39 protein-coding genes, 2 tRNA genes and 1 pseudogene are annotated in these 49,039 nt (G+C 43.1%); 14 read left to right on the top strand and 28 right to left on the bottom strand.

All coding sequences use genetic code 11. From position 1 onward, the window contains the following. From HX743_RS12475 to HX743_RS12445, 7 genes and pseudogenes are all read right to left on the bottom strand, one after another. Window positions 1-168: pseudogene (locus tag HX743_RS12475) on the bottom strand (IS4 family transposase); the annotation flags it as partial. Window positions 169-350: 182 nt separating this feature from the next. Beyond that, the gene (locus HX743_RS12470) at window positions 351-911 is read right to left on the bottom strand and encodes a TPM domain-containing protein (RefSeq protein WP_178319372.1); all 561 of its coding nucleotides are present in this window, start codon (window positions 909-911) and stop codon (window positions 351-353) included. After that, on the bottom strand, window positions 905-2,005 hold the full coding sequence (locus HX743_RS12465) for a YgcG family protein (protein WP_178319371.1): 1,101 nt from the start codon (window positions 2,003-2,005) through the stop codon (window positions 905-907). The genes HX743_RS12470 and HX743_RS12465 overlap by 7 nt, the downstream gene beginning before the upstream one ends. A 20-nt stretch (window positions 2,006-2,025) precedes the next feature. After that, complete coding sequence (locus HX743_RS12460; protein ID WP_178319370.1) at window positions 2,026-2,616, bottom strand: LemA family protein; 591 nt, start codon at window positions 2,614-2,616, stop codon at window positions 2,026-2,028. A 288-nt stretch (window positions 2,617-2,904) separates the two neighbouring features. Beyond that, a complete protein-coding gene (locus HX743_RS12455; RefSeq protein WP_178319369.1) occupies window positions 2,905-4,326 on the bottom strand; it encodes an FAD-dependent oxidoreductase in 1,422 nt (473 codons plus the stop codon). A 91-nt stretch (window positions 4,327-4,417) separates the two neighbouring features. Continuing rightward, window positions 4,418-8,893 carry a glutamate synthase large subunit gene (gene gltB, locus HX743_RS12450; RefSeq protein ID WP_178319368.1) on the bottom strand — a complete coding sequence of 1,492 codons (4,476 nt, stop codon included), beginning with the start codon at window positions 8,891-8,893 and terminating at the stop codon, window positions 4,418-4,420. 719 nt (window positions 8,894-9,612) lie between these two features. Beyond that, window positions 9,613-10,830: an RNA-guided endonuclease TnpB family protein gene (locus HX743_RS12445; RefSeq protein ID WP_178319367.1), complete on the bottom strand. Its 1,218-nt coding sequence runs from the start codon at window positions 10,828-10,830 to the stop codon at window positions 9,613-9,615. A gap of 39 nt (window positions 10,831-10,869) precedes the next feature. On the opposite strand from HX743_RS12445, the gene tnpA reads away from it, so the two are divergent. Continuing rightward, a complete protein-coding gene (gene tnpA / locus HX743_RS12440) occupies window positions 10,870-11,268 on the top strand; it encodes an IS200/IS605 family transposase (RefSeq protein ID WP_178319366.1) in 399 nt (132 codons plus the stop codon). A 58-nt stretch (window positions 11,269-11,326) separates the two neighbouring features. On the opposite strand, the gene HX743_RS12435 is transcribed toward tnpA, so the two are convergent. From HX743_RS12435 to HX743_RS12400, 8 genes are read right to left on the bottom strand one after another with little or no spacing between them, the layout of a single operon-like run. Then, window positions 11,327-12,172: a hypothetical protein gene (locus HX743_RS12435; RefSeq protein ID WP_178319365.1), complete on the bottom strand. Its 846-nt coding sequence runs from the start codon at window positions 12,170-12,172 to the stop codon at window positions 11,327-11,329. Window positions 12,173-12,182: 10 nt separating this feature from the next. Beyond that, window positions 12,183-13,262: a 3-dehydroquinate synthase gene (aroB, locus tag HX743_RS12430; protein ID WP_178319364.1), complete on the bottom strand. Its 1,080-nt coding sequence runs from the start codon at window positions 13,260-13,262 to the stop codon at window positions 12,183-12,185. Between the two features lie 19 nt (window positions 13,263-13,281). Beyond that, a complete protein-coding gene (gene aroK, locus HX743_RS12425) occupies window positions 13,282-13,824 on the bottom strand; it encodes a shikimate kinase AroK (protein ID WP_178319363.1) in 543 nt (180 codons plus the stop codon). 37 nt (window positions 13,825-13,861) lie between these two features. Further along, window positions 13,862-15,997: a type IV pilus secretin PilQ gene (locus HX743_RS12420; protein ID WP_178319374.1), complete on the bottom strand. Its 2,136-nt coding sequence runs from the start codon at window positions 15,995-15,997 to the stop codon at window positions 13,862-13,864. 60 nt (window positions 15,998-16,057) lie between these two features. Beyond that, window positions 16,058-16,582: a pilus assembly protein PilP gene (locus HX743_RS12415; protein WP_019836142.1), complete on the bottom strand. Its 525-nt coding sequence runs from the start codon at window positions 16,580-16,582 to the stop codon at window positions 16,058-16,060. Further along, window positions 16,582-17,289, bottom strand: a complete 708-nt coding sequence (locus tag HX743_RS12410; protein WP_178319362.1) for a type 4a pilus biogenesis protein PilO — start codon at window positions 17,287-17,289, stop codon at window positions 16,582-16,584. Before HX743_RS12410 ends, HX743_RS12415 begins: the two co-directional genes overlap by 1 nt. Next, entirely contained in the window at window positions 17,286-17,921 is a 636-nt protein-coding gene (locus tag HX743_RS12405; protein WP_004974461.1) for a PilN domain-containing protein, read from the bottom strand. Before HX743_RS12405 ends, HX743_RS12410 begins: the two co-directional genes overlap by 4 nt. Continuing rightward, window positions 17,921-18,979 carry a pilus assembly protein PilM gene (locus HX743_RS12400; RefSeq protein ID WP_004974460.1) on the bottom strand — a complete coding sequence of 353 codons (1,059 nt, stop codon included), beginning with the start codon at window positions 18,977-18,979 and terminating at the stop codon, window positions 17,921-17,923. The genes HX743_RS12405 and HX743_RS12400 overlap by 1 nt, the downstream gene beginning before the upstream one ends. Window positions 18,980-19,148: 169 nt before the next feature. Between HX743_RS12400 and ponA the strand changes: the two genes are divergently transcribed. After that, on the top strand, window positions 19,149-21,710 hold the full coding sequence (ponA, locus tag HX743_RS12395) for a penicillin-binding protein PBP1a (RefSeq protein ID WP_178319361.1): 2,562 nt from the start codon (window positions 19,149-19,151) through the stop codon (window positions 21,708-21,710). Between the two features lie 123 nt (window positions 21,711-21,833). Here ponA and HX743_RS12390 read toward each other — a convergent pair whose 3' ends face one another. The 8 genes from HX743_RS12390 to HX743_RS12355 form a co-directional block, all read right to left on the bottom strand. Beyond that, window positions 21,834-22,637, bottom strand: a complete 804-nt coding sequence (locus HX743_RS12390) for a putative RNA methyltransferase (RefSeq protein WP_178319360.1) — start codon at window positions 22,635-22,637, stop codon at window positions 21,834-21,836. 71 nt (window positions 22,638-22,708) lie between these two features. Next, window positions 22,709-23,827, bottom strand: coding sequence for a phospho-N-acetylmuramoyl-pentapeptide-transferase (gene mraY, locus HX743_RS12385; protein ID WP_178319359.1), 1,119 nt, complete (start codon window positions 23,825-23,827; stop codon window positions 22,709-22,711). After that, window positions 23,828-25,237 (bottom strand): UDP-N-acetylmuramoyl-tripeptide--D-alanyl-D-alanine ligase, encoded by a 1,410-nt coding sequence (murF, locus tag HX743_RS12380; protein WP_178319358.1) that lies wholly within the window; start codon window positions 25,235-25,237, stop codon window positions 23,828-23,830. It abuts the gene before it with no gap. Window positions 25,238-25,246: 9 nt separating this feature from the next. Beyond that, the gene (locus HX743_RS12375; RefSeq protein WP_178319357.1) at window positions 25,247-26,740 is read right to left on the bottom strand and encodes a UDP-N-acetylmuramoyl-L-alanyl-D-glutamate--2,6-diaminopimelate ligase; all 1,494 of its coding nucleotides are present in this window, start codon (window positions 26,738-26,740) and stop codon (window positions 25,247-25,249) included. 10 nt (window positions 26,741-26,750) lie between these two features. Beyond that, complete coding sequence (gene ftsI, locus HX743_RS12370) at window positions 26,751-28,574, bottom strand: penicillin-binding protein PBP3 (RefSeq protein ID WP_131260649.1); 1,824 nt, start codon at window positions 28,572-28,574, stop codon at window positions 26,751-26,753. A gap of 12 nt (window positions 28,575-28,586) precedes the next feature. Beyond that, window positions 28,587-28,916, bottom strand: coding sequence for a cell division protein FtsL (ftsL, locus tag HX743_RS12365; protein ID WP_372238848.1), 330 nt, complete (start codon window positions 28,914-28,916; stop codon window positions 28,587-28,589). Window positions 28,917-28,927: 11 nt separating this feature from the next. Further along, window positions 28,928-29,839, bottom strand: a complete 912-nt coding sequence (rsmH, locus tag HX743_RS12360; RefSeq protein ID WP_004974437.1) for a 16S rRNA (cytosine(1402)-N(4))-methyltransferase RsmH — start codon at window positions 29,837-29,839, stop codon at window positions 28,928-28,930. Between the two features lie 197 nt (window positions 29,840-30,036). Continuing rightward, on the bottom strand, window positions 30,037-31,050 hold the full coding sequence (locus HX743_RS12355; protein ID WP_096901291.1) for a sulfate ABC transporter substrate-binding protein: 1,014 nt from the start codon (window positions 31,048-31,050) through the stop codon (window positions 30,037-30,039). Between the two features lie 504 nt (window positions 31,051-31,554). On the opposite strand from HX743_RS12355, the gene HX743_RS12350 reads away from it, so the two are divergent. The 5 genes from HX743_RS12350 to HX743_RS12330 all read left to right on the top strand — a co-directional run bounded on the left by HX743_RS12350 (window position 31,555) and on the right by HX743_RS12330 (window position 34,233). Then, window positions 31,555-31,842 carry a hypothetical protein gene (locus HX743_RS12350; RefSeq protein ID WP_178319356.1) on the top strand — a complete coding sequence of 96 codons (288 nt, stop codon included), beginning with the start codon at window positions 31,555-31,557 and terminating at the stop codon, window positions 31,840-31,842. Window positions 31,843-31,983: 141 nt separating this feature from the next. Further along, window positions 31,984-33,492 (top strand): glutamate--tRNA ligase, encoded by a 1,509-nt coding sequence (gltX, locus tag HX743_RS12345; RefSeq protein WP_096901292.1) that lies wholly within the window; start codon window positions 31,984-31,986, stop codon window positions 33,490-33,492. A gap of 57 nt (window positions 33,493-33,549) precedes the next feature. Then, a tRNA-Ala gene (locus HX743_RS12340) sits at window positions 33,550-33,625 on the top strand. A gap of 36 nt (window positions 33,626-33,661) precedes the next feature. Continuing rightward, window positions 33,662-33,737, top strand: a tRNA-Glu gene (locus HX743_RS12335). 154 nt (window positions 33,738-33,891) lie between these two features. Beyond that, the gene (locus HX743_RS12330; RefSeq protein WP_004974430.1) at window positions 33,892-34,233 is read left to right on the top strand and encodes a hypothetical protein; all 342 of its coding nucleotides are present in this window, start codon (window positions 33,892-33,894) and stop codon (window positions 34,231-34,233) included. A gap of 127 nt (window positions 34,234-34,360) precedes the next feature. Here HX743_RS12330 and ettA read toward each other — a convergent pair whose 3' ends face one another. Beyond that, complete coding sequence (ettA, locus tag HX743_RS12325; RefSeq protein ID WP_004974427.1) at window positions 34,361-36,022, bottom strand: energy-dependent translational throttle protein EttA; 1,662 nt, start codon at window positions 36,020-36,022, stop codon at window positions 34,361-34,363. Between the two features lie 281 nt (window positions 36,023-36,303). Here ettA and HX743_RS12320 point away from each other — a divergent pair, with 281 nt between their 5' ends. From HX743_RS12320 to HX743_RS12305, 4 genes are all read left to right on the top strand, one after another. Further along, window positions 36,304-37,581 (top strand): O-acetylhomoserine aminocarboxypropyltransferase/cysteine synthase family protein, encoded by a 1,278-nt coding sequence (locus HX743_RS12320; RefSeq protein WP_004974425.1) that lies wholly within the window; start codon window positions 36,304-36,306, stop codon window positions 37,579-37,581. Between the two features lie 307 nt (window positions 37,582-37,888). Beyond that, a complete protein-coding gene (locus HX743_RS12315; protein ID WP_004974423.1) occupies window positions 37,889-38,776 on the top strand; it encodes an SDR family NAD(P)-dependent oxidoreductase in 888 nt (295 codons plus the stop codon). Between the two features lie 199 nt (window positions 38,777-38,975). Next, window positions 38,976-39,272, top strand: a complete 297-nt coding sequence (locus HX743_RS12310; protein ID WP_004974421.1) for a hypothetical protein — start codon at window positions 38,976-38,978, stop codon at window positions 39,270-39,272. A 99-nt stretch (window positions 39,273-39,371) separates the two neighbouring features. Next, entirely contained in the window at window positions 39,372-39,683 is a 312-nt protein-coding gene (locus HX743_RS12305; protein WP_019838218.1) for a hypothetical protein, read from the top strand. A gap of 88 nt (window positions 39,684-39,771) precedes the next feature. Here the strand turns inward: HX743_RS12305 and HX743_RS12300 are convergent, their stop codons facing one another. Continuing rightward, window positions 39,772-42,123 (bottom strand): Tex family protein, encoded by a 2,352-nt coding sequence (locus tag HX743_RS12300; RefSeq protein WP_096901295.1) that lies wholly within the window; start codon window positions 42,121-42,123, stop codon window positions 39,772-39,774. A gap of 347 nt (window positions 42,124-42,470) precedes the next feature. Between HX743_RS12300 and ompR the strand changes: the two genes are divergently transcribed. From ompR to HX743_RS12285, 3 genes are all read left to right on the top strand, one after another. Continuing rightward, complete coding sequence (gene ompR, locus HX743_RS12295) at window positions 42,471-43,235, top strand: two-component system response regulator OmpR (protein WP_104852661.1); 765 nt, start codon at window positions 42,471-42,473, stop codon at window positions 43,233-43,235. A 168-nt stretch (window positions 43,236-43,403) separates the two neighbouring features. After that, window positions 43,404-44,864 carry an ATP-binding protein gene (locus tag HX743_RS12290; RefSeq protein ID WP_004974413.1) on the top strand — a complete coding sequence of 487 codons (1,461 nt, stop codon included), beginning with the start codon at window positions 43,404-43,406 and terminating at the stop codon, window positions 44,862-44,864. A 308-nt stretch (window positions 44,865-45,172) separates the two neighbouring features. Next, window positions 45,173-46,696, top strand: coding sequence for an acetyl-CoA hydrolase/transferase family protein (locus HX743_RS12285; protein WP_004974412.1), 1,524 nt, complete (start codon window positions 45,173-45,175; stop codon window positions 46,694-46,696). A 105-nt stretch (window positions 46,697-46,801) separates the two neighbouring features. Here the strand turns inward: HX743_RS12285 and HX743_RS12280 are convergent, their stop codons facing one another. The 3 genes from HX743_RS12280 to HX743_RS12270 all read right to left on the bottom strand — a co-directional run bounded on the left by HX743_RS12280 (window position 46,802) and on the right by HX743_RS12270 (window position 48,856). After that, window positions 46,802-47,197, bottom strand: coding sequence for a hypothetical protein (locus tag HX743_RS12280; protein WP_004974410.1), 396 nt, complete (start codon window positions 47,195-47,197; stop codon window positions 46,802-46,804). Window positions 47,198-47,295: 98 nt separating this feature from the next. Continuing rightward, the gene (locus HX743_RS12275) at window positions 47,296-48,030 is read right to left on the bottom strand and encodes a class I SAM-dependent methyltransferase (protein ID WP_154320240.1); all 735 of its coding nucleotides are present in this window, start codon (window positions 48,028-48,030) and stop codon (window positions 47,296-47,298) included. A gap of 325 nt (window positions 48,031-48,355) precedes the next feature. Further along, a complete protein-coding gene (locus HX743_RS12270; protein WP_256732317.1) occupies window positions 48,356-48,856 on the bottom strand; it encodes a hypothetical protein in 501 nt (166 codons plus the stop codon). Window positions 48,857-49,039 lie beyond the last annotated feature (183 nt).

The following is a 49,039-nucleotide window of genomic DNA, read 5'->3' as shown; positions in this document are numbered from 1 at the left end:
AAATGATTGTGGTAAGCACTTGATGGGCAAGGCTTTAGATGCAGAAGAAAGATTACATGTTTGCTTTAAAATAATCACAAGCATGATGAGCGCAAAGCACTTTAAATGTGACTTGTTCCATTTTAGAGATTTGTTTAAGATAAGATATAACTCATTGAGATGTGTCATAGTATTCGTCGTTAGAAAACAATTATTGTGACATTATTTCAATGAGTTATCTATTTTTGTCGTGTACAGAGATAAAATTTATTTTATTATGCAAACATACTTTTTAAGCTTCCCCCTTTGAAAAAGGTGAGCCATGTATGGCGTAAGGAGGGGGTTGAAAAAGAAAAGAGCCCTAACAGCACTCACCCCAAAATAATCGGCGCATTGCTCAATTCATTCTGACGATCTACCCACCGGCGGTCATAAAACCCATCCAAAATTTCACCAATTTCAATCACACCTGTTATCACTGCTTGCCTATACTGCTGCTGTGCCAAACCCCGCACAATATGCGCACAGACTTCATCCCACACCTGTTGTGTGGTCGCAGTTTTAATGCCGCGGTCTATCACAATTTCCACTTTACGCTCACACAAATTCAGGTACAGTAAAATCCCGCTGTTCAGTTCAGTATCCCAAACACCCAATTCTGCGAATAATTGGCGTGCACGGGTATGCGTATCTACCGCATACGCCAACCGCGAGGGTAAACAACCTTCAATCACCACCTGAATTTCACCCACATGCCCATGCTCTGCAGCAGTCACCGCTTCTGCAATGGCATGTTGATCCTGCGCATTAAAAAAACGTTTGCTGGCAGGTAAATAAAAGAAATGCTTCAGCCAACGCTTTACACTCGGACGGGCTGCAATGTCCATTTTCGGTTGAGTAATAATTTCTGTTGTATCTGTTGTGGTTACCATGATCCTGATGCTCCTCCCCCACCAAAGCCACCACCACCGCCGCTATAGCCACCGCCACCAAAACCGCCGCCACGTCCGCTACCACGCCCTGCAGAGGACAAGAAAATTTGGAAAATGGTCTGTGCAATGGCTGTGATGAGTAAAAAGAAAATTCCCACGCCAATCATTAAACTGGTGATTAAGCCTGCACCATTGACCAAACCTGCCACTGTACCTGCCACGGCAGCGGTTGAAGCACTTAAGCGTTTTCCGACAATCAGTGAGCCAATTACCCCCGCAATTAAAATAAATAAAGCAGTGCTCAAGGTTTTTTCACGCGCCTGTTGTTCTTGCAAAGCTTGTTCCTGACGCTGTTTCAGTTCTTGCGCCGCCTGTGCAGCAACTTCGGGGTCTAAGTTTAAAATCCGTTCAATTTCTGCCAAGCCTGCGTCAATGCCTTGAGCATATTGCGCTTGTTTAAAATACGGTGTAATGCGTTGGTTAATAATCCGACTGACTACAATATCGGGCAGCACGCCCTCTAAACCATACCCCGTTAAAATTTGAATACGGCGGTCATTCACTGCAATTGCCATTAACACACCATTATCTTGCTTGGCAGAACCAAGTTGCCATTGTTCTGCGACACGCATGGCAAAATCAAAAATATCTTCCTGCCCTGTGGTTGGAACAATCACCACGCCTATTTGTGCTTTGGCTTGTTGATGTAAATTTAAAATTCGCTGACTGATTTGCTGTTTTTCTGTGGCAGTCAGCAGATTGGCTTGATCCACCACGGGCTGATTTAAGGTCGGCAAAGCACGGATGGACTCACCTTCTGCCATATCATTTGCAATTTGTGGTTGCTGAACAGGCGTTCCTATAGGCGCTTGGTGAGTGCCAGATGTAGGCTGACCTGAATTTACAAGATCAGGGATAGGGTTGGCAGTTTGAGGATGCTGTTGCTGCACAATTTTACCCAGCACCGCAGCTTCGGCAGTTTCATCGGTTGCGGTGGCAACTTCACTATATGCCAAGCAGCTGAAACACATCACCATGATGAGCAGCAAGATCTGCCCAAGGTTCATGTGGGTCTTGCTGTGCGATAGCAGCATTCAGTCATCCTCCCTATGCATTATTCAAACGAAACTTTAGGTGCGGTTTGTGCGCTTTGTTCTGCGCTAAAGTTTGGTTTGGTGTCCATGCCAATCACTTTAGCAGTCATGACTTGCGGGAACTGACGTGCATAGCTGTTAAAGTCTTGCACTGTGCTAATGTAACGATTACGCGCCACGGCAATACGGTTTTCGGTGCCTTCAAGTTGCACTTGTAATTCACGGAACTGTTCATTGGCTTTTAAGTCTGGGTAATTTTCAGACACTGCAATTAAACGTGACAAGGCACTGGTCATTTGTGCCTGCGCTTCCTGATATTTTTGGAATAGTGCTGGGTCTTCAAGTACGGCTTGATCAACCTTTAAACCTGCTACATTGGCACGTGCCTGAGTGACTTCAGTCAATACTTGTTCTTCATGTTTGGCATAGCCTTTCACGACATTGACTAAGTTAGGTACGAGGTCAGCACGGCGTTGATATTGGTTTTGTACTTCTGACCACGAAGCTGACACTGCTTCATCTTTCACTTGTAGCGTGTTATAGCCACAGCCGCTTAATGTCAAAGTACTGCTTAAAGCCACCGCGAGCATGGTTTTTTTTGTGAAATTCATAAGTTAACCTCTAAATTTTCTTTGTATTTGTTTGAAATGATTTCATTCTAACGTGAAATTCTGACCTGTTTGTGTATTTTGTTTAATTGAGCGAATCACCAAACTGTTTACATCAAACAACAACCTTGTACAGCAGATTGAATTGATATTGAAGTTTCAGCTCTTAAACCTTTGAATCAGAGATGGCAATATATTCTACAAGAAGATGAGCGGGATAAAATATCCAATAAAAAAGGACTGAATTCCTTAAAACTCAGCCCTTTCAAGATCTAAGCAAAACAAACTCGTTTAGACCTCTAAATAATCTAAAATACCTTCTGCCGCCTGACGACCTTCCCAAATTGCAGTCACCACCAAATCAGAACCACGCACCATATCGCCCCCTGCAAAAATTTTCGGGTTAGATGTTTGGAACTTAAATGTTTGCTGTTCTGCTGCCAATACACGACCTGAACCATCTACCCCAACATTGGCAGAGGCAAACCAATCTGCAGGGCTGGCACGGAAACCAAAAGCTAGTAACACTGCATCGGCAGCTAAAACCTCTTCTGAACCTGGCACAGGCTCTGGGCTGCGACGACCACGACTGTCAGGCTCACCCAATTGCGTGGTGACCACTTTTACACCTGTGACTTTACCATTTTCACCGATAATTTCAATGGGTTGGCGGTTAAATAAGAAGTTCACCCCTTCTTCACGGGCGTTGGTCACTTCACGACGTGAACCTGGCATATTGGCTTCATCACGACGATAGGCACAAGTGACTTGCTGCGCACCTTGACGAATAGAAGTACGGTTACAGTCCATGGCAGTATCCCCACCACCCAGTACAATCACTTTTTTGCCTTCAACACTGATGTATTCTGCAGGGTCCTTTTCCCAGCCTTGGCAACGGTTGACATTGGCAATCAAGAAATCCAGCGCATCATAAACACCATCTAAATCTTCACCAGCAAATCCACCTTTCATATAGGTATAAGTGCCCATGCCCATGAACACGGCATCGTAATCTGCAAGCAATTGTTCAATCGTGATATCTGTACCAATTTCGGTATTTAAACGGAATTCAACCCCCATGCCAGAAAAAATTTCTCGGCGGCGTTTCATCACGTCTTTTTCCATTTTAAATTCTGGAATACCAAAGGTCAGCAAGCCACCAATTTCAGGGCGTTTGTCAAAGACTACCGGTTTGACGCCATTACGCACCAAAATATCAGCACAGCCCAAACCTGCAGGGCCTGCACCAATAATCGCAACTTTTTTATCGGTCCATTTCACATGCGACATATCTGGACGCCAGCCCAAGGCAAAAGCAGTATCGTTGATGTACTTTTCGGCATTGCCAATCGTCACTGCACCAAAACCATCATTTAAGGTACATGCGCCTTCACACAAACGGTCTTGCGGACAAACCCGTCCACAAACTTCAGGCAAAGTATTGGTTTGATGACACAATTCTGCTGCCTGAAAAATACGGCCTTCCGAAATTAGTTTAAGCCAGTTCGGAATGTAGTTATGCACAGGGCATTTCCATTCACAGTACGGGTTACCACAGCCCAAACAACGATGGGTCTGATTGGCCGCCACTTCTGCAGTAAACGGTTTATAAATTTCCACAAACTCATTTTTGCGGACATCGAGATCTTTTTTCTCTGGATCTTGGCGTGCTACATCCAGAAATTGAAAGTCATTATGTAGGCGTTCTGCCATGTCTTTCTCCGTAGGTGGATGTGGATAACGCGACATTTACACTGGGTATAAGTCTAAAGTTATCCACATCTGCCGAATGCTGAGTCGTGGATTATTGTGGATCTGCTTGGGTGGTTTTCAACAAAGTCTGCAAGTTGGCAGCTTTTGGTTTTACCAACCAGAATTTACGGCTATAGAAATCAAACTCATGGCGGATTTTATACGCCCACGCGCTGCCTGTTTCAGCAATGTGTTCATCTAAAATACGTCCTAAGAATGCTTTATGTTCTTCCATCGCTTCAGTCGAAATACGATTCAGCTCAATCAGTTCGTGGTTGTAACGGTCTACAAAGTCATTATCCAAATCCAGTACATAGGCAAATCCACCTGTCATGCCCGCACCAAAGTTATGTCCCACTTTGCCCAATACCGTGACAATCCCGCCAGTCATATATTCACAGCAGTGGTCGCCTGCCCCTTCAATCACAGCGAAGGCACCTGAGTTACGCACCGCAAAGCGCTCACCTGCCGTACCTGCAGCAAATAATTTACCACCGGTTGCACCATAGAGACAGGTATTACCAATTATCGCTGTGTTTTGAGTTTGGAAAGGCGAACCTTTTGGTGGGAAGATGGAAATTCGTCCACCTGCCATGCCTTTACCCACATAGTCATTGGCATCACCTTCAAGTTTGATATGCAAACCACCTGCATTCCAAACACCCAAAGATTGCCCCGCTGTACCTGTAAGATTCACTTTGACAGGATGATGTTCCATGCTCAAGTTACCATAACGACGGGCAATTTCACCTGAAATACGTGCACCAATAGAACGGTCACAGTTGCTCACATTAAAGTAATACTCGCCACCTGTACCTGCTTCAATTGCAGGCAACATCTCTGCAATCATTTTTTCAGCCAAGACGCCTTTGTCAAATGGTGCATTGCCTTCAACTTGACAGTATTGCGCTTTGCCTTCTGCCGCAGGGTGTGATTCTAACAAGGCACTTAAATCAAGATGTGCATGTTTTTCAGTTTCACCTGGTAAAATTTCCAGTAAGTCGGTACGACCAATCAAGTCTTTTAAGCTCGCCACACCCAATGCTGCTAACCATTCACGAGTTTCTTCAGCAATAAATGTGAAGAAGTTGATCAGCATTTGTGGTTCACCAATATAGTGTTCCTGACGCAAATGATCTTGCTGCGTTGCTACCCCTGTTGCACAGTTATTTAAGTGACAGATACGCAAGTATTTACAACCTAAGGCAATCATTGGCGTTGAACCAAAACCGAAGCTTTCCGCACCTAAAATTGCCGCTTTCACCACATCTAAACCAGTTTTTAAGCCACCATCGGTTTGCACACGGACTTTGCCACGCAAGTCATTCACACGCAGTGCCTGATGCGCCTCGCTTAAACCCAACTCCCACGGTGAACCTGCATGGTGAATAGAGGACAGTGGCGATGCTGCGGTACCGCCATCATAACCCGAGATGGTAATGAAGTCGGCATAGGCTTTAGCGACACCTGCTGCAATGGTACCCACACCCGGTTCAGACACCAGTTTGACCGATACCATGGCTTGCGGATTGACTTGCTTTAAATCGAAAATCAATTGTGACAAGTCTTCAATCGAATAAATATCGTGGTGTGGTGGTGGAGAAATTAAAGTCACACCCGGTACAGAGTAACGTAAACGGGCAATCAAGCCATTCACTTTACCACCCGGTAACTGACCACCCTCGCCTGGTTTTGCACCCTGTGCCACTTTAATCTGCAACACTTCTGCAGAGGTTAAGTAAGCAGGTGTTACCCCGAAACGCCCTGAAGCAATCTGTTTGATTTTCGAGTTACGAATCGTGCCATAACGCGCTGGGTCTTCACCGCCCTCACCTGAGTTTGAACGTCCACCAATGGTGTTCATGGCAATGGCAATGGCTTCATGCGCTTCTGGCGACAACGCACCCAAAGACATGCCCGCAGAGTCGAATCGCGGTAAAATTTGTTCAACCGATTCCACTTGATCTAAGGCAATTGAATGGTCTGTTTTTAACTTGAATAGATCACGAATGGTTGCGATTGGGCGATTATTCACGATTTCTGCATATTCTTTAAAATCTGCATAATTGCCTGAACGCACCGCTTTGTGTAAGGCATTGATCACATCTGGGTTAAAGGCATGGTATTCCTTGCCAAATACAAATTTCAGCAGACCGCCCTGATCAATTGGCTTACGCGATTTCCATGCAGTATCTGCCAATTTTTTCTGATCATTTTCCAGATCGGCAAAAGTTGCACCCTGAATACGACTCGGTACACCAATAAAGCAAGTATTCACCACTTCGGCAGATAAGCCGACTGCTTCAAACAACTGACCACCACGGTAAGATGCGACAGTTGAAATCCCCATTTTGGACAAGACTTTAAGCAAGCCTTTTTCAATGCCTTTGCGGAAATTGCTTTGCGCATAAACTGGATCGCCCAATAACTCGCCTTTGGCAATCAAATCATTGATCACATCATAAGCCAAATATGGATACACCGCAGTTGCACCAAAACCGAGCAATACTGCAAATTGGTGCGGATCGCGGGCAAAGCCTGTTTCCACAATAATGTTGGCATCGGTACGTAAACCGACTTGTATTAAGTAGTGATGCACCGCACCAGTCGCCATGACCGCATTGGCAGGCAAGTAACCTTCACGGATTTTTTTATCGGTGAGTACCAATAAAGTTTTACCCTCACGCACCGCTTGTGCAGCAGTTTCGCAAATCCGTTGAATTGCAGCTTGCAAACCTTCGCTTTCGGCATAGTTCAGGTCGATGTCGGCAATTTCATAGCCTTTACGGCCCAAAGTGCGAATTTGGTGCATTTTGGAGTTGGTCAACACAGGGCTTGAGATAATCAAGCGGTCTGCATGTTCTGGACCTTGCTCAAATACGTTTTGTTCACGCCCTAAACAGGTTTCCAAAGACATCACGATCGATTCACGCAATGGGTCAATCGGTGGATTGGTCACCTGCGCAAACTGCTGACGGAAATAATCCGACACATGACGTACCTGACGTGATAATACTGCCATTGGCGTATCATCACCCATGGAACCCACGGCTTCTTGACCGCTTTCTGCGATTGGACGCAATAATTGATCACGCTCTTCAAAGGTCACCATAAACATTTTTTGTGCAGCTTTTAAGGCATCACCTTTTAAACCCTGATCACACAAATATTCTTCAAGCTCTGGGCTGCCTTGTAAACGGATTGAATTTTCACGTAACCATTCACGGTAAGGACGCATTCTTTTCAGATGGTTATTTACATCCTGCGTATCGAGCACTTTGCCAGTAAAGGTATCCACCACCAAAATTTGCCCTGGGCCAACACGTCCTTTAGAAATTACATCTTCAGGCTCATAGCCCCACACCCCAATTTCAGAGGCCAAAGTGATGTAGCCATTTTTAGTGATCACCCAACGTGCAGGACGTAAGCCATTACGGTCTAACATACAGATGGCATGACGACCATCCTGAATCACTAAACCTGCAGGGCCATCCCACGCTTCCATATGTTTAGAGTTAAATTCATAGAAAGCGCGTAAATCGGCATCAATGGTTTCGACGTTCTGCCATGCAGGCGGAACCAACATACGCAAGGCACGGAATAAATCCATTCCGCCACCCACCAGAATTTCCAGCATATTGTCTAAGCTTGAGGAGTCTGAACCTGTACGGTTTACAATTGGGTTTAGCTCTGTCAAACCTGGCAATAATGGATTTTCAAATTTTGGGGTACGTGCCATCGCCCAGTTACGGTTGGCGGTAATGGTGTTGATTTCACCATTGTGTGCTAAATAACGGAACGGCTGTGCCAACGGCCAACGTGGCAAAGTGTTGGTCGAGAAGCGCTGATGGAACACCACAATATGTGATGCCAGACGTTCATCGGCAAGGTCGGTATAAAAGTCTGCAATCGCTGCAGGCATCATCAAACCTTTATAGCTGATCACGGTTGAGCATAGCGTGGTCACATAAAAATATGGATCGGTAGTCAATTGCTGCTCGGCACGACGGCGCGCCAAAAATAGTTTGCGGTTAAATTCAACTTCAGTCACACCCAATGGGCAATTGACAATAATTTGCTCAAAAGCAGGCAAAGACTGCATGGCGATTTCGCCCAATGCCTCATTATTGGTTGGCACCACACGCCAAGCCAATACTTTACAGCCTTCTGCTTCAATTTCTTTGGTCAGGATATTTTTTGCATGCGCCGCTAAGGCAGGGTCGAGGTTCAGAAATACTGTACCCACTGCAAAAATTTCGCTCAGAGTAATGTCACTTAAGCGTTTTGCTTCTTCGCGGAAAAATTGCTTTGGCATCGCCAACAGCAAACCACATCCATCGCCCGTTTTACCGTCTGCGGCAATACCACCACGGTGGGTCATGCAACTTAAACTATGAATGGCAGTCTTGACGAGATCATGGCTTGCATCACCCTGCATATGGGCAATTAAACCGAAACCACAGTTATCTTTAAACTCATCCGGTTGGTATAAACCTTGAGCGGGAGCTACAGTATTAGGCGATGGCATGTGCATAGCGTACCCTTCTTTTACTTGCCCAATTGGGCCAATTAAACAATCTGTTTTTGCGATTTAACTCAATTTACTTCTCTAAACATCAACCTTGGGTAAATGAAATGTCACACATTTATTTCAATCAATACCGATTAAAAAGCCTGAGTGACCGATTCATCATTTACGCAACTTTTACACTTGAATGTAGCAGGCAAATTTGACAGTTTCGCACAATCATTGAATCTTTTTTGCGCCAAAATAGGGACAACAACTCAATTCACGCACCAATAAAAGCAAAAACAATGCCAACTTTATTTTTTATTCGCACATGAGCCAAATCTCAGCTTTAACCCTAAAAATGTAAAATCAGATCACATTTTTAAGTCAAATTCGCACTATTTTTGTGCATTTCATTATTTTTATACACCATGCTGCGCCATTTTAGAACGCATTTTTTAGTGAGAAGAATAATTTTTTTAGATCAAATTGGTGCAATTGAGCCAAAATAGCTCAATGCAAATAATAGACAAAAAGGATAGAACAAATAAAGGCAAGCGATGGTTTGAATGACTAAAATGAAGCTAAAATAATATTGGAAGTGTTTATGATTAGTTGACATACTCCCACCACCAAACTAAGAGTTATGGTGGGGGAATCTTTGCGACCCATGTAATCTTAGAGATTACACCTTTCGATACCGCACTGCGCTGACAGTATGGCGGTACAGGAACTCTTTATACAACACTATGTCCTAGTGCATCAGCTAAAGCGAAATTGCGTATATTTAGGCTTGCATTCAAATCACGGTCATGCACTGTTTCACAGTCAGGACATTGCCATTCTCTTATGCTTAGTGGCAATTTTGTCATGGTGTATCCACAACATGAACATGCTTTAGAGCTTGGTACAAATCTTCCAATTTGCAGAATATTCTTGCCAAACCATTTCGCCTTGTATTGCAATATCGTAAGAAATTGACCCCAAGCTACATCTGAAATAGACTTCGCTAATTTTCGATTCCTTACCATGTTTTTTATCCCTAAATCCTCTACAGCATACGTGGTCGCTTGGTTTTCACAGATCAAGTGATGCGTTAGTTTGTGATGTAGGTCTAAGCGTTGCAAACGCACTTTTTCATGGATGAATGCAACACTTAATTTTTGACGCTGATAACTCTTAGATTCTTTCTGTTTTCGGGCAAATATTTTTTGCTGTATAGCTAAGCGATTTTGAGCGTGCCGTAAGTATCTTGGGTTTTCAACTTTATCACCATTAGATTGAATGAGCATGTGATTCAAACCCATATCAATTCCAATAGTTTGATCGGGTTGAACTGTTGTTGGTGCAACAAGCTCTAACTCAGACTCGACTAAGATCGAAGCATAATACTTACCTGTTGCTGTTTTACTAATGGTGACAGTTTTAATTTTCCCATCAAATGTCCGACTAAATACAGTTTTTATCCCTTTAATTTTGGGTAGATGTAGTAAACCATGCTCAAAGCTCACCGTTGCGTGTTGAGGGCATTGATAAGACCGTTGAGGTACTTTCTTGGACTTAAACCGTGGATAGCCAACAATATGACTCAATGGGCGTTTTTCATCAGGTTTTGGCTTGTAGCCTTTAATCTTCCTAAACTCAATCTTGCCTTTCTTCAATCGCTGAAAGAAATTGTTATAAGCTGTATGCAGATGAAGTAATCCACTAAGAAGTGATTGACTGTTTACTTCATTCAACCATTCAAATTCAGGTTGCTTCTTCATTGCAACCAATTGGTCTTGAATATCCTTTTTTGATAATAATTTTTGAGTTTCTGAATGGGCTTTGGTTTGAAGAGCTAAAGCCCAATTGAAAATAAAGCGAGTGCATCCGAAGTGCTTTTCAAACTGCACTTTCTGTTGAGAATTTGGATAGATGCGATATTTATACGCTTTCAAAAAAGGTTGTTTCATGGTTATAATTTAACAAATTAATTGCTTAGTGTAAATATAATGAAATCACATTATCACTGTGTTTATAAGCTCACATATCATTTAGTGTTAGTAACAAAATATCGCAAGAAATGCCTTTCAAATGAAATGCTCAATCGGCTTGAAGAAATCATAAAAAAGAACTGTACCGATTGGGAAATTGACTTGATCGAGTTCAATGGTGAAGCCGATCATGTCCATATATTGTTAGATATGCACCCGAATATCATGCCAAGCAAATTCATTAACAATCTAAAAACAGTGTCAAGCCGACTGATACGCAAAGAATTTGAGGAAGAACTAAAACCGTATTATTGGAAGCCTGTACTTTGGACGAGAGCATACTGTCTACTCACAACAGGCGGGGCTACAATTGATGTAATTCGGGAATACATCCAAAACCAAGAAAGACCTGAATGAAATAGCGTGCTATCCATCTCCATCTAAATCACAGATTATAGATGGAGAATTCCGCACATTAGTTAAAAGGATCGCGCACTTCAGGTTCAGGTGCATCTGGCTGAGCAGGTGCTGTACCACTTTGTGATTTTTGTACATCAACGACATTACCCTCCTGATCACGGCGGGTAATTGTAGTGCTGGTGGTACTATTTTGCGGTGCAACTGCCTGCGTAGTCGGTGCAGTCGTTGTGGTTGCAGGTGGACGCGCTAAAACACTTTCATCTATTACAGGCACAGCTGCAGGACGTAAATTTACTGCATATAGCTTAGTGCTCAGCCCCATTTCATCCGCCCCTAAATCATTGACATAAGGACGATAATCTGCAAATTGCACCACTACAGGCTGAATGGTTTCAGGAAATTTGAATGGCAGTGCTGTCAAAGCATGTGTAGCTTCGCGTTTATTGCCAAAACTACCATATAGCAACACATATTGTTCAGACTGCCCCTCACCGCTTAAACGAATATAAAACAGCTTGCTCCGATCTGTTTGCTTTTTAATAAAACTTTTTATGATGTTTTCATCACTGACCCGAAACAGTTCAATCGTGCTATTATTTTTTTGTTCCTGAATAAATTTAGTACCGCGAAACTCAGCCTCATGCAAACCAGAAGCCGTTAAACGCGTGGTGAGTTCCAAAGGGCGGACTTCTTCTTGCAAGCCACCCAAATAGGTGGTTGCAGCAACCTTTTCGGGTTGAATTTGTAATTCAATTTCAGACTCTGGTTGTTTTTCAATTTCAACCAGTTCTTCACGGTCTGTCACCGCCCAAAAAATCAGTGCCGCCAATAAACACAGCACCGCGCCCAGCAACCAAATTGACTGTTGAATTTTTTGCCAGTGTGTACGCAGTGCTGTCATATGCTGCCTTTTATGCTTGATTGGCTAAAATCGCCTGTTTCATCAATTCTAAGTCAAACTCTTTGGTGATGATGGCTTGACCCAATTGCTTCATGAGCACCAAACGTAATTGACCATTCAGCACTTTTTTATCGTGTGCCATATAAGCCAAAAACTGATCCAGTGGAATTTGCGGACATACTATCGGTAAATTGGCACGAGAAATGATATTTTTTGTACGCTCTACATCTGCGACAGAAATCCAGCCCATACGCTGTGATAAATCGGCTGCCATCACCATCCCTGTTGCCACAGCCTCGCCATGCAACCATTCACCATAGCCTAAATATGATTCAATAGCATGCCCAAAGGTATGACCTAAATTCAGTAAAGCACGCTCGCCCTGCTCTTTTTCATCATTGGCGACAATACGAGCCTTATGTGCACATGAGCGATAAACAGCTTCTGCCAACAACACAGGATCTCGTGCCACCAAAGCCTCCATGTGAGTTTCCAACCATGTTAAAAACTCAAGATCACCCAACAGTGCATATTTGATGACTTCAGCCAAACCTGCTGACAGTTCACGCTCAGGCAAGGTATTCAGCTGAGACATATCTGCCAGCACCACTTGTGGCTGCTGAAATGCACCAATCATATTTTTGCCTAGTGGGTGATTAATCCCTGTTTTACCGCCGACACTAGAATCGACCTGCGACAACAAGGTGGTTGGTACTTGAATAAAATACACCCCACGCTGGAAACTTGCCGATGCAAAACCTGCCATATCACCAATCACACCACCGCCTAAAGCCAGCACGGTGCAATCACGGTTAAAGCCTGCTTCCAACAGCGCATCAAAAATAAGGGTCAAATGCTGGATATCTTTGTATTTTTCCCCATCAGGCAAAATACATGTTGCCACTTTCTTTCCAAGTGCTTCAACAGCCGTCACATAATGACTCAAATACAAAGCTGCAACCGTGGTGTTGGTGACAATCATCACTTGCTGCCCCTTAATATAAGGAGCCAATAAGTCTTTGGGTTGAAGGTCACTGCCTATGAAAATGGGATAACGGCGATCGCCGAGTTCAACATGTAAAGTTTGCATGAAAAGAGTCGCTTTCTACCTAAGATATTTGCTCTGAAACAATCGTATTTAAGATTTTTTGCGCCAAATCTCGCGCAGCACCCTGATTGGTTTCAATAATATAATGTGCTACCTCACGATACAACGGATCACGTATTGCAAGCAAATCACGTAGTCGTTGTTCGGGGTTTTCGACTTGAAGTAAAGGACGGTTTTTGTCGCGATAGGTTCGCTGAAGTTGAATTTCGACAGGGGTATATAGATAAACAACAATACCACGTTGTTTTAAGAAGTCTCGATTCGGGGCTTGAGTCACCGCGCCGCCACCTGTAGCAAGTACAAGTTTATGCCGTGTGGTTAACTCATCAATAACCGCTGTTTCACGACTACGAAACCCTTGTTCACCTTCTTTTTCAAAGATCCAAGGGATCGTAGCGCCAGTTTTGCGTTCAATTTCATGATCACTGTCTAGAAATTCACGCCCTAACAATTCCGCCAAATGGCGTCCTACAGTGGTCTTGCCTGCCCCCATCGGCCCTACCAAATAGATATTTGGTAGGGTATCAAACTCTTTGCTTAGCAAGGAGTCACCTATAAATTTTGTTTAAATTGAAAATATATTAATGATTTCTTGAAACACTGTCATTAACAATTCGTGGTGTAACAAAAATCAGCAACTCACGTTTGTTGTCCGACTTGATATCTTTACGGAATAAACGTCCGATATAAGGAATATCGCCCAAGAATGGAACCTTGGTTTGTGAGTTAGCCGTTTGTTGTTCAAAAATACCACCCAAGACCACAGTTTCACCATTATCTACCAGAACATTGGTATTCACGGCGTTTTTGTTAATGGTGAGCTGACCTGTTGGTGTTGGTAAACCTGGTGAGTCACTGGTGATATTCAATTGCATTTGCACCTTGCCATCTGGCGTGATACTTGGGGTCACATCCAAACTTAAAGTCGCATCAATGAATTCTGTGGTAGATACTGCATTGACACCACCACCTTCAGAAGATTGATACGGAATTTGCGTACCCGATGCCACTTTGGCATTTTGCTTATCTGCAGTCAGAACTTTTGGTGTCGAAATCACTTCACCGTAACCATCTGCTTGTAATGCAGACAACTCCAAATCGAGCATAAAGTCAGACAAACTGATTAAACCAAAGGCAATGCGGCTAGCACCTGCACTGGTCACTCCTAAATCGACATTCAGGTTTTGCGGACGTTCAATTTCATACTTCCAACCACCCGTATCATCATCTTTTTCTGGTTCACGCAAGTTCCACAAAGTCGTATCGCTACCACCCACCAACAAGTGGTTATTATTGGTAATCCCTTGTGACAAGATGCCCCACTTCACCCCCATTTCTTTGGTGAAATCTGTGGTTGCACGAACAATACGTGCTTCAATCATCACTTGCTTCACAGATACATCTAGCAAATCAATCATTTGACGAATCTGATCAATTTTTGCCGATGTATCGTTGATGATTAAGGTATTGGTACGTGGATCTACCGACACTGTACCGCGTGGACTCAACAAGCTACCAACGCTATCGCCTAATGGATCAGTACCTGTATTGGTATTTGAACCACCACGTGATGCATTCTTGCCTTGCGTAATTAGTTTTTCAATATCTGCCGCTTTGGCATAGTTCAATTGAATATATTCAGTTTGTAGTGGCGCCAGTTTCACACTTTGCGCAATCGCTTTGGCTTCTTCTTCTTCGGCTTTAATCAATTCAGAAACAGGTGCAATCCAAATCACGTTGCCATTACGACGCTTATCTAAGTTTTTGGTTTTCAGGATAATGTCTAACGCCTGATCCCAAGGTACATCTTTTAAACGTAAGGTAATGTTGCCTTGCACAGTGTCTGCTGCCACCATGTTAATGCCTGTGAAATCAGCCAATAACTGCAATACACGACGCACTTCAATGTCTTGGAAATCCAGTGAAATCTTTTTGCCTGTATAGCTTTGCGCTGCACGCGGTTTAAACGGGTTTTTATCGACAGGGCGTTTTAGGCTGATCGTTAGTTTGTCTTCTGCTTGATACGCCATATATTCATAGCTGCCTGCAGACTGAATAGTAATCACGCCATTGCTGCCATCATTGTGTGCATCAATGGTCGAAACAGGTGTTGCAAAGTCATTTACATTTAAACGACGTGCTAAATGTGCAGGTACTTTATTACCTAAAGTACGTACCACAATTTTGCTACCTTGCTGCTGCACATCTACAGGCGTATTGCTACCGAGTAGATCAATCACCACCTGACCTTCACCTTCACCGCCGCGCTGGAAACCAATATTGGAAACGCCTTGTGCGCTACGTTGAGCAGTTACGGCAGCCACAGGGGTTGCCGTTTTTGAGTTGATTTTTAAAATAAAGGTGTTGCCTTCAACCCGCGTGGTGAATGCCCCCGCGTCTGCTAAGTTCACAGTTAAACGTGAACGCTGTGCATCTGAACTGACCTCTACAGAGCTGGCTTCTTTGGTCGCAACAGAAACACTGTTTTGTTTCAGGGTTTGTTGTGCTTTATCAAAATCTAGAATCAAGCGGGAAGGTTGTTCGAGCTGATATGCGGCAGGTTGAGGTGGCAAACCATTAAACATGACACGAATTTCGGTGCCCTGCCCCGGAATTTGCATGGGTACGATGTTGGTAATGCTGACTTGGGCATTGGCAACTTGCATCACGGCCATTGCGACTGCACCCATTGAAAACTGACGGAACAAATTGTTCATTGTATTACCATCCCCAAAAATAAAATCTTTCACACTGTTATTCATTTTTATTCCTTTAATTTATGGCGCAGGCCCAATTAAAACTAAACTTCTTGGACGTTCTACATAACCTTCACGACCATCTGGAATAATTTCGATTAAATCAATTTGTGTAGGTGTAATATTTACTACACGACCATGATTTACCCCCATATAGCTACCACGCTGGATACGCTCAATTTCACCGTCTGGTGTTTGAATCAATGCCAAAATTTGACCATTTTGACGCATACTGCCTTTCATGGTCAGTGACTCAAGTGCGTAATTTTCCAAGGGTTGTAACTGGCGAGCAAGGTTCGGATAAACGCGTTTCCCTGCCATTATTTTAAGCTCTGCCGCCAATGAACTAGGCAAAAATGGGCTTTTGAGCTGGTGTGCTGCATAGTTAAAAGTTGGTGCAGGTTCAAACACAGGTGCGGGTTCAATTGGCAGTGGCGGCTGATTTCGAATTTCAGCCATTTGTGTATTCACAGCATCAATCCGAGAATCACAACCTACCATCAACAAAGTCGCCATCAGAGCCAACGAAAGCTTTTTAATCTTCATTATTCAGCCCCTCCAACATTACCCGCAGTTTGAGTATCTGCAGTGCCTACATAACGATAAGTTTTTGCTTGCGCTTTATAGGTTACTTGCGGAATATCAGTTTTCTTGTCTGTATTTTCAGTCGCCACAATTTCAAAGTCGTGCATGGTCACAATACGTGGCAATGCTGCTGTACCGCTTACGAATGAACCAAAGGCATGATAATCGCCTGTCGCTTCAATTGAAATTGGCTGTTCAATAAAGAACTCTTGTTTAATTTCGTTCTCTAAACGAATGTTTTTAAACTTCAAACCTGAATTCACGCCTGTGACGTTAATATCTTCAACTAAACCTGGAATTTCAGTTTCTTTTGGCAATTGTTCAAGTTGTTGGTTAAAGTTCGCTTCCATTTCTTGTAATTGCGCTTGGTATTGCTGCAAATTACGCAATTTAGAATCTTTTTCACGGAACTCATTTAACAAGTTTTGTTCTTGTGTATGTGCTGCTGCAATGGCATCTAACTTTGGCTTGATTACGACAAAGTAACCTAAAGCTAGAATCAGGAAAATAATAAAAATCCAGCAGGTAATTTTGACCGAAAGTGGCCAAGCACCATAATTGTTAGGATCTAGGGTATTGAACTGTTGAAAAAACTTTTCAACTGTCATTTTCTTTTTCGGAGCAACAGCAGCATCCTGATTTACTTCATCAAATTCATCGAGACTCATTGTGCTGCCCCCGCTGCTGATGTTGAATTAGATTCTGTTGGTGTTACTGGAATTGCAATTTCTTCTAAATCTGAAGTTACTACAAAAGTACCGTAACTTTCCTCTACACGAGGAACCACAGAGCTTGGTGCTTTATCTTTATTTTCTTCTTTGGCTAAGAATGAATTCATAAATGCATTGCGATACCACGGCGATGCTTCCAAATTACGCAAGAATTCAGCCACAGTATTTGGACTTTCAGCCTTGCCTTCAAAAGTGAATTTATTGCCTGTACGGCTCACTTTGGTTAAGTACATATTGCTTGGTGTCACACGCACCAATTCATCCACCAAACGCACGGCAATTGGACGCTGACTTTGTAAGCCCTGAATAAGCTTCATGCGCTCAACAATAGCATTACGCTGTTCTTGCAAGCCTTCTAAAGATTTTAATTGTACATCTAGGTTTTGGTTGGTACTGATCACCAATTGATTGGCTTGTTCTTGATCTTGTAACTTCGCGTTGTAGAAGAACCACGCCAAAGCCACCAATAACACCCCAACAGCAGCCGCTGCAATACAAAATACAATAAATTCTTTTTTACGTTTTTCTCTTAGCTCATCGCGCCAAGGGAGTAAGTTAATCTTTGCCATTAATCAAAACTCCTCATTGCTAAACCACATGCCACCATCAATGACGGCGCATCACTTTCAATTCTTTTAATGTCGATTTGTGGAGAGAAGCCCATTTGTAAGAATGGATTGGCAATGGTCACACGGTAGCCCAGTTTTTGCTGCAACAACTTCGCAAGACCTGGAATATTGGCATTCCCCCCTGCCAATAAAATGTGATCAATTTCGTTAAATTGTGAAGATGAGAAAAAGAACTGCAATGAACGTGCCGCTTGTTGCACCACCGCTTCTAAGAACGGTTCGAGCACCTCTACATCGTAGTCATCTGGCAAAGTACGGCTTTTTTTCGCACGTCCTGCTTCTTCATACGACAAACCATAACGGTTTTGAATTTCTTGTGTCAGCTGCTTACCGCCAAAGGTTTGCTCGCGGGTATAAATAATTTTGTTATTTTGCAGTACCGACAAGGTGGTCATGGTATGACCAATATCCAAAATACCAATGGTGTTCACACCCATTGGCAGGGTATCGGAGAACACTTTAAAGGCATTTTCGATGGCAAAACTTTCGACATCGGCAATTTTGGCTGTCAAGCCGCCCAACTCCAATGCTTCTACTCGTGCTTCTACGTTTTCTAAACGTGTTGCAACCAGTAACACATTGACTCGGTTTGGATTGGCTAAACGGTCTGGTTGGACTTCAAAGTCTAGGCTGACTTCATCTAATGGGAATGGAATATATTGCTCGGCGTCCATACGAATTTGAACTTCACGCTCATCGCTAGTCATATCTGCATCCATTTCAATGATTTTGGTAATCACCATTGAGGTTGGAATTGCTAATGCTGCAGATGTAGATTGCGTGTTTGCTAAGTTCAATGCACGTTCAAGCGCATCCCCGACTGCTTCTGGATTGAGAATGTTTTTTTCAACCACACTGCCTTCTGGAAGTGGGACCAGCGCATAGCTCTCGACCCAGTATCTACCATTCTTAACAGAGAGTTCTAATAACTTAACAGAAGTAGAACTAATATCTACACCTATTAACCCCTTACTTGGCTTACGATATAACCTACGCACAATAGTACCATTCCTATTATTTTTTTATCCCCAAAAAAATTTAACCTACTAATCCGCGCTGGTCTATAATTTTTTACGGATACAATAATTCATCTAACAATCCGTAAATCTACTCGCTATACTGACCAGCAATTAGTTTGCTATTAGCGCTTATTAAAACGCACTTGTTATGAAAAAGCTATCTTGTTCGGGTCGTGTTCATCCATTTTTTTTGATCATAATTATAATTTTGGTCGCAATACCGATGGGTTTCTATGGCATGTATCTCTATATTGCCCCATCTTTGCCAGAAATGACCACCTTAAAAAAAGCGCCATTATTAAAACCATTGCAGGTTTATAGTGCCGATAATGAGCTAATTGCCGAGTATGGCGGCAAGCTTTCTGTGCCTGTCGATTATGAACATATTCCTGAAAAATTCATTTTTGCATTCTTAGCTGCAGAAGATTCTGCCTTTTTTGAACACAGTGGGATTAGCTTCAAAGGCTTAGGGCGCGCGTTGAGCGAGGCGGTAACAGGCTCCAATGTGCAAACTGGCGGCTCAACCATTACCATGCAAGTGGCAAAAAACTATTATCTCAGCCCTGATCGTACTTTAAAGCGTAAACTCACCGAAATCTTTTTAGCGCGTAAAATTGAACAGAACCTGAGCAAAGAAGAAATTTTGACTTTATACGTCAATAAAATCTTTTTGGGTAAAAATGCCTATGGCATCGCGGCAGCTGCCAAAATTTATTACAACAAAAGCTTAGAAGAGCTGACAATTGCACAAATGGCGATGATTGCAGGCTTACCTAAAGCACCTTCACGCTACAATCCAGTGGTGAATCCTGAGCGTGCTTTGGAGCGTCGTAACTGGATTTTGGGACGTATGCTGCAACTGGGCTATATCAACCAAAATGAATACCAAAAAGCCATTGCTGAACCGATTAATTTAGATATGCCAGACCGCAGCATCAGCAATAAACATCCGTATATTGGTGAAATGGTGCGTGCTGAACTGGTCAGTAAATTTGGCGAACAAGCGGTTGATTCGGGCTATAAAGTTTACACCACGGTAGACAGCAAACGTCAGATGTATGCAGAACAGGCGGTACAAGAAGGCTTAGAAGCCTATGACCGTCGCCACGGCTGGCGTGGTGCAGAGGCACACGACAAACCGCTGAATGAGTTTCGTGCTTATGCCAACACCTACCCTGCGCAAGTCAGCAAAGTGCTGAATAATTCTTTTGAAGCGTTAATGCAAGATGGCACAACAGTTACTGTACCATGGTCAGGTATGTCTTGGGCGCGCCCCTATCGCAATGCCAACAGTGTAGGCAATGCGCCAAGTCGTGCGGCACAGATTGTAAAAGTCAAAGATATTGTCCGTTTAAGTCCAAATGAAAATAAAACCGCTTGGTCATTGGTACAAGTACCGAAAGTGCAAGGTCAATTGGTCGCAATTAACCCGAATAATGGCGCCATTGAAGCGTTGGTTGGTGGCTATAACTTCTATCAATCTAAGTTCAACCGTACTTTACAAGGTTGGCGTCAACCGGGTTCCACCATCAAACCTTTTGTGTATGCTCTGGCTTTAGAGCGTGGTATGACGCCACACACCATGGTCAATGACAGTCCAATCACCATTGGTAAATGGTCACCACGTAACTCCGATGGTCGCCATTTAGGCATGATTCCGTTACGTCGTGCTCTCTATTTATCTCGTAACACGGTTTCGGTACGCTTATTACAAGAAGTCGGTATTGAGCGTACCCGCCAACTATTCATGGATTTTGGTTTGCAGGAAGATCAGATTCCGCGTAACTACACCATTGCATTGGGTACACCACAAGTTTTGCCTATTCAAATGGCAACGGGCTATGCCACTTTTGCCAACGGTGGTTACCGTATTCAACCGCACTTCATTAACCGTATTGAAGATGCTTATGGCAAGGTGATTTATCAAGCTAATCCTGAATATGCGTGTATTGCTTGTATTAACGCCAAAGAACAAACACTTGAAAGTGCCGAAGCCACTACGCCAGATGATGAAGTGATTGAAGTGATTGAAGTGACCAATAAAAAACTGGCACAGGCCGAACAAGATCCAAAATTATTGGCAGAGCGTAGTCAGTACAAACAGGCACAACGTATTTTAAAATCTAGCTCGGCGTATGATATGTCCAATATTTTACGTGACGTGATTCAACATGGTACTGGACGTGCTGCGCTTAGAATTGGTCGTGGCGATATTGGCGGTAAAACAGGAACCACCAACGATGCCAAAGATGCTTGGTTTGCAGGTTTCAACGGTAAACTGGTGACCGTAGCTTGGGTCGGCTTTGACCAACCGACCACTTTAGGACGTCGTGAATACGGTGGTATCGCAGCGCTGCCAATTTGGACAGACTTTATGGGTAATGCACTCAAAGGCACACCTGAAGCATGGGTCAGTTTAGACAGCAAAGCCAAAGCGCCACAGCGTGAACTCAATCAAATGAGCGCAGAACAACAGCAGGATTATCGTGCTTCACCGCCATTGGCACGACCATTGTATCGACCTGCACCTGCAGCACCAGTACGCGCGCCTGAGCGTGATTTTGACGACTTACCAGGCGAGGAAGTGTTAATTCCTGACAATGCTGCACCGCCTGCCATGCAAGCGCCAAACAACAGCTCTGCCAAACCTAATGCGGCCCCCAAACCTGCTCCCGATGCATTAGAAAACTTAATTGATGAAGTCTTATAACCGCAGATAAGCAGTCAGAAAAAAGCCCTCATTTACAAAAATAAGGGCTTTTTTATGGGTACAACTTAAACTTTACTGACAGTCAGTTTTTCAAAAGTATGAGTTTGACAGAAGCACTCAAACTTACTTTTTCTGAAACAGATAAATTTGATGCTGTGCTGTCACATCAAATTGGGTTTGTTGTTCCAAGGTCTGACGACGCTCTGCTTTGGCTTTGTAAGCATAAGGTGTCATAGCAATTAAATGATTTAAATCGTTTTGATTGAGCTGTAACGGCGTTTCCACCACGCTAGCATCGACTAAATCAAAGTCATCTTGCAATTGAGCGATAAATTTTTCAGGTTCATGCGGCTTCACTTCTTCAAACAAAGCTTGACGCATCGCCAATAAATGCTCAGGCGCAGGCGTTACTACCAACAAATAGCCTTGTGGTTTTAAAACCCGCAAAATTTCCTGTTGTGGAATTGGGCTAAACAAGCTGGTACATAAATCAATACAATGTTCTAAAACAGGCAAAGTTGCCCCTGTCCCCACCACCCAAGTCACTGCGGGATTCAGTTTCGCCGCCACTTGTACGGCATTCTTGGCAATATCCACCCCGACACACTGCAACACTTCGCCTTGCATGGCAGCGGTGTAATAGCCTTCACCACAGCCAATATCCAACAAATTTTCGATGCGTAAGGTGCGAATTTTTTGCACCACTGCCTGTTGCAAGGGCGCATAATGCCCTGCACTTAAAAATGCACGACGTGCCTGCACCGAAGCAGGTGTATCCCCTGGATTTTTACTGTGCTTATGTTGCACCACATGTAAATTGACGTAGCCCTGTTTCGCAACATCATAACTGTGATTGCTGGCACAACGCCATGTTCGATCATGCAGTTGCAATACCTGACGACATACAGGACACATCAGCAAATTCATCATTTTCTCCAGAGTGAACCACATAAAAAAGTCGGCGAGTGCCGACTTTTAAAATTTTCGGTTGGATAGGCTTAACGTAATTTTAAAGTCATTAAACCTAAAACCACCAGCATAATTGTGATAATCCAGAAACGAATCACCACTTGAGTTTCACGCCAGCCTTTCTTTTCATAGTGGTGATGCAACGGCGCCATTAAGAATACCCGTTTATTGCGCATACGTAGTGAGCCAATTTGCAGGAATACCGAAATCGCTTCAACCACAAACACTCCGCCCATAATCGCAAACACGATTTCCTGACGTACCATCACGGCAATCGTACCCAGCATTGCCCCCAAAGACAATGCGCCGACATCGCCCATAAAGACTTGTGCAGGATGCGCGTTATACCACAGGAAGGCTAAGCCTGCTCCAATCATCGCGGCACAGATTACCACCAACTCAGACGCATATTTCACATAAGGGATATGCAAATAATCAGCAAAACGAACATCCCCCGCCAAGTAGGCAAAGACGCCCAAACCTGCCGCAACCAACACGATTGGCATAATTGCCAAGCCATCTAAACCATCAGTTAGGTTCACCGCATTTGAGGCACCATTAATCACCAAATAGGTAAAGATAATGAAGCCCATACCGAGTGGAATCAACGACAATGGAATGCTGAAATCTTTAAAAAATGGAATCAACACATCCAGCATATCTGCAGTTTGTGCAGGATTTGGCTGTTGGGTTGCAATCACATACAATGCAATACCCGCACCCAATGATGCTACCGAAGTCCAGAAGAATTTTTTACGCGCTGGCAAACCCGCATTGTCTTTGTAGCGAATTTTAATCCAGTCATCTGCCCAGCCTACAGCGCCAAAAATGACCATAACTGCCAGTACAATCCAGACGTAAGGGTTAGATAAATCTGCCCATAAAAGGGTCGAAATACCAATGGAAAGCAGGATTAATACCCCGCCCATGGTTGGCGTACCCATTTTTTTGGCATGCCCTTCAGGTGCATAAGAGCTGACTGCCTGACCGTATTTTAATGCTTGTAATTTACGAATCATCACAGGGCCAAGCACCAAGCCAATGCCAAGCGCAGTCAATACACTCAGTAATGAACGTAATGTTAAATAACGAACCACCTGAAACGAGCTGTTATAGCCCGCCAGCTGTTCAAATAACCATAACAGCATTTAAATTTTCTCCATCAATGCAGCCATCAACGTTTCCATATGGGTATAACGAGAACCTTTAAATAGGAAACTCATGGACTGAGGTTGATGTGTTTTTACCAGATCAATTAAAAACGGTAAGGCTTGTTCTTGAGTGACAAAAGCCTGTAATTTTTTTCCATATTGGGTACTACGTGCACCTTCTTGGGTCGCGGGTGCAAATTCACCGACCGCCACCACAAAGTTGATGCCACGAATAGACACCAAGTCACGCCCCAACATATAGTGCTGTTGTGCTGCACTATTGCCCAACTCGCCAATATCACCAATGACCATAACCCGCACGCCTGTTTGCTGTGCAAGGACTTCGCCTGCAGCACGCATAGAGGTTGGATTGGCATTATAGGTGTCATCAATAAATAAATGCGTGCCTTGCTGAATAAAGTTCAAACGACCTTTTGCCCCTTGTGCCTGCTCCAAGCCTGCGACAATATCATCTAAACTTACACCAATTGCCAGTGCAAAAGCGGCAGCAGCCATAGCATTTTGTACATTGTGTTCACCTGCAAATGGCAAATGAATCTGACGCACACCATGCGTGGTATTTAAACAAAAACTTGCCGATTGTGGCTGCAACTGAATGTCTGTCGCAAACACATCACCGCCTTCACCAAAACTTAGACGCTGTTCCGACTGAACCGCTTGCTGAATCTGTTCGGCAAAATCATCGCCAGCAGGGACAATGGCCGTGCCTTGTAGGGCAATGTGTGCATAAATTTCAGACTTAGCCCGACAAATGCCCTCTCGTCCACCAAACTCACCCAAATGCGCAGTACCAATATTGATAATGCCTGCCACCTGCGGCTGCACCAAGTTTGAGGTGTAATCGATTTCACCTTGATGACTGGCGCCTAATTCCATCACTGCATATTGATGGCTAGCATTCAACTCCAATAACATCATCGGCACACCCAAGTCATTATTCAGGTTGCCACGGGTAATTAAAGTCGGTGCCAAACGTGACAAAATACTACCGAGCATTTCTTTAGTGGTGGTTTTACCGCTACTGCCTGTTAACGCAATCACTTTTAATTGAGGATGTTGCTGACGACGAAATGCGCCCAAGTGTCCTAAAGCTAAACGGGTATCAGGCACGACCAATTGGCAAATATCTGCGTCTACAGGCTGGCTGACTATTGCCATAGAACAGCCCTGAGTCGCTACTTGTGCTACAAAGTCATGCGCATCAAAACGCTCACCTTTTAAAGCCAAAAAGGCATCGCCTGCTTCAGCATGGCGTGAATCGGTTAAAATACGTTTAATCTCGTCTTGCGGTGATTGCCCATTGAACCAATAACCCTGTGTTGCCTGTTTGAGTTGTTCGGCAGTCCAAGGTTCTAAAATTGCGGTACTGGTGGTGGAAGTGTGCATACAAATTCCTTATTGGGCAGGATAAGCAGTAGCTGAACAATGCTGTGCATCAATCGCAGATTGCACTTCAACCACATCGTCAAACCAGTGTCTTACCCCATCTATTTCTTGATAGTTTTCATGACCTTTGCCTGCAATCAAGACAATATCGCCTGACTGTGCATGTTTGACTGCATATTTAATCGCTTCACGACGATCATGAATTTCATGGCTCTGTGCCACCGACAAATCGACACCCGTCTGCATATCGGCAAAAATTTGCAAAGGATCTTCTGTACGCGGGTTATCAGAAGTCAAAAGCACAACATTGGCATAGTCCAATGCCGCTTGGGTCATCAGTGGGCGTTTACCACGATCCCGATCTCCACCGCAGCCAAACACCGCCCAAAGCTGTGCGCTAACATGGCGTTTTAAGGTTTGCAACACTTGAATTAGGGCATCTGGCGTGTGTGCATAATCCACCACAAATAAACGCTCTGCATCACGCAACACTTGCATACGCCCCGGTGCGCCTTTAAGTTGTGCAGTCGTGTGTATTAAATCCTGTAATGCAAAACCTGCTTGCTCTGCTGCGATTAAACTCGCGACCAAGTTTTCAACATTAAAATGTCCGAGCAACGGACTTTGCACCACATATTCTGCCGTAGCAGTTTGTAGATGGAAACGTACACCATTCAGACTGTATTCAATCTGCTGTACTTGATAGTCTGCCGCTTGCTGCGTGGAATAAGTCAAAATTTTCGGTTGCGCAGGGTTCTGTTGCGCCGCTTGCAACATGATCCCAGCATATTCATCATCTAAATTGACAATTGCAACTTTTAAACTGGCAAACTGAAACAGCATGGCTTTGGCTGCAGCATACGCCTCTAAAGTACCGTGATAATCCAAATGATCACGGCTCAGGTTGCTATATACCGCAATTTCAATATCGCAGCCATTTAAGCGCCCTTGCTCCAAACCATGTGAACTGGCTTCAATTGCGGCAAATTTTGCCCCCTGTTGTGCATAGCTGTATAAAGCATTTTGCAGTTGCAAGGCATCTAAAGTGGTATGTGTTGAAGCTTCCAAATTAGGCAAAATTCCGTTGCCTGTGGTGCCCATTACCGCACAGCGTTGGGCTTGTAACATTAACAACTCAGCAATTAAGCGGGAAATCGTGGTTTTACCATTGGTGCCCGTGACTGCAAGCATACGCGCTAAAGGTACAGGCTGTCGTGCTTGTAAATATTGTTTTTGCCACTGTCCCATGCGCTGACGCACATCTGGCACCACCAAATTATTGGCAACTGCCAGTTCAGTTTCCGAAATCACCGCCAAAGCACCTTGATCTAAAGCTGCTTGTGCAAATTGTGCGGTTTTTTCAGGCTGCGACAAACTGGTCAGGGCAATAAAAATTTGCCCTGCTGTCACATGGCGGCTGTCAAGTTGAAAGCCCTGAAAGTCTTGTATCATCCAATCTGCAACGCGGGAACTGCGATAAATATTTTGAAAGCTGATAGACATGCGTCACCTGTTATTGGATGTTGGGAGTTTCTAAAGGTTTATCTAAAGGTACGTTCATTAAACGTAAAGATTCTTGCATCACACGAGCAAATACAGGCGCTGCCACCAAACCACCATAATACTGTCCTGTTGGATTTTCCACCACGACAACCATGGCTAAACGCGGATCACTGACTGGTGCAACCCCAGCAAACAAGGCACGATATTCAGTCTGTGAATAGCCTTTGCGGTCTGCACGAAGTTTATGCGCTGTTCCCGTTTTACCTGCAACCCGATAGCCTGGAATATTGGCTTGACGTGCCGTACCACCGGGTAACGTTACGGCTTCCATCATCAGTAGAACTTGATCGGCAATTTTAGCATCAACAATTTGTTCGCCTTTAGGCTGTTCTTCTAATTTGTATAAACTCAGCGGCATTTTTACGCCTTTATTGGCAAGCATGGCATAGGCATCTGCCAATTGCAGCACAGTGGCGTTCAAACCATAACCATAAGACATGGTCGCCACTTCCGACACATTCCACTTGCTTGGCGGCAAAATTAAACCTGCACTTTCACCCGGAAATTTCACTGCAGAACGCGCACCAAACCCTAAACGCTTATAAAAAGTCGGCAAGGTCGCATACGGTAAAGATAAAGCAATTTTCGCCACACCCACGTTTGACGATTTTTGGATAATTCCCGCCAAAGTCAGTGAGCCATAATTGTGGGTATCACGAATGGTGTGATTACCCACCCGCATTGAACCACCACTTAAATTGACCACGGTATTCGGTGAATATTTGCCACTTTCCAGTGCCATTGCCACCGTCATAGGCTTCATGGTCGAACCCGGTTCAAAAGAATCCACCGCACCACGGTTACGCATGGCATCTTTATTGGACAAACTTTTTTTGTCATTCGGGTTATACGACGGCCAACTGGTCATCGCCAAAATTTCACCCGTTTTCACATCTACCGCAATTGCTGTGGCTGAACGGGCATTATTTGCCACCCCTGCTGCAGTCAATTCACGATACATAATGTATTGCAAACGTGAGTCGATACTCAGGGTAATATTTTCGCCCGGTTCAACCTCTCTCACCACTTCTGGGTCTTTGACACGGTTACCCTTTTTATCGCGCACGATTTGCTGTTCACCATCCACGCCTGCCAAGCGGGTATTTAGCTGCATTTCCAAGCCTTCAATGCCTGTGCCTTCACTATTGGTCAAACCAATAATTTGTGCATTCGGCTGTGGCTGCGGGTAATAACGCTTATAGTTTTTCTCGGTATATACCCCTTGGAAATTACGTTTTAGAATCAGCTCTGCCTGTTGCGGCGGCACTTCTTTTTGTAAAACCAAATAACGTGAACGCGGACGCTCGTTCATTTTATTTTTCAGTTCTTGGCGATCCATTCCAACTGCATCGGCAAGTTCATCTAAATTCAAGTTTTTATCTGGCAATTGACGCTGCAATTTACGACTGGTCGGATTTTTTTCCAACTCGGCTGTAATTTCTTCAAACAGTTTTTTATTGTCAAAATAATCACGTGGATCAATCACCACTTTCATTACAGGGGTACTAATTGCCAAAGGCACACCGTGGCGATCATAAATCACCCCGCGCATAGCTTTGAGCTTTTCTGTTCTTAAAATATTGGCATTGGCTTTGTTTTGTAAAAAGTCATGGTTCACAATTTGCACATAAAAAGCACGTCCCACCAGTGCCACGAACACCAGCAGTACCACAGCCCACATTAAGTAAAAACGCCACATTTCTACATGAATGGCATTTTTTCCAGTTACCGATTGCTGTTTCTTTCGGGTTTGCTTTTTGCGCGTATCGACCATGTGCAACTCGCCTTATTGTTGTGCTGAAGTTGTAGGCAAAGAAATCACCACCGTTTGCTGTGCAGGCGGTGAATACATGCGCAATTGCGTCACCGCACGAGTGCCAATTTGTGCAGTTGCACCAAAGGTCTGCTGTTCAATTAACAAACGCCCCCATTCGGCATTTAAGTCATCCCGCTCGCGCATATAAGAACTCAGCTCACGATAATCATGCCGATACTCAAACACCTGAAACACCACCATAATCGCGCTGATAAACACCAGCGCCAATAAAATAAAATAGGCGACCATTTTTTTCAGTCGCACTTGAGATTGATTTTTTTCAACGCTTTCAGTTTTCATTATTGGCCTTTTCAAGCTAATCGTTCTGCAACACGTAGCCATGCGCTGCGTGAGCGTGGATTGGCTTTGACTTCTTCATCACTAGCACGCACACGTGATATTTTTTTCAATCGACGCGTATCTTGTTGCTGTTGTGGCAAGCCCCAACCCGAATCTTCAGGCAGGCTCGATTCTTTTTGAATAAACTGTTTAATTAAACGATCTTCCAAAGAATGGAAGCTAATTACCGCCAAACGACCTTCGGGTTTTAACACCTCAACGGCTTGCGGCAAGAAGTTTTCAATATCTTCTAATTCTTTATTAATCGCAATACGAATTGCCTGAAAAGTACGTGTTGCAGCGTGTTTGTTTTTTTCCCACTTCGGATGGGCAACTTTTACAATTTCAGCCAATTGTGCGGTAGTTTCAATATAACCCGCCTGTTTAATGGCTTTGGCAATACGGCGGCTATAACGCTCTTCACCATATTGAAAAATCACATTGGCTAAGGCTTCTTCTTCAATATCCACCAGCCATTCTGCCGCAGTCGGGCCTTGTGAGTTGTCCATACGCATATCAAGCGGGCCATCTTTCATAAAGCTAAAACCGCGTTCTGCCTGATCTAGCTGTGGTGACGACACGCCTAAATCGGCCATCACACCATCGACCTGAGTGACGCCCAAATCATTCAACGCTTGCTGCATATCGGCAAAACTGGCATGAATAATCTGAAAGCGCGAATCTTGCTGCGCCAATTCTGCTGCCACGGCCAAAGCTTGTGGATCTTTATCAAAGGCATAGACTCGTGCCTGCGCATCCAATTTGGATAACAACAAACGCGTGTGTCCACCTCGTCCAAAGGTGGCATCGACATAAATTCCTGTATTGCGATCTGCCAACACGGCATCAACAGTTTCATGAAGTAATACAGAAATATGCGACATAAGGTTCAATCAATACAGCTAAAATGTAACTGCACATTATTACCTTGTTTTGGCAAAGCTCCAAACGTCTTTTTGTAGATAAATATTACTTTCCATAGGGAAAACCGTTTTTGACTTTTTTAAAGCACAAAAAAATCTCCGTAGAGATTTTTTTGTGTGCCAATCCAATAAAAGATTAGCCGAAAATGGATATCTGTTTAACGCTTAGTATTATAAATTTGGTCGAAAATCGCACCATTCACAAAATGTGTTTTTTGTGCATTTTCCCAGCCACCGAACACTTCATCAATCGTGAAGGTTTTTAATTTCGGGAATTGTGCTGCATATTTTGCAAGGACTTTTTCATTACGTGGACGGTAGAAATGCTTAGCCGCCATTTCCTGACCTAAAGGTGAATATAAATAGTTGATATAGCCTGTCGCTAACCATTTATTGCCATTTTTTTCTACTGTGCGGTCTACGATTGCCACCGAAGGTTCAGTCAAAATAGAAATAGATGGATAAACAATATCAAACTTGTCTTTGCCTAAGGTTTTTAAAGTTACAAGGGCTTCATTTTCCCAAGTCAACAACACATCACCAATGCCACGTTCAGCAAATGTAGTCATCGACGCACGTGCTGCCGAATCCATCACTTTTACATTGTGGTACATCTTGCCCACAAATTCTTGCGCTTTGGCCTTAGAGCCGCCCGGCTGCTTTTCTGCATAACCCCAAGCCGATAAATACACCCAACGTGGCAAACCACCTGTTTTCGGGTTAGGGGTAATAATTTGTACGCCTGGTTTGGTTAAGTCATTCCAGTCTTTAATGTTTTTCGGATTGCCTTTACGCACCATAAAGACGATGGTCGAGGTATAAGGCGCAGAGTTATGAGGAAATTCTTTTTGCCAACCTGCTTGGATTTGACCTGACTTTACAATTTCTTCAATGTCATTCGCCAATGCCAAAGTTACGACATCGCCCTTTAAACCATCGACCACAGAACGCGCTTGCTTGCCTGAACCACCATGTGATTGTTTAAAGTTGACGTCTAAACCTGTACGTTTTTTCCAGTACTGACCAAACGACTTGTTAAATTCATCATAAAATTCGCGGGTCGCATCATACGATACATTTAAAAACTGACGATCTGCAGCCTGAGCAGTCGTTGCAGCAAAACCTGTTGCCAATAGCGCAGCAGCCAATAAAGCTTTCAATTGAGTTTTCATTACAGCACACATCACCTTTAATCTGTCGCTCAATATATGCAATGCTCAGGCGCTGCGCAATTTGTAAAAAACATGCAAAAAATGATTAAATTCAAACAATTTAGCTTTAATTAATTGTTTTTAATCAATTTAATTCAAGATGCGGCGTTTATTCCAAATTTATACCTTTTTATGGATTAGATATATAAAAAGTGAATAAAACTTTGATCCGTTTTTAGACTCAACGGTAAAATAAGCGACATCACAGCAATCAAACCCGCTTCAAAACTATTTTATTGTGACTTTTGTAACAATCTTCACGATATCTCCACAGTTGTTTGTTACAACATGTTCTAAATCAAAGATCATCTGAAAAATCGGTATATAGTGAGTAAATGATGATAAAGATCTTATTAAGAGTGTGACGCAAATCTACTTTTGTTATGATTTTTGTGATTAAATATTAAAGTGATTAAAACAATTTATAAATTGTGAGTTCACTCATAAAGGAAAGGGGGAATCAAAATGAAATCTAAACTCATGTTCGCAGTATTACTCAGCTTAAGTACAGTCGGTCACAGTGCAGTGATCAAATCTGCTGAAAGCAAAACCAATTTAACTGAGGCAAAAGGCTCTTTAATTGAAAAAGCCATTACCCAGCAAAAACAGGCAGACAAGCAAAAGTTTGAATCGAATAATGATTTAAAAGTGCTGACTTCAATTAATCTTGCCCCAACTCAAAATTTCTTTGCCTTGCAAAATCAGCGTTTTAGCCGTTTCGTACAAGCCTTATTCCCGCAAGATAACTCATAACTCCGCATTAAATTCACTGCCTTTGATCCCCTTTTCAAATGCAGTTGAAACGCCCAAGTACAGAATGTTGAATTTAACATTAAGTACTTGGGCTTTTTCGTTATAATGGTTGCAATTTACATTTTGAATTAATTTTTGCTTATGACTGTTCGTACTCGTATCGCGCCTTCTCCTACTGGTTTCCCGCACGTGGGAACAGCGTATATCGCCTTGTTTAACTTATGTTTTGCCAAACAACACGGTGGTGAATTTATTCTTCGTATTGAAGATACTGACCAACTGCGCTCAACCCCTGAATCTGAAAAAATGATTTTGGATTCATTGCGTTGGTTAGGCTTAAATTGGGCAGAAGGTCCAGATATCGGCGGCCCACATGCACCGTATCGCCAATCTGAACGTATGGATATTTATAAGCAATACGCCTTGCAATTGGTTGAACAAGGGCATGCTTTCTATTGCTTCGCTACTAGCGAAGAACTAGATCAAATGCGTGCAGAACAACAAGCACGTGGTGAAAGCCCGCGCTACGATGGTCGTGGTTTAAACTTGTCTGCAGATGAAGTGCAGCGTCGTTTAGCGGCAGGCGAAGCGCATGTTATTCGTATGAAAGTGCCAACCGAAGGCGTATGTAAATTTAATGACATGCTGCGCGGTGAAGTGGAAATTCCATGGGCGCAAGTCGATATGCAAATTTTGCTGAAAACAGATGGCTTGCCAACTTACCATTTGGCCAACGTGGTCGATGACCATTTAATGCAAATCACTCACGTGATTCGTGGTGAAGAATGGATTCCATCGGCACCGAAACACCAATTGCTTTATCAATATTTTGGTTGGGATATGCCTGTGTTATGCCACATGCCATTGTTGCGTAACCCAGACAAATCAAAATTATCTAAACGTAAAAACCCAACTTCAATCAACTACTACAAAGACATTGGCGTATTACCTGAAGCTTTGCTGAACTATTTAGGTCGCATGGGTTGGTCAATGCCAGATGAAAGTGAAAAATTCACCTTAGCCGAAATGATTGAACACTTTGATATTCAACGTGTTTCACTAGGCGGCCCTATCTTTGATGTGGAAAAACTCAATTGGCTGAATGGTCAATGGATTAAAGCGCTTTCACCTGCTGAGCTGTTAGATACCTTATTGGCTTGGAAAGCAGATCGCGCCAAATTGGAAGAGATTGCTGCCGCGATTCAACCGCGTATTAATTTACTCTCAGAAGCGGTCAATTGGTCTGCACATTACTTCAACCATTTCCCAAGCTTGAGCAAGGAACAGTTTGAAAGTAAAAAACTGTCTGAAGAACAAGTGCGTCAAAGCCTACAATTTGCAATTTGGCGTTTAGAAAGTCTATTTACTTGGAACAACGACACGGTGAGCCAAACCCTAATGGATTTAGCCAACCAAATGGAAATCAAATTGCGTGATTTCATGCCTGCGTTCTTTATTGCAATTGCAGGTTCAACCGCATCTACCCCTGTGATGCAAACCATGGTCACCATTGGTCCTGACCTGACCTTTGCGCGTTTGCGTCATGCCTTAGAAGTGGTTGGCGGACCAAGCAAAAAAGAAGTTAAAGTCTGGGAAAAACTGAATGAAAGCATCAAATTGCCGAAAAATGATGCAATTGATCCAGCTTAATTCATTTTTTTGTTGACGTGTGCGCGCAATAGCCCTAATATTGCGCTCACACAGACTGGGGTCATAGCTCAGTTGGTAGAGCGCTACAATGGCATTGTAGAGGTCAGCGGTTCGATCCCGCTTGACTCCACCAAGTTTAAATAAGGCTTTACCTGTGTTGCCTCATCAAGTCCCTATCGTCTAGAGGCCTAGGACATCGCCCTTTCACGGCGGTAACCGGGGTTCGAATCCCCGTAGGGACGCCATATTCAAGATGAATATAAATTCACTTATCTTCATCTTATAATAAAGCTCAAGCAATGACTTGGGCTTTTTTATTGCCCTGTTTTCTGACAGACTGTTTTTGATTTGCCGTACATTTGGTTAGAATAACGATCAGATTAGAATTTTGGAGTTGTAATGCAATACCGATGCCCTAAATGTCAAAGCCCAAAAATCATGCCTGTTGCGCAGGCAGGTCAAACAACACCGCGTCCTGTGGTGCCAAAAAGCTTGGTGATGCTTATTCCAGCGGTATTTGTCTTATTACTTCTTGTCTTGATCAGTATCGCCATGTGGATTTTTGGTGATGGTGCAGGCACAACCTTACAAAGCATTACTGTGGCGGTATTTGTGCTGTGTGTAATTGCAGGTTTCTTGTTTTATCGTGATTTGCCTGATTTCAAAATTTCTATGCAAGCCTTTATGCAGTCACAAAAAAAATGGAAGTGCCGTGAATGTGCACATGAGTGGGAAGTTTAAACCTCACTGGTCTACATCTAGATTAAGAAAAATGTTGCTAGGTTGATCACAAGACCACATCATCGAGCAAATATAAAAAAACCAGCCTTCTCGGCTGGTTTTTTTAATGAGAACTCAAGTTTTAGACTTAAGCGCCAATTTTACGGTATTTGCTACGTTTGGTTGCCAGATCATCACCATATTTCTTACGGCGATATTCTTCAAACTCAGTATAGTTACCTGTAAAGAATTCTGGCTGCTCATCTTCGAATGACAAGATGTGCGTTGCAATACGGTCTAGGAACCAACGGTCGTGCGATACCACCATCACTGTACCTGGGAAGACTAAAATTGCATCTTCCAGTGCACGTAAAGTTTCAATATCCAAGTCGTTTGATGGCTCATCCAGCAAGATCACGTTTGCGCCCTGCTGTAGAATTTTTGCCAGTTGTAAACGGTTACGCTCACCACCCGACAATTCACCAACGCGTTTTTGCTGATCCTGACCTTTAAAGTTAAAGCGACCAATATAAGCACGCGATGCAATTTCATAATCGCCCACTTTCAAAATGTCTAAACCGCCAGAAACTTCTTCCCAAACAGTTTTGTCATCATCTAGAGTGTCACGAATCTGACCGACATAAGCCACTTTTACCGAGTCACCTAAAGTCACGCTGCCCGTATCAGGTTGCTGCTCGCCAGTCATCATACGGAATAAAGTCGTTTTACCCGCACCGTTTGGACCGACAATCCCCACAATCGCTGCAGGCGGCACAGTAAAGGAAAGGTTTTCGTAAAGTAAGCGATCACCAAATGACTTGCTGATGTTTTCCACTTCCACCACTTTGTTCCCTAAACGTGGGCCAGGTGGAATATAAATTTCAGAAGTTTCGTTACGCTGTTGGAATTCACGCGAGTTAAGCTCTTCAAAACGCTCCATACGCGCTTTGTTTTTCTTTTGCTGGCCTTTCGCATTAGAACGTACCCATTCCAATTCTTTTTTCAAGGCTTTAGCAAAAGATTCTTCTTGCTTCTGTTCTTGCTCTAAACGGTTATTTTTCTGCTCTAACCATGAAGAGTAGTTACCTTGATATGGAATACCATGTCCACGGTCAAGTTCTAAAATCCATTCTGCAACGTTATCCAAGAAGTAACGGTCGTGGGTAATTGCCACAATCGTACCCGGGAAGTCTTTTAAGAAACGCTCTAACCAAGATACAGATTCTGCATCCAAGTGGTTCGTCGGCTCGTCTAGAAGCAGCATGTCTGGTTTAGACAATAACAAACGGCATAAAGCCACACGACGACGCTCACCACCCGATAATTTGTTAACATCAGCATCCCAAGCTGGCAAATTTAATGCTGCCGCTGCTTGTTCAAGCTGATTGTTCAGGTTGTGTGCATCCCAAGTTTGGATAATCGCTTCTAACTTCTCTTGCTCTTTTGCAAGTTTGTCGAAATCTGCATCTGGATCTGCATATTCTGCAAAAACTTGGTCTAAACGCTCTAAAGCATCTAAAGCTTCACGCACACCATCTTCCACGTTGCCGCGTACATCTTTGCTCGGGTCTAGTGGTGGTTCTTGCTCAAGATAACCAATTTTGATGCCTGGCTGTGCACGAGCTTCACCAGAGAAATCTTTATCTACGCCCGCCATAATACGGAGCAAAGTCGATTTACCTGCACCGTTTAAACCAAGCACACCAATTTTTGCACCTGGGAAAAATGATAAGGAGATGTCTTTCAAGATTTCGCGCTTAGGCGGAACCATTTTCGACACTCGGTTCATCGTATAAATATATTGGGCCACGTAGGACTCCTCAATAGAAAACCAAATCTGGGGCTCAGATGAGCAGCCCCTGCTCTAATGAGCGAAAAAATAATCGGGTATTATACCTGAATACGGAGAAAAAATAAGACACCACAAACATCTTGCATGCTTTGTTACAACTCTAGCGATCAGCGGATAAGCACAGGACTTTTTGCCTGCTATATCAAATTTACAGCTAAATATTGCAGCACTTTTACACTTTCTTTCATATTTAAAAGTGCTAGACTCAAACCAATTTAACTCACGAAGATGAAGTAAACATGACCTATAAAGACGAAACTTTGGCCATTCATGCAGGCTATAGCCCAGAACCAACCACCAAAGCCGTGGCTGTGCCTATTTACCAAACCACTTCTTATGCCTTTGATAATACGCAACATGGTGCCGATTTATTTGATTTAAAAGTACAAGGCAATATTTACACCCGTATTATGAACCCAACCACTGCAGTATTGGAGCAACGTGTTGCAGCACTTGAAGGCGGGATTGGCGCATTGGCTTTAGCATCGGGTATGGCTGCAATTACCTACGCAATTCAGACCATTACCGAAGCAGGCGATAACATTGCTTCAGTATCAACTTTATACGGCGGTACTTACAACTTATTTGCCCACACCTTGCCTAAACAAGGCATTGAAGTACGTTTCTTCGATTATCAACAGCCTGAAAGCTTACGCGACCTGATTGATGACAAAACCAAACTGGTCTTTGTAGAATCCATTGGTAACCCATTGGGCAATATTATTGACCTTGAAGCGATTGCGAAAATTGCGCACGAATACGGCATTCCAGTGGTGGTGGATAACACTGTAGCCACGCCTGTCTTGCAAAAATCATTTGATTTTGGCGCAGACATCATCATTCACTCACTGACCAAATATATTGGTGGTCACGGTACGTCTATTGGCGGCATTATTGTCGATAGCGGTAAATTCCCTTGGGGCAAATATCCTGAGCGTTTTAAAGCCTTAAATACACCTGACCCAAGTTACCATGGTGTGAACTATGTAGAAGCCTTAGGCGCTGCAGCATTTATTGCACGTGCACGTGTAGTACCACTACGCAATACAGGTGCAGCGATTAGCCCGCATAACGTATTCCTAATTTTACAAGGTTTAGAAACCTTAAGCCTGCGTATGGAACGCCATACTGAAAACGCGCAAAAAGTAGCGGAATATTTACAGGCACATCCAAAAGTGAAATGGGTCAATTACGCAGGTTTGAAAGATCACCCGCAACATGCGTTGGCACAAAAATATGTGAAAGGCAAACCTTCTGCAATTCTGTCTTTTGGTGTGCAAGATGGCCGTGAAGGCGGAACCCGCTTTATTGATGCACTGCAATTATTCACACGCTTGGTCAATATTGGCGATGCCAAGAGTCTGGCTTGCCACCCTGCAACCACCACTCACCGTCAGTTGAGTGCAGATGAACTCAAAGCGGCTGGTGTGAGTGAAGATATGGTGCGTTTATCCATCGGGATTGAACATGCCGATGACTTAATTGCCGATTTAGAGCAAGCTTTAGCAGCCGTATAAAAACTCATCAGTTCAAACTTTGTACTGGCATCCTGCTGATTAATTTCAACAGGATGCTTTTTTATTTTAATTTTTCTTTGTATGTCTTTGCATTAGCTTTATTTCATGGTAAAAATAAAGATATACAGCTCACAAAAATAGAGCAATTACTCTAAATTCATTTTTAAATTCAACCACTTATTCCATAGCTTTTTTTGTGCAATCGGCTATCATAAAGCCAAGTAAAACAGTTCAAATTCAGTCTGAAATTTGAATCGTCAATCTCAATAAAAATGACAACTCAGGAATCTAAATCAGGAATATTAGCGTGAAGCCAAAATTAGAGAAACTTTTTCAACAGCGTGTAAATGGTAAAGTTGCCCTTATTACAGGTGCATCGAGTGGTATTGGTTTAACCGTGGCACATAAGCTAGCCGATGCAGGTGCGCATGTGCTTTTGGTGGCACGTACTCAGGAAACGCTCGAACAAGTCAAAGCTGAAATTGAAGCACGTGGTGGCAAGGCTTCAGTTTTCCCTTGTGATCTAAACGATATGGACTCTATTGATGCTGTATCGCAACAAATTCTTGCCTCTGTCGATCATATTGATATTTTAATTAACAACGCAGGCCGCTCAATCCGTCGTGCAGTACATGAGTCGGTTGATCGTTTCCACGACTTTGAACGTACCATGCAGCTCAACTATTTTGGTGCTGTGCGTTTGGTACTCAATATTTTGCCGCAGATGATGCACCGTAAAGATGGTCACATCATCAACATCAGCTCGATTGGTGTATTAGCCAACGCAACGCGTTTCTCGGCTTATGTGGCATCTAAAGCCGCATTGGATGCGTTTAGTCGCTGTCTATCTGCAGAAGCGCATACACACAAAATTGCGATTACTTCGGTGTATATGCCATTGGTTCGTACCCCAATGATCGCACCAACCAAAATTTATAAGTACGTGCCCACCCTTTCACCTGAGCAAGCGGCAGATTTAATTGCTTATGCGATTGTGAAACGTCCGAAGAAAATTGCGACACATTTGGGTCGTTTGGCTTCAATCACTTATGCGATTGCACCAGACATTAACAACAAACTCATGTCGATTGGTTATAACTTATTCCCAAGCTCTACCGCTTCTGTGGGCGAGCAGCAAAAACTGAACTGGGTACAAAAAGCGTATGCGCGCTTGTTCCCAGGTGAACACTGGTAATTTATACACAATTCAAGTTTTGCTTTAGGCGACCTACGGGTCGCCTATTTGTTTTTACAGCTTAGGTTGAACAGCGCACAACAATACAACATCACTTCAACAATTTTTAAATTGTGCAGCCGCAACTTTTCATGTGATTTTAATATTGGTTTAAGAAATAGCATTCAAAATGACATTACAATAATGAAAGGTACAACACATGAAAACTCTGTATCTGTTTAAGCTATTTTGTTTTTCTGCTGCGGGCTTAAGTTTTTATCACTTATATACTGAGCTTACGCGCAATCATGTAGACACATTTCAAGTGATGACACTGACAGGCCTGGTGGTCTTGTTAGTCGAATTGGGCTATCGCAGCCAACTTGCCGTGTCCATGTCGCATTCATCTGGTGCGATGTCCGAAGTTTCTGCCTCTTCTAATTACAGTTATTTCATGTCTAAATTGGCAGCAGGCAGTATTGCCACAAGTTTTGTTCTGCAAGGCTTAATCCGTTAATTGCTTATTTAAGATCCACAATCTCAACCATAACAAAACATTCAATTGCACCGCATTTTTATGCTATAACACAGCTGTTTTAAGTATTTTGAATGGATTATGCGAGCACTGGCCCTCATTTTACAGTATGGCTGTTTTGCCTTTGCCTTGTTTCTGAGTTATCAGGTTGCAACGGCGCTTTATCAGCAAGAATATGAACTTTTAGAGGTTGTTGCCGATGTCGGCACGATTTTAATTTGTATTGATTTGGGCGTATTTTTATTTAGCAGCAAAGCCTCACAAGGTTTAAATCTTCAGGAATATGCTCGCCAACTTGAAGCACCACCGTCAAAACTAGTCGCAGTGACTCGTAAACTTGGACATTTGGGAATTATGCTGATTTTGGTGAGTTGGATTGTACCGTTGATTTAAAATCCATCAAAAAATCTGTATATAAAAATGTTCCTGCAAAACAAAAAGCTCCCGAATTTCGGGAGCTTTTTGTTAGAGCAATTCAAAATTACTTCGAACCTTTAATCCCTGCTTGTAACAACAATGCACCTAAACCACCAATTTTATTTTCTTGTGGTTTAGCGGCTTGTGGTTTTTTCGCTTGTGGACGCTCAGTCTGAGGACGTGACTGCTGTGGACGTTTCGCTTGTGGCTTACGCTCTGTACGCTGTTCTTGATCACGACGTGGTGCACGCGCTGCTTTTGCAGGTGCAGCCGAACCTTCAGGACGCATCGATAAATTCACACGGTTACGCTCTACATCAACCTGCAACACACGCACTTGAACAATTTGACCTGGTTTCACCACTTTATGCGGATCAGCCACAAATTCATTGGCCAACTCAGAAATATGCACCAAACCATCCTGATGTACGCCCACATCCACGAAAGCACCAAAGTTGGTCACGTTGGTTACAACACCTTCAAGCTGCATGCCTTCAGTCAGCTGCGCCACTTCAGTAATATCTTCACGGAATTTAGCCGTACGGAATTCAGGACGTGGGTCACGACCTGGTTTTTCCAATTCAGACAAAACATCCTGAATAGTTGGTAAGCCGACTTGCTCATCCACAAACTCTTCAGCATTCACTGAACGGATAATTTCAGTATTACCAATAATATCTTTAACCGTGGTCGCTTTGGCAGCCACAATTTTTTCTACTAAACCATAAGATTCAGGGTGCACTGCAGAAGCATCCAAAGGCTCAGAACCTGCCTGAATACGTAAGAAACCTGCTGCTTGTTCAAAAGTACGTTCGCCTAAACGCGGTACGTTTTTCAAAGCTTGCCGATTGTCAAAACGGCCATGTTCTTTACGGTATTCAACAATTTGCTGTGCAATGGCTTTATTCAAACCTGCGATATAACCCAAAATTGCTGAAGATGCCGTGTTGACATCGACACCGACCGAGTTCACACAGTCTTCTACCACAGCTTCTAAGGTTTTTGCTAAACCTGCCTGATTCACGTCATGTTGATACTGACCCACACCGATTGATTTTGGATCAATTTTTACCAACTCTGCCAATGGGTCTTGCAAACGACGTGCAATCGACACTGCACCACGAATCGACACATCTAGTTCTGGCAACTCTTGCGATGCCAATTCAGAAGCTGAATACACAGATGCACCCGCTTCAGATACAGACACACGTGTTAATTTCAAGTCACTGTGCGCCGCCATCATTTCTGCCACAACCGCTTCAGTTTCACGGCTTGCAGTCCCGTTACCAATCGCGATTAAATCAACATTGTGCTCACGGCATAAACGAGCAAGTTCTTCAATCGCGCCTGCTTTGTCTTCTTTAGGTGCAAATGGATAAACCGTGCTATGTGCAACCACATCGCCAGATTGGTTCACCACAGCCAGTTTGACACCTGTACGGATGCCAGGGTCTACGCCCAGCGTACAACGCGCACCTGCAGGTGCAGAAAGCAATAAATGACGCAAGTTTTCTGCAAAGACATCCATCGCTTCAGCTTCGGCAGCCAAACGCTTTTCAGTCAATAATGAATGTTCGATTTGTGGACGCACTTTGCCCAACCAGAACAATTTTGCCGTTTGCTTTAAAAAGTCCTGACGTGCTTGCGGCTGAATCTGATCTAAATTGTATTCAGTTTCAATACGTGCCAAAGGCGCACTGTCTTCACCATCAACTTTTAAGCCCAAGACGTTTTCTTGGCGACCACGCAACATCGCCAATAGACGATGTGAAGGCACTTTGTTGAGGTTTTCTGAAAAATCGAAGTAATCACGGAATTTTTTGCCCACTTCTTTTTTCTCTTCAGAAGCAACCAAGCTTTTTAATACCGCTGTTTTGGCAAAAATTTCTTTTAATTCTGTGGTTAAGGCAATATTTTGTGCCCATTCATCAATCAGAATGTGTTGTACCGCATCTAGCTGACTGTCTGCATCAGGATAGTCTGCATGACTAAAGCCTGCTAAAGCTTCGCTTGGCTCAACCTGTTCTGCAAAAATTTGCGCTGCAATTGGGCCTAAACCTGCTTCTTTAGCTTTAAACGATTTACTGGTGCGTTTTGGACGGTAAGGCGCGTAAATTTCTTCTAAAGCATTTTTGGTTTCAGCAGCGTTAACCCGTGCCAATAAATCATCAGATAATTTATCTTGTTCTTTGAGTGATTCTATTACTTTTTCGCGACGCTCATATAAATCACGTAAATACGATAAACGTGTATCGAGCTGACGTAGCTGCGTATCATCTAAACCTTGCGTCACTTCTTTACGGTAACGTGCAATAAATGGAACGCTAGCACCTTCATCAATAAGTTTGATGGCAGCTTCTACTTGATTTGGTCGTACGGCAAGTTCTTTTGCTAACTGCTGAACTAAGTCAGTCATCGTGTGTGATCCTACAAGGATAAGTACTAAAAGCCATGATTATAAAGACCAAGACTATAAAATCCACAATTGTTTTATGAATTTTATAAATGGTGGTTTTTTGGCGATTTTTGCCAATTCGGCTAAATTTTATAAATCTAAATAAAATTCAGGCTTATGTTAGACTCAAACGGACAAATATGTCAGTTTTTCGCATGGGAATGCTGTATATATTTGGTATCTATGTCTTGATTTTGTCTGCAATATTTGTTGCTTTAGAGCATAGGCAATAGATACCAATGAATCGTATACTCAAAGCCAACTCAACTTTTTGTTTACGATGACAATAAAGAATAAAGGAGCACATCATGAGTTTAGTTGTACCTGCTGAAAAAACAGATGCCGTACACAGCGAAACTGACCGCGTTGAACGCATTCTCGTTGTCGATGATGATGTGCGTTTACGTACCCTGTTACAGCGTTTCTTGGAAGATAAGGGCTTTGTGGTCAAAACTGCCCACGATGCGACACAAATGGATCGTTTGTTACAGCGTGAACTGTTCTCTTTAATCGTGCTTGATTTTATGCTGCCTGTTGAAGATGGTTTAAGTATTTGCCGTCGTTTACGTCAATCTAACATCGACACGCCAATTATTATGCTGACGGCTCGCGGCAGTGACTCTGACCGTATTGCAGGACTTGAAGCAGGTGCAGATGATTATTTACCAAAACCGTTTAATCCAAATGAGCTGTTAGCGCGTATTCGTGCTGTATTGCGTCGTCAAGTGCGCGAGGTACCAGGTGCACCAAGTCAGCAAATGGAAGTGGTTGGTTTTGGCCCATGGTCACTAGATTTATCGACCCGTACTTTGACACGTGAAGGTCAGGTCGTGACCCTAACTACAGGTGAATTTGCAGTACTCAAAGCGTTGGTACAACATCCTCGTGAGCCTTTAACCCGTGACAAGTTAATGAATTTGGCGCGTGGTCGTGAATGGGGTGCGATGGAGCGTTCGATTGATGTTCAGGTTTCACGTTTACGTCGTTTAATTGAAGAAAACCCTGCCCGTGCACGTTATATTCAAACGGTTTGGGGTGTCGGTTATGTATTTGTTCCAGATGGTGCGGAATAAGTTGAAAATGATGTGAGGCTTCAGCCTCACATCTTCATGCAATGATCAACATTTATGCACACCGATCATTGTGCTAGATTTAAAGAACAGACATTCCAATAACAAGTATATTCATCATAAAATTTCACTCACTAAATTCGCTTTACAACCTCTGCCACAGGACAAGATGTGAAACTCGAACCCATCGACCCACAAGAATTTACCGACTATGTGGCGTATTCTGAAAAGAAACGTACCCGCTGGGAGCGTTTTCTGGACAAAATCAAACCACGCTCTGCAGCCATGCGCACCACGGTACTGGTGGTTTTTGTGGTGTTGTTTAGCCTGTTTATGTCGTTGTGGTTCTTTTGGCGCACCTTGTATTTACCTGAAATTCAACAACACGCCCGCTATTTAGCGGTTGAACTGGAAATTTTAAACAATCCAGATTTGCGCATTTTTCACAATGAAGCCGAAGTCGATGTCGATGCGTGGCTTAAAAATCGGGTCGGCATTGAATATGTAACCGATCCACGTGAGTTTCCTAATGTACGGGAAAAAGTCATTGCAGAGTTTTTTACCCAACAAATAGAAAAGAAACTGGCAACTGAATTAAAAATGCAGGATGTCACGGTCTATTTCCAGTTCAAACCAAGCCCGCGTATTTGGATTCAAACCCCAGAAATGAATGGCAACTGGGTACGTGAACCCCTCAAAACTTATGCCAACTACAGCCCTGAATTGGTGTTTGGCTGGCTTTTGGGGATTCCACTTTTGGCTGCAGCCATTATTTTAACCTTAGTACGTCAGTTGAACCGTCCTTTGCGTCGTCTGCAAAATGCCGCCAACAGCTACAGTAAAACAGGCAAAGCACCTTATTTAGAAACCAATCACGGTCCGCAGGAAATTCGTGAGGTCAACCAAGCCTTTAATCACATGATTTATACCTTGGAACAGACTGAACGTGACCGTCGTATCATGTTGGCAGGTATTTCACACGACCTGCGCACGCCACTGACACGGATTCGTTTAAGTGCCGAAATGATGCCCGATGATGATTTTTTAAAAGAAGGCTTAATTTACGATGTAGAAGATATGGATGCGATTTTAAATCAATTCATTTCTTATATGCGTGATGGTTCCGATGAAGAATTACAAGAAACCGATTTAAATGTTTTGCTGCAGGAATTGATTATTCAATTTAAACCGTTGGATATTCGCTTTAACGCACAAGAATTACCTTTAATTCAGGCGCGCAGTTTGTCGCTGAAACGTCTGATTGGCAACCTGATTAATAACTCGAAACGCTATGGTGCAGAGCCAATTGAGTTGTCTGCAGAAGTGCTGGATGAACACATTCGGATTAGCGTGGCAGACAACGGTACAGGCATTCCAGAAGACCAAATTGCCGATTTAATGCAGCCTTTTGTACGCGGCAATGAAGCACGTACTGTACAAGGCAGTGGCTTAGGTTTGGCAATTGTAAAACGTATTGTCGATATTCATCAGGGCGAGCTCACCATTCAAAACCGTGAACACGGTGGTCTTGAAGCCATCATTACCCTGCCGTTACAACCTGAAATCGTTGAAGAAAAAAATAATGTTGGCACGCTGGAAAAAATCAAACAAAGTTTGAGTGAACACTTCTAAACGACTGACGCTTTTGATCTCTATCTGGCTTGCTATATACCAATTTTAGACCAACAGCAAATCGGATGGACGATCAAAGTAAAAAATTCAGATGGTGCATATCAAAATTGTATAAAAATATATCAAACAAATTGTAATATTTACCTTTTGATATATAAACAAACGATTAAATTCAATTATTTATGTATTATTTTATATTTTTATACCACCATTTAGGCAAAAAATTAGACCTTAGCCTAACACCTATGCAAAATACCTTTTTTGATCGGTACAATCGGTATCAGTCTAGTATTTTACGAGAGTTCGCCATGTCTTTAGATCGCATCCGTTTAGCCTCCCTCCACGACAAAGTAATCAGCGCAGAACAAGCTGCTGAATTCGTTCAAGATGGTATGACCGTAGGTATGAGTGGCTTTACTCGTGCGGGTGAAGCAAAAGCTGTTCCACTTGCATTGGTGGCACGCGCTAAAACCAACCCTTTAAAAATTGACTTAATTACTGGCGCAAGTCTTGGTAATGATTTAGACAAGCAATTGACTGAAGCAGGTGTTTTGGCTCGTCGTATGCCATTCCAAGTAGACAACACCTTGCGTAAAGCAATTAACCAAGGTCAAGTCATGTTCATTGACCAACACTTGTCTGAAACTGTTGAGCAAATGCGTAACAATACGCTAAAACGCCCAGACATCGCGATTGTTGAAGCAGTTGCAATTACTGAAGACAGCTTAATTATTCCAACAACTTCTGTAGGTAACTCTGCAAGCTTTGTTGAATATGCAGATAAAGTCATTATCGAAATCAACACCACTGTAAGCACAGAATTTGAAGGCCTACACGACATTTATATTCCTGAAGCACGTCCAACACGTGGTCCAGTGCCATTAACTCACGTTGAACAACGTATTGGAACCAAAGGTATTCAGTTAGACCCTGCAAAAGTTGTGGGTATTGTATTTAACGATACCTTGCTTGACTCTCCATCTAACGTGACCGATCCAGATGACGAAACTCAAGCAATTGCAGATCACTTGATCGCATTCTTTGAAAACGAAGTAGCACAAGGTCGTTTACCGAAAAACTTGGCACCTTTACAAGCAGGTATCGGTTCAATTGCAAATGCAGTATTAACAGGCTTCAAACACTCTAACTTTGAAGACTTGGTGATGTACTCAGAAGTACTCCAAGACTGTACGTTTGAATTGATTGATGCAGGCAAAATGAAGTTCGCTTCTGGCTGTTCAATGACTTTGTCTGAAAAATGTGGCGATCGCGTATTTGGTAATCTTGCACACTACAAAGACAAATTCATTTTACGTCCACAAGAAATTTCTAACTTCCCTGAGTTAGTACGTCGTTTAGGCATCATTGGTATTAACACTGCACTTGAGTTTGATATTTACGGTAACGTGAACTCAACCCACGTATGCGGTACCAAAATGATGAACGGTATTGGTGGTTCAGGTGACTTCGCGCGTAACGCACACTTGGCGATTTTCGTGACTAAATCGATTGCGAAAGGCGGTGACATTTCATCTATCGTTCCAATGGCTGCGCATGTAGACCACAACGAACACGACGTTGACATCTTAGTCACTGAGCAAGGTTTAGCAGATTTACGCGGTCTTGCACCACGTGAACGCGCTCGTGCGATTATCGACAACTGTGTACACCCAATGTACCGCAATGCATTGAATGATTACTTTGAGCGTGCATGTGCAAAAGGTGGTCACACTCCTCACCTACTTCGTGAAGCATTATCTTGGCATGCAAACTTCGAAGAACACGGTCACATGTTGACTCCTGCACAACAAGAATCTGCGCAACCAGCATAATTCGCGTGCAATAAAAAACGCCCTGATTTTTCAGGGCGTTTTTTTATGTCTTAAGTTTTTATGTCTTAGATTGTCACAAGGTCATTTGCGACAACGCACTCCATTTTACTCAAATGCCAAAGCTTTAAATTCATCTATAAAATGCTGCCCTAACTGGCGTAAACCATCCACACTGAGTGTGGTTTCAATCACACCCAAAGACACCACATCACGTTGAATTTGCAGCACAGTTTGACCTTGCGGGTTGATATAAAAACGAGAACCCAAAGTTGCAAATTTGCTTGCTAAGTCTAGGTTTTGTTCAGCTCGAACTTGATTCACCACATCTTGCGCGGTAAAACGGTATTGATCATGCAGCAAATTTAAGCTGTTGGATTGCCCATATTCTGCACTTAATGCACAATCATCCAAGACCTGTAAAGGCTGATCAAGATTGGCAAAAGCAGTCGCAGGGAGACTCAGCGCAAGACTGAATAAAATAGGGAGAGAAAATTTTAACATTGGACACCTCGCACATAGGTAAATTACACCTGTGGAGAAACATCCTTTTTTCACCAACTTATATTTTAAGTTCAAAAATCACTCAATACATTGACTTTTTATACCAAGCGACCTAAACGCAGCAAAACTGGAAACTGAATTTCCAAGCCCTGAGCAGGTTGCTGCTGCAACAATTGTTGTAATTCAAGCAAGGGCGTATCAGTATGTTGCTTTAAATAATGCTGCAGTCCCGACCAAGTGTTTAAATAATTCAGCAATTGTGCTGCCGACCAACGATATTTCAGGCAAAGTTCGGGTGTCACGATTTCTTGAAATGGGAAAGGAATCGTGCGATATAAGTCATCAATATAACGACGTTCAGCATCCCAACAACCTTTTAAGGTCTGAAAATACAAGCGTTGAATTGCGGTATTCACCTCAGGATCTACAGCTTGAATCAGACCGTAGCCCACCGCAGCAAATATTCCACTCGGTTTTAGCACCCGATGCACTTCGGCATAAAAGGCATCAAAATTGAACCAGTGAATCGCTTGTGCAACGGTAATTAAATCCACACTCGCATCTGCCAATCCGCTGTCTTGCGCCAAGCAGATACGATAACTCACATTTGCCCACTGCGGTGCCAAATCCAACTGTGCTTGACTTAAATCTGTGGCTAAAATCTGCTGAAAATGTGGTACCAATAACTGGGTAAACTGCCCCGAACCGGCACCACAATCCCAGGCAAAAGTTCGTTCAGGTACATGCTTTAAAATTTCCTGGACAATTTCTGCAGAATAAGCCGGACGGGCCTGTTTATAGCGCAAGCTGTCATCAGAAAACAGATCTTTCATTTAACGATGCTCATAATATTTATAAATTTAATCAATGACCTGATCAATTCTAAAACTGGTCTGGGCAATGAGCACCCGCTGATCATTCAATTGATAATATTTAACATCGTATGGAGCCAATTTCCAGCTCTGGGCAGGATTAAAACTGACCCGGTGGTTCCCGACTGGCTGAGCATATAACGGAGTAATGATCTCTGAAGAACATGACTAGCTCACAGGCTGAAAACAGCCCCAATTTTCAACTGCGCAGGCATTTGCCACTTTCTCGCGGCGGCAAATATAGGCTTCGCTGGCAAAGCTAAGGATTTTTTCAAAAGAAAAATGATTACTTTTTCGGTGTCGGTAGCTCAGGTACAGAAAAATTATTTATAGAAGGTTCAATCGTACCAATGCTGACATTTTTCAGGTCGAGCTGTATATGCATATCACGATCGATGGGCTGCATACTGTTGCTATTGCTACGATCAATATGCTGCATACTGTTGCTACGGTTTATACCAAAGGGTTGCAACATAATATACAAGCCTTGTGTAGGATCACTCGACTGTAAACCCTGAGCAATACTCAATACATACTGTTGTAGAAAGGGCGATAACGAATTTAGGTCGGGTTGTGCTTGTAAGGGCTGAATTTCCAGATTGGCAACCACATAGCTGTCGATCATAAAGTTTTGTGCTTCACGTGAATTACGAATAACTTGATGCTGTAAAGCACGGAGATTTTTTTCATCATTCTGATACGGCACAATCCCGGTTTCTGTACGTAACTCTGGCTCGGCCAGTACGTGCAGGGTGGGTAAGGTCACCGCGTCATCCGCGTGGACCATCATGCTCCATGGACAGCCCAATATCAGCAGCAAAGGATATATTTTTATAAATTTCATCTCTGTACACGACAAATTTCACAGAACCCTTATCCTATCAGGGTTCTGCCTTCTTAAAATTGCCAAAATTTCCTTAAACTCTTCTTTTTTCCCAAAACCAATTAAACGCTGAATCGCCATTTGAAC

The organism is Acinetobacter sp. Swhac1 (assembly GCF_013390985.1).
Classification (GTDB): Bacteria; Pseudomonadota; Gammaproteobacteria; order Pseudomonadales; family Moraxellaceae; genus Acinetobacter; species Acinetobacter towneri.
Note: the sequence above shows the minus strand (reverse complement) of the source record. Positions and strands in the feature narration are given on the sequence as shown.

What these genes read in the sequence shown, in the direction of transcription:
- aroB (WP_178319364.1), bottom strand. Translation starts at nt 13,262, where the DNA reads ATGCAAACTTTACATGTTGAACTCGGCGATCGCCGTTATCCCATTTTC.
- HX743_RS12310 (WP_004974421.1), top strand. Translation starts at nt 38,976, where the DNA reads ATGAAAACTCTGTATCTGTTTAAGCTATTTTGTTTTTCTGCTGCGGGC.
- HX743_RS12460 (WP_178319370.1), bottom strand. Translation starts at nt 2,616, where the DNA reads ATGAATTTCACAAAAAAAACCATGCTCGCGGTGGCTTTAAGCAGTACT.
- HX743_RS12445 (WP_178319367.1), bottom strand. Translation starts at nt 10,830, where the DNA reads ATGAAACAACCTTTTTTGAAAGCGTATAAATATCGCATCTATCCAAAT.
- HX743_RS12465 (WP_178319371.1), bottom strand. Translation starts at nt 2,005, where the DNA reads ATGCTGCTATCGCACAGCAAGACCCACATGAACCTTGGGCAGATCTTG.
- HX743_RS12410 (WP_178319362.1), bottom strand. Translation starts at nt 17,289, where the DNA reads ATGAGTCTCGATGAATTTGATGAAGTAAATCAGGATGCTGCTGTTGCT.
- HX743_RS12270 (WP_256732317.1), bottom strand. Translation starts at nt 48,856, where the DNA reads ATGGTCCACGCGGATGACGCGGTGACCTTACCCACCCTGCACGTACTG.
- mraY (WP_178319359.1), bottom strand. Translation starts at nt 23,827, where the DNA reads ATGCTGTTATGGTTATTTGAACAGCTGGCGGGCTATAACAGCTCGTTT.
- ompR (WP_104852661.1), top strand. Translation starts at nt 42,471, where the DNA reads ATGAGTTTAGTTGTACCTGCTGAAAAAACAGATGCCGTACACAGCGAA.
- HX743_RS12285 (WP_004974412.1), top strand. Translation starts at nt 45,173, where the DNA reads ATGTCTTTAGATCGCATCCGTTTAGCCTCCCTCCACGACAAAGTAATC.
- tnpA (WP_178319366.1), top strand. Translation starts at nt 10,870, where the DNA reads ATGAAATCACATTATCACTGTGTTTATAAGCTCACATATCATTTAGTG.
- rsmH (WP_004974437.1), bottom strand. Translation starts at nt 29,839, where the DNA reads ATGTCGCATATTTCTGTATTACTTCATGAAACTGTTGATGCCGTGTTG.
- HX743_RS12420 (WP_178319374.1), bottom strand. Translation starts at nt 15,997, where the DNA reads ATGAACAATTTGTTCCGTCAGTTTTCAATGGGTGCAGTCGCAATGGCC.
- gltB (WP_178319368.1), bottom strand. Translation starts at nt 8,893, where the DNA reads ATGCCATCGCCTAATACTGTAGCTCCCGCTCAAGGTTTATACCAACCG.
- gltX (WP_096901292.1), top strand. Translation starts at nt 31,984, where the DNA reads ATGACTGTTCGTACTCGTATCGCGCCTTCTCCTACTGGTTTCCCGCAC.
- ftsI (WP_131260649.1), bottom strand. Translation starts at nt 28,574, where the DNA reads ATGGTCGATACGCGCAAAAAGCAAACCCGAAAGAAACAGCAATCGGTA.
- HX743_RS12435 (WP_178319365.1), bottom strand. Translation starts at nt 12,172, where the DNA reads ATGACAGCACTGCGTACACACTGGCAAAAAATTCAACAGTCAATTTGG.
- HX743_RS12375 (WP_178319357.1), bottom strand. Translation starts at nt 26,740, where the DNA reads ATGTCTATCAGCTTTCAAAATATTTATCGCAGTTCCCGCGTTGCAGAT.
- HX743_RS12405 (WP_004974461.1), bottom strand. Translation starts at nt 17,921, where the DNA reads ATGGCAAAGATTAACTTACTCCCTTGGCGCGATGAGCTAAGAGAAAAA.
- HX743_RS12455 (WP_178319369.1), bottom strand. Translation starts at nt 4,326, where the DNA reads ATGGCAGAACGCCTACATAATGACTTTCAATTTCTGGATGTAGCACGC.
- HX743_RS12390 (WP_178319360.1), bottom strand. Translation starts at nt 22,637, where the DNA reads ATGAATTTGCTGATGTGTCCTGTATGTCGTCAGGTATTGCAACTGCAT.
- ponA (WP_178319361.1), top strand. Translation starts at nt 19,149, where the DNA reads ATGAAAAAGCTATCTTGTTCGGGTCGTGTTCATCCATTTTTTTTGATC.
- murF (WP_178319358.1), bottom strand. Translation starts at nt 25,237, where the DNA reads ATGCACACTTCCACCACCAGTACCGCAATTTTAGAACCTTGGACTGCC.
- HX743_RS12415 (WP_019836142.1), bottom strand. Translation starts at nt 16,582, where the DNA reads ATGAAGATTAAAAAGCTTTCGTTGGCTCTGATGGCGACTTTGTTGATG.
- HX743_RS12300 (WP_096901295.1), bottom strand. Translation starts at nt 42,123, where the DNA reads ATGACTGACTTAGTTCAGCAGTTAGCAAAAGAACTTGCCGTACGACCA.
- ftsL (WP_372238848.1), bottom strand. Translation starts at nt 28,916, where the DNA reads ATGAAAACTGAAAGCGTTGAAAAAAATCAATCTCAAGTGCGACTGAAA.
- HX743_RS12320 (WP_004974425.1), top strand. Translation starts at nt 36,304, where the DNA reads ATGACCTATAAAGACGAAACTTTGGCCATTCATGCAGGCTATAGCCCA.
- HX743_RS12355 (WP_096901291.1), bottom strand. Translation starts at nt 31,050, where the DNA reads ATGAAAACTCAATTGAAAGCTTTATTGGCTGCTGCGCTATTGGCAACA.
- HX743_RS12470 (WP_178319372.1), bottom strand. Translation starts at nt 911, where the DNA reads ATGGTAACCACAACAGATACAACAGAAATTATTACTCAACCGAAAATG.
- HX743_RS12275 (WP_154320240.1), bottom strand. Translation starts at nt 48,030, where the DNA reads ATGAAAGATCTGTTTTCTGATGACAGCTTGCGCTATAAACAGGCCCGT.
- HX743_RS12280 (WP_004974410.1), bottom strand. Translation starts at nt 47,197, where the DNA reads ATGTTAAAATTTTCTCTCCCTATTTTATTCAGTCTTGCGCTGAGTCTC.
- HX743_RS12350 (WP_178319356.1), top strand. Translation starts at nt 31,555, where the DNA reads ATGAAATCTAAACTCATGTTCGCAGTATTACTCAGCTTAAGTACAGTC.
- HX743_RS12330 (WP_004974430.1), top strand. Translation starts at nt 33,892, where the DNA reads ATGCAATACCGATGCCCTAAATGTCAAAGCCCAAAAATCATGCCTGTT.
- HX743_RS12305 (WP_019838218.1), top strand. Translation starts at nt 39,372, where the DNA reads ATGCGAGCACTGGCCCTCATTTTACAGTATGGCTGTTTTGCCTTTGCC.